53 protein-coding genes are annotated in these 57,671 nt (G+C 60.2%); 11 read left to right on the top strand and 42 right to left on the bottom strand.

Translation table 11 applies throughout. The features are described 5' to 3' along the window. Nucleotides 1-352 precede the first annotated feature (352 nt). Together hutC and AWM69_RS21765 are read right to left on the bottom strand one after the other, a co-directional pair. On the bottom strand, nt 353-1,105 hold the full coding sequence (hutC, locus tag AWM69_RS21760; RefSeq protein ID WP_048383421.1) for a histidine utilization repressor: 753 nt from the start codon (nt 1,103-1,105) through the stop codon (nt 353-355). Between the two features lie 161 nt (nt 1,106-1,266). Beyond that, nucleotides 1,267-1,974: a YoaK family protein gene (locus tag AWM69_RS21765; RefSeq protein WP_131652913.1), complete on the bottom strand. Its 708-nt coding sequence runs from the start codon at nt 1,972-1,974 to the stop codon at nt 1,267-1,269. A gap of 264 nt (nt 1,975-2,238) precedes the next feature. Between AWM69_RS21765 and AWM69_RS21770 the strand changes: the two genes are divergently transcribed. Both AWM69_RS21770 and AWM69_RS21775 read left to right on the top strand, forming a co-directional pair. Next, entirely contained in the window at nt 2,239-2,910 is a 672-nt protein-coding gene (locus AWM69_RS21770; protein ID WP_131652914.1) for a histidine phosphatase family protein, read from the top strand. 179 nt (nt 2,911-3,089) lie between these two features. After that, nucleotides 3,090-3,314 carry a YgdI/YgdR family lipoprotein gene (locus AWM69_RS21775; protein WP_131652915.1) on the top strand — a complete coding sequence of 75 codons (225 nt, stop codon included), beginning with the start codon at nt 3,090-3,092 and terminating at the stop codon, nt 3,312-3,314. Between the two features lie 25 nt (nt 3,315-3,339). Here AWM69_RS21775 and AWM69_RS21780 read toward each other — a convergent pair whose 3' ends face one another. From AWM69_RS21780 to AWM69_RS21790, 3 genes are all read right to left on the bottom strand, one after another. Beyond that, a complete protein-coding gene (locus tag AWM69_RS21780) occupies nt 3,340-4,629 on the bottom strand; it encodes an FAD-binding oxidoreductase (RefSeq protein WP_218728443.1) in 1,290 nt (429 codons plus the stop codon). A gap of 67 nt (nt 4,630-4,696) precedes the next feature. After that, a complete protein-coding gene (locus AWM69_RS21785; protein WP_048383412.1) occupies nt 4,697-5,350 on the bottom strand; it encodes an amino acid ABC transporter permease in 654 nt (217 codons plus the stop codon). A 60-nt stretch (nt 5,351-5,410) separates the two neighbouring features. After that, on the bottom strand, nt 5,411-6,172 hold the full coding sequence (locus AWM69_RS21790; RefSeq protein ID WP_131652917.1) for an ABC transporter substrate-binding protein: 762 nt from the start codon (nt 6,170-6,172) through the stop codon (nt 5,411-5,413). 173 nt (nt 6,173-6,345) lie between these two features. Here AWM69_RS21790 and AWM69_RS21795 point away from each other — a divergent pair, with 173 nt between their 5' ends. The 4 genes from AWM69_RS21795 to AWM69_RS21810 all read left to right on the top strand — a co-directional run bounded on the left by AWM69_RS21795 (nt 6,346) and on the right by AWM69_RS21810 (nt 10,877). Continuing rightward, complete coding sequence (locus AWM69_RS21795) at nt 6,346-7,122, top strand: IclR family transcriptional regulator (RefSeq protein WP_131652918.1); 777 nt, start codon at nt 6,346-6,348, stop codon at nt 7,120-7,122. Nucleotides 7,123-7,295: 173 nt separating this feature from the next. After that, the gene (locus AWM69_RS21800) at nt 7,296-8,351 is read left to right on the top strand and encodes a permease (protein ID WP_131652919.1); all 1,056 of its coding nucleotides are present in this window, start codon (nt 7,296-7,298) and stop codon (nt 8,349-8,351) included. A 173-nt stretch (nt 8,352-8,524) separates the two neighbouring features. Next, a complete protein-coding gene (locus AWM69_RS21805) occupies nt 8,525-9,253 on the top strand; it encodes a carbonic anhydrase (protein WP_131653279.1) in 729 nt (242 codons plus the stop codon). Between the two features lie 82 nt (nt 9,254-9,335). Continuing rightward, nucleotides 9,336-10,877 (top strand): SulP family inorganic anion transporter, encoded by a 1,542-nt coding sequence (locus tag AWM69_RS21810; RefSeq protein WP_131652920.1) that lies wholly within the window; start codon nt 9,336-9,338, stop codon nt 10,875-10,877. 114 nt (nt 10,878-10,991) lie between these two features. Here AWM69_RS21810 and AWM69_RS21815 read toward each other — a convergent pair whose 3' ends face one another. The 18 genes from AWM69_RS21815 to AWM69_RS21895 all read right to left on the bottom strand — a co-directional run bounded on the left by AWM69_RS21815 (nt 10,992) and on the right by AWM69_RS21895 (nt 29,691). After that, nucleotides 10,992-12,005, bottom strand: a complete 1,014-nt coding sequence (locus AWM69_RS21815) for an AraC family transcriptional regulator (RefSeq protein WP_131652921.1) — start codon at nt 12,003-12,005, stop codon at nt 10,992-10,994. Between the two features lie 80 nt (nt 12,006-12,085). Next, on the bottom strand, nt 12,086-12,346 hold the full coding sequence (locus AWM69_RS22960) for a hypothetical protein (RefSeq protein WP_256930483.1): 261 nt from the start codon (nt 12,344-12,346) through the stop codon (nt 12,086-12,088). Further along, complete coding sequence (locus AWM69_RS22965; RefSeq protein ID WP_256930484.1) at nt 12,346-12,522, bottom strand: hypothetical protein; 177 nt, start codon at nt 12,520-12,522, stop codon at nt 12,346-12,348. The genes AWM69_RS22960 and AWM69_RS22965 overlap by 1 nt, the downstream gene beginning before the upstream one ends. Before the next feature lie 34 nt (nt 12,523-12,556). Then, nucleotides 12,557-13,594 (bottom strand): Rieske 2Fe-2S domain-containing protein, encoded by a 1,038-nt coding sequence (locus AWM69_RS21825; RefSeq protein WP_218728445.1) that lies wholly within the window; start codon nt 13,592-13,594, stop codon nt 12,557-12,559. A gap of 177 nt (nt 13,595-13,771) precedes the next feature. After that, on the bottom strand, nt 13,772-14,605 hold the full coding sequence (locus AWM69_RS21830) for an SDR family NAD(P)-dependent oxidoreductase (RefSeq protein WP_131652923.1): 834 nt from the start codon (nt 14,603-14,605) through the stop codon (nt 13,772-13,774). 33 nt (nt 14,606-14,638) lie between these two features. Further along, the gene (locus AWM69_RS21835; RefSeq protein WP_131652924.1) at nt 14,639-15,406 is read right to left on the bottom strand and encodes an SDR family oxidoreductase; all 768 of its coding nucleotides are present in this window, start codon (nt 15,404-15,406) and stop codon (nt 14,639-14,641) included. 100 nt (nt 15,407-15,506) lie between these two features. Beyond that, complete coding sequence (locus AWM69_RS21840) at nt 15,507-16,751, bottom strand: helix-turn-helix transcriptional regulator (RefSeq protein WP_131652925.1); 1,245 nt, start codon at nt 16,749-16,751, stop codon at nt 15,507-15,509. Between the two features lie 175 nt (nt 16,752-16,926). Further along, complete coding sequence (locus AWM69_RS21845) at nt 16,927-19,344, bottom strand: RND family transporter (protein ID WP_218728447.1); 2,418 nt, start codon at nt 19,342-19,344, stop codon at nt 16,927-16,929. Between the two features lie 11 nt (nt 19,345-19,355). Continuing rightward, on the bottom strand, nt 19,356-20,330 hold the full coding sequence (locus tag AWM69_RS21850; RefSeq protein WP_218728449.1) for a YCF48-related protein: 975 nt from the start codon (nt 20,328-20,330) through the stop codon (nt 19,356-19,358). A 309-nt stretch (nt 20,331-20,639) separates the two neighbouring features. Continuing rightward, complete coding sequence (locus AWM69_RS21855; RefSeq protein WP_218728451.1) at nt 20,640-21,995, bottom strand: MATE family efflux transporter; 1,356 nt, start codon at nt 21,993-21,995, stop codon at nt 20,640-20,642. 79 nt (nt 21,996-22,074) lie between these two features. Then, the gene (locus AWM69_RS21860) at nt 22,075-23,283 is read right to left on the bottom strand and encodes an acetyl-CoA C-acyltransferase (RefSeq protein WP_048383397.1); all 1,209 of its coding nucleotides are present in this window, start codon (nt 23,281-23,283) and stop codon (nt 22,075-22,077) included. A 9-nt stretch (nt 23,284-23,292) separates the two neighbouring features. Further along, complete coding sequence (locus tag AWM69_RS21865) at nt 23,293-23,763, bottom strand: MaoC family dehydratase (protein WP_131652928.1); 471 nt, start codon at nt 23,761-23,763, stop codon at nt 23,293-23,295. A 9-nt stretch (nt 23,764-23,772) separates the two neighbouring features. Then, entirely contained in the window at nt 23,773-24,558 is a 786-nt protein-coding gene (locus AWM69_RS21870; RefSeq protein ID WP_131652929.1) for an SDR family oxidoreductase, read from the bottom strand. 75 nt (nt 24,559-24,633) lie between these two features. Continuing rightward, nucleotides 24,634-25,512, bottom strand: a complete 879-nt coding sequence (locus tag AWM69_RS21875; protein WP_131652930.1) for an SDR family oxidoreductase — start codon at nt 25,510-25,512, stop codon at nt 24,634-24,636. Nucleotides 25,513-25,539: 27 nt separating this feature from the next. Beyond that, on the bottom strand, nt 25,540-26,691 hold the full coding sequence (locus tag AWM69_RS21880) for an acetyl-CoA C-acetyltransferase (protein ID WP_131652931.1): 1,152 nt from the start codon (nt 26,689-26,691) through the stop codon (nt 25,540-25,542). 3 nt (nt 26,692-26,694) lie between these two features. Further along, complete coding sequence (locus tag AWM69_RS21885) at nt 26,695-27,753, bottom strand: acyl-CoA dehydrogenase family protein (RefSeq protein ID WP_131652932.1); 1,059 nt, start codon at nt 27,751-27,753, stop codon at nt 26,695-26,697. A gap of 8 nt (nt 27,754-27,761) precedes the next feature. Then, entirely contained in the window at nt 27,762-28,916 is a 1,155-nt protein-coding gene (locus AWM69_RS21890) for an acyl-CoA dehydrogenase family protein (RefSeq protein WP_131652933.1), read from the bottom strand. 10 nt (nt 28,917-28,926) lie between these two features. Continuing rightward, nucleotides 28,927-29,691 (bottom strand): enoyl-CoA hydratase family protein, encoded by a 765-nt coding sequence (locus tag AWM69_RS21895; protein WP_048383390.1) that lies wholly within the window; start codon nt 29,689-29,691, stop codon nt 28,927-28,929. A 222-nt stretch (nt 29,692-29,913) separates the two neighbouring features. Between AWM69_RS21895 and AWM69_RS21900 the strand changes: the two genes are divergently transcribed. Both AWM69_RS21900 and AWM69_RS21905 read left to right on the top strand, forming a co-directional pair. Further along, nucleotides 29,914-31,086 (top strand): acyl-CoA dehydrogenase family protein, encoded by a 1,173-nt coding sequence (locus AWM69_RS21900; RefSeq protein ID WP_218728453.1) that lies wholly within the window; start codon nt 29,914-29,916, stop codon nt 31,084-31,086. Beyond that, the gene (locus tag AWM69_RS21905; RefSeq protein WP_218728455.1) at nt 31,083-32,267 is read left to right on the top strand and encodes an acyl-CoA dehydrogenase family protein; all 1,185 of its coding nucleotides are present in this window, start codon (nt 31,083-31,085) and stop codon (nt 32,265-32,267) included. Before AWM69_RS21900 ends, AWM69_RS21905 begins: the two co-directional genes overlap by 4 nt. Before the next feature lie 60 nt (nt 32,268-32,327). Here the strand turns inward: AWM69_RS21905 and AWM69_RS21910 are convergent, their stop codons facing one another. The 6 genes from AWM69_RS21910 to AWM69_RS21935 all read right to left on the bottom strand — a co-directional run bounded on the left by AWM69_RS21910 (nt 32,328) and on the right by AWM69_RS21935 (nt 40,270). Further along, nucleotides 32,328-33,551 (bottom strand): NADH:flavin oxidoreductase, encoded by a 1,224-nt coding sequence (locus AWM69_RS21910; protein WP_218728457.1) that lies wholly within the window; start codon nt 33,549-33,551, stop codon nt 32,328-32,330. A 19-nt stretch (nt 33,552-33,570) separates the two neighbouring features. Beyond that, nucleotides 33,571-35,211 (bottom strand): DUF1302 domain-containing protein, encoded by a 1,641-nt coding sequence (locus tag AWM69_RS21915; protein WP_218728459.1) that lies wholly within the window; start codon nt 35,209-35,211, stop codon nt 33,571-33,573. Nucleotides 35,212-35,334: 123 nt separating this feature from the next. Further along, complete coding sequence (locus tag AWM69_RS21920) at nt 35,335-36,717, bottom strand: DUF1329 domain-containing protein (RefSeq protein ID WP_218728461.1); 1,383 nt, start codon at nt 36,715-36,717, stop codon at nt 35,335-35,337. Between the two features lie 91 nt (nt 36,718-36,808). Next, nucleotides 36,809-39,220: an RND family transporter gene (locus AWM69_RS21925; RefSeq protein ID WP_218728489.1), complete on the bottom strand. Its 2,412-nt coding sequence runs from the start codon at nt 39,218-39,220 to the stop codon at nt 36,809-36,811. Nucleotides 39,221-39,599: 379 nt separating this feature from the next. Then, nucleotides 39,600-39,803 (bottom strand): hypothetical protein, encoded by a 204-nt coding sequence (locus AWM69_RS21930; RefSeq protein WP_218728463.1) that lies wholly within the window; start codon nt 39,801-39,803, stop codon nt 39,600-39,602. After that, complete coding sequence (locus AWM69_RS21935) at nt 39,800-40,270, bottom strand: hypothetical protein (protein WP_218728465.1); 471 nt, start codon at nt 40,268-40,270, stop codon at nt 39,800-39,802. Before AWM69_RS21935 ends, AWM69_RS21930 begins: the two co-directional genes overlap by 4 nt. A gap of 394 nt (nt 40,271-40,664) precedes the next feature. Between AWM69_RS21935 and AWM69_RS21940 the strand changes: the two genes are divergently transcribed. The 3 genes from AWM69_RS21940 (at nt 40,665) to AWM69_RS21950 (ending at nt 41,733) form a co-directional block, all read left to right on the top strand. Then, the gene (locus AWM69_RS21940; RefSeq protein WP_131652941.1) at nt 40,665-40,916 is read left to right on the top strand and encodes a hypothetical protein; all 252 of its coding nucleotides are present in this window, start codon (nt 40,665-40,667) and stop codon (nt 40,914-40,916) included. Nucleotides 40,917-41,076: 160 nt separating this feature from the next. Next, nucleotides 41,077-41,307: a hypothetical protein gene (locus AWM69_RS21945; RefSeq protein ID WP_048383382.1), complete on the top strand. Its 231-nt coding sequence runs from the start codon at nt 41,077-41,079 to the stop codon at nt 41,305-41,307. Between the two features lie 186 nt (nt 41,308-41,493). Then, entirely contained in the window at nt 41,494-41,733 is a 240-nt protein-coding gene (locus tag AWM69_RS21950) for a DUF2789 domain-containing protein (protein ID WP_131652942.1), read from the top strand. Here AWM69_RS21950 and AWM69_RS21955 read toward each other — a convergent pair. The 13 genes from AWM69_RS21955 to iolC all read right to left on the bottom strand — a co-directional run bounded on the left by AWM69_RS21955 (nt 41,721) and on the right by iolC (nt 57,619). Beyond that, nucleotides 41,721-41,936: a hypothetical protein gene (locus AWM69_RS21955; protein ID WP_048383380.1), complete on the bottom strand. Its 216-nt coding sequence runs from the start codon at nt 41,934-41,936 to the stop codon at nt 41,721-41,723. The two genes, AWM69_RS21950 and AWM69_RS21955, sit on opposite strands and share 13 nt — an antisense overlap. A 126-nt stretch (nt 41,937-42,062) precedes the next feature. Continuing rightward, nucleotides 42,063-43,409, bottom strand: a complete 1,347-nt coding sequence (locus AWM69_RS21960) for a DUF2235 domain-containing protein (RefSeq protein ID WP_218728467.1) — start codon at nt 43,407-43,409, stop codon at nt 42,063-42,065. 199 nt (nt 43,410-43,608) lie between these two features. Continuing rightward, nucleotides 43,609-44,013: a TraR/DksA family transcriptional regulator gene (locus AWM69_RS21965; RefSeq protein WP_048383378.1), complete on the bottom strand. Its 405-nt coding sequence runs from the start codon at nt 44,011-44,013 to the stop codon at nt 43,609-43,611. Nucleotides 44,014-44,340: 327 nt separating this feature from the next. Further along, nucleotides 44,341-45,369 carry an ABC transporter permease gene (locus AWM69_RS21970; RefSeq protein WP_048383377.1) on the bottom strand — a complete coding sequence of 343 codons (1,029 nt, stop codon included), beginning with the start codon at nt 45,367-45,369 and terminating at the stop codon, nt 44,341-44,343. 61 nt (nt 45,370-45,430) lie between these two features. After that, nucleotides 45,431-46,996, bottom strand: coding sequence for a sugar ABC transporter ATP-binding protein (locus tag AWM69_RS21975; protein ID WP_218728469.1), 1,566 nt, complete (start codon nt 46,994-46,996; stop codon nt 45,431-45,433). 93 nt (nt 46,997-47,089) lie between these two features. After that, nucleotides 47,090-48,016, bottom strand: a complete 927-nt coding sequence (locus AWM69_RS21980) for a sugar ABC transporter substrate-binding protein (RefSeq protein ID WP_218728471.1) — start codon at nt 48,014-48,016, stop codon at nt 47,090-47,092. A 125-nt stretch (nt 48,017-48,141) separates the two neighbouring features. Next, entirely contained in the window at nt 48,142-49,173 is a 1,032-nt protein-coding gene (locus AWM69_RS21985; RefSeq protein ID WP_131652946.1) for a Gfo/Idh/MocA family oxidoreductase, read from the bottom strand. A 152-nt stretch (nt 49,174-49,325) separates the two neighbouring features. Then, nucleotides 49,326-50,351 (bottom strand): Gfo/Idh/MocA family protein, encoded by a 1,026-nt coding sequence (locus tag AWM69_RS21990; RefSeq protein WP_218728473.1) that lies wholly within the window; start codon nt 50,349-50,351, stop codon nt 49,326-49,328. Nucleotides 50,352-50,387: 36 nt separating this feature from the next. Continuing rightward, entirely contained in the window at nt 50,388-52,325 is a 1,938-nt protein-coding gene (iolD, locus tag AWM69_RS21995; RefSeq protein ID WP_131652948.1) for a 3D-(3,5/4)-trihydroxycyclohexane-1,2-dione acylhydrolase (decyclizing), read from the bottom strand. Between the two features lie 22 nt (nt 52,326-52,347). Continuing rightward, nucleotides 52,348-53,850 carry a CoA-acylating methylmalonate-semialdehyde dehydrogenase gene (locus AWM69_RS22000; RefSeq protein WP_218728475.1) on the bottom strand — a complete coding sequence of 501 codons (1,503 nt, stop codon included), beginning with the start codon at nt 53,848-53,850 and terminating at the stop codon, nt 52,348-52,350. 21 nt (nt 53,851-53,871) lie between these two features. Then, nucleotides 53,872-54,681, bottom strand: coding sequence for a 5-deoxy-glucuronate isomerase (gene iolB / locus AWM69_RS22005; protein WP_218728477.1), 810 nt, complete (start codon nt 54,679-54,681; stop codon nt 53,872-53,874). Next, the gene (gene iolE, locus AWM69_RS22010) at nt 54,678-55,571 is read right to left on the bottom strand and encodes a myo-inosose-2 dehydratase (RefSeq protein ID WP_131652951.1); all 894 of its coding nucleotides are present in this window, start codon (nt 55,569-55,571) and stop codon (nt 54,678-54,680) included. The genes iolB and iolE overlap by 4 nt, the downstream gene beginning before the upstream one ends. A gap of 110 nt (nt 55,572-55,681) precedes the next feature. Continuing rightward, complete coding sequence (iolC, locus tag AWM69_RS22015; RefSeq protein WP_218728479.1) at nt 55,682-57,619, bottom strand: 5-dehydro-2-deoxygluconokinase; 1,938 nt, start codon at nt 57,617-57,619, stop codon at nt 55,682-55,684. Nucleotides 57,620-57,671 lie beyond the last annotated feature (52 nt).

Here is a 57,671-nt window from a genome sequence, read left to right on the forward strand (position 1 = left end):
TTTCACCGTCACGGTGGCGGTCAGGGGCAGTGGTCATGGTTCATCCTCATCAAATGGCTTCAATGTCATACGGTGTCATGTGCTACCAGAGCACTTATACCAACCTGTATGTACAAGTGAATGCAAGTGAAGGGCCAACCTGAGCACCTGAATAGGAATCCCTATCTGATCCATCTATAAATTTACTTTTAAATCATTAAGTTAGAATCTAATGATTTTTTTGAAAGTATTTTTCATGCAGCAGATAGCCACAAGAAATTGCCGCAACTTGGTGCGATTCAGGGCAGGAAGGTAACGGAATTGCACCAAAAGTAACGCGGGTAACACTGTGTTCCCGCGCAAAACTGCGTCCTCAATTACCGCATTGACCTTGCAAGCGGTAACGTGAGCCGGGGTAGACCAGACGTGCGCTGCCCACCAGCCCCTGGGCCGACCAGGTGCGCCGGCGAATCAACAGGCAGGGCTCGTTGCGCTTGATCTGCAGTAAGCGGCACTCTGCCGATTTGGCATGGATGGCTTCGACGACATGCTCCCCTCCGGTGAGGGGTGCCAGCTGCATCAGATAGGCATAGGCGGTGGTCCGGGTGAAATCCTGCAGCAAGTAATCGGGGGCAATCGCGGCATTGACGAACCGCTCTTCTATTTGCACGGGCATGTCGTTTTCGTGATGCACCATCACGGAATGAAACACCCGCTTGATACCGTCCAGGGCAAACGGCAAGGCCAATGAGGACTTCGGTGCAAGCTCCTCGAGAAGAATGACTTCACAGCGATGGGCATGACCGCGCTCCGAAATTTCCTGGGCAATATTACGAATCTCGAATAAAGCCGATTGCCCTTTTGGCACAGCCACAAACGTGCCGACGCCTTGCATGCGTACCAGCAGGCCTTCAATGGTCAATTCACGTAGCGCACGGTTGATAGTCATGCGGCTCACGCCCAGCAGGTTGAGCAATTCGCTTTCCGAGGGCAATTTTGAGTTGGGCAGCCAGGCGCCTGAACGGATTTTCTGCGCGATGGCCTGCTTGACGCGTGCGTACAGCGGCGAAGGACTCTCGATGGAAAACGACTCAAGGGATGAATGGTCATCAACAGACTGGGACACGACGGCTCCTGTTACGGGTTAGGGCATGCATGGGCACGCTGCCAGTCTACCTCTAGCGCGCCCTCAGCAATACGGGCGCTTGATGCCGCACGCCAAGGATCGTTAATAGCACAGCCAGGCTTACAGTCGATGGGCACCGACTTGAGTCATCCGGCCCGGGCTCACTTGCGCGGCATGTAGTCGCGCTGCCAGCGCCGGGGAATTTTCAATGACACCAGGCCCAGCACCACAGAGAACCCGGCGCTGAAGAGCAGTGCCATGATGCCGAAGCGCGCTTCCAGCAGCGCACCGATAACCGCACCGGATAACATGCCTGTCCACGGCACCAGCTGTACTCGCCAGCCACTGGGCCGCTCGCCCAACAACCAACGGCCCAGCCCACGCCCGAAACGCGAGAGCGCGCCCGTCACATAGGTCAGCCCAACCGGTAAACCGTTAACCTGCTCCACTGCCGCATTGAGCATGCCCATCGCCACAATGGCCGCCAGCATCGCCGGGGCGCGTGAATCGAAGGGCACCAGGGCGGCGGCGCACAAAAGGCCGGCGATCCATAGCATCAGCGGCAGCGCGCGCTGGCCCCCCCAGCGTCCGATCATGATTCCCAGAGCATTGCCGGCCACGAACGCCAGCACTGCACCCACCAAACGCACCACGCTCTGCAGGTTGCCCTCGCCGATGGCCACGGCCAGCCGTGTGGTATTGCCACTCATGAACGAAATAAAGTCACCCGTGGCCAAAAAACCAATGGCATCGGTCATGCCCGCCAGTACCGAAAGGCTTGCTACCAACCCCAGCCCCACTCGCCCACGCCAGGCGCGAACACGCAGGTGCACAGCGTTGCCAGATTTCCTGATCGGTACTGGAAGCATCGGAAACAACCTTCTGAAGGTGAAAAAAACAGGTTAGACAGAAAAAATCTTGTCACATAAAAACCCTAAACTTAGGGCCAGCGTAGGATGAATCGGAATCAATTGTAGGTAGTATCGAACCAATTTCGAAAAACGCGTCTAATAAATACTTTGCTCACGGACGAGAAGCATAGGACGCACATAGACGACAAGGATATACACGCGGATCTAATTACTGCTGTGGCCAGGTTGGTCAGCCTTAATGGATGTAATCAGAAGAGCCCCATGACCCAGTCCGTTTTAAAATCCCGATTCAAGCCCTACGCGCTGGCAGCGATCCCGCTGTTGTTGATTGCCGCTGCCGTCACCCTCACGTCCCACGCGGACAAAGTATTTGCAGAGCCGGTTAACGGTGTGCAAACACTGGTGTTCATGCGTCATGCCGAAAAGCCTGCCGATGGCCTTGGCCAACTGACCTGCCAGGGACTGAACCGCGCCATCGATTTGGCGACACTGCTGCCACTCAAATACGGTAATGCCGACTACGTATTTGCCGCTGACCCGTCGCGACGGGTTGAAGAAGGCGCCGACGATGATGCCTACAGTTACGTGCGCCCGCTGATGACCATCAACCCCAGCGCCATCAAACTGGGGTTGCCGATCAATCTGGAGTTTTCGGCCAATGACACGCGCCAACTGGCCCGGGAATTGACCGATGACAAGTACCATAACGCGACGATCTACACCGCCTGGTCTCATGGCTACTTGCCAGAACTGATCAACAACGTCGCAGGCGAAGCCCTGGGCAAGAAGACCACACTGACAGAAGACTGGCCCTCCAATGACTTCGACACGCTCTATGTACTGACCCTGACCTGGCATGATGGCAAGGCAACGCTGCTCAGTCGCGTTGACAAGCAAGAGCTGAACAACGGCACCAAAGCCTGCCCGACCTGATCAGCCCGTAGCAGTCAAAGGCCGCATCGGAGCGCTGCCAGCGCACTGTTCCTCAACGTCAGTGCGCAGCACTCTCGGCAAAAAACGTTGTCTGATACAGCAACCACTTTTCAGCGCTGGCTGCCAAACCAGGGCCGGTGCGATCCAACCCTCATTTGCGAAGAGCTCAAGGTACAAGCATGAAGATTAACGCTATCGGTTTGCCTCTGGTCATCGTCGCCATGCTGGGGCTCGCGGGCTGTTCGACACCCAGCGTAGTGACCCTGCAAAACGGCACGCAATACCTGACCAAAGACATGCCGAAAACCAAGACCAAAGACGGCTTCTATGAATTCGAAGACATCGCTGGCAAACGTATCAAGGTCAGGGCTGACGAGGTCGGCACCATCAGGAAGGCCGACTGACCGCCCGCGCAAGGGGCGGCCGTGATCATTGCAACGCGTCGAGCAGCCGGTAGTAACTGATACCGGCCGCCAGATACAGGCGCTGCAAACGATGGAACGGGATCTGGCGAATCGGTGTCACCGGAAACGGAAAGTCATCGCGGGTACCCGCCATGCGCGCCGCGAGGTGCTTGCCCAGCATGGCCGACATCGCAACCCCGCGCCCGTTGTAGCCAAGCAGAATCGACAGCCCCGGTTGCGGCTCATGCAGTTGCGGCAACACACTCTGGTTGAGCGCAACACGACCACTCCAGCGGTACTCGATCGCCACCCCCGCCAACTGCGCAAATACGTTGACCAACGAACGCTCCAGATGCGCCCAGTCACCGGCACGGCAGGGCTCGGCAAACGGCCCGCGGCCACCCAGTAGAACCCGCCCCTGGGCATCCTGCTTGAAGTACAGCAGCAAACGCCGCGCGTCCGAGCACACTTCCCCGCCAGGCAGCACGGTTTTACGCAGCTCGGGTGACAGCGGACGCGTGGCAATGATAAAGCTGTTGGCTGCCAGCACGGTCTGGCGCAGGCCGGGCCATAAGTCATCGGTGTAGCCGTTGGTTGCCAGCAACACCCGTTCGGCCATCACCGTGTTGCCTTGCGCCGTGGTCAGTTGCCATTTCGGGCCAATCCGGCGTAAATCCGTGACCCGGCTATCGCTGTGAATGGTCACGCCACGGCCCAACGCCGACTTGGCCAGTCCCCGCGCATAGTTGAGTGGATGCAGACTGCCGGCACGCGGATCCACCCATCCTCCCATGTAGTTCCGTGAACCGATACGTTGACAGACCGCCTCACGGTCCAGCAGCTCAACCGGTACTCCGCGCTGCTCCCATTGCCTGGCGCGATGCTCCAGTGCCTTGAGTGACGTCGCAGAATTGGCGGGCTGAATCCAGCCTTTGCGGCTGGCATCGCAGGCAATGCTGTACTCGCGGATCAATGAAAAGACTTCATCCGCCGCACCGCCGCAGGCCTCAATGATCGTCTCGCCGCGCTGCGACCCGAAGCGTTCGATCAACTGATCCGGATCATATTTAAGCCCGGGAATCACCTGTCCACCGTTACGCCCGGAGGCTCCCCATCCCGGCTCGGCCGCGTCCAGCACACACACACTGATGCCTGACTCGGCCAGGCGCAGGGCGGTGACCAGCCCGGTGTAGCCCGCGCCGACAATCGCCACGTCCACCTGCTTGTTTTCACTCAAGGCAGGGGTCAATGCCGCAGGGCGAGCGGTGGCCGTCCAGAGCGACGGCGGTAATGTCCTGATTGACGACGATTTCATCCCTGCGCCTCCCCAACCTGCTCCATGTCGGACACTGCAAGACCGCCAGCCCCCTTGAGTTCAATCATTACTTTCTCCGCAGTGCAAAACGCGCTTCCAGACGGCGCAAGCCAAAGGACAGCGGCAAGCTCATTGACAGGTACAACAACGCAACCAGGGTGTACACCGTCATGTTTTCAAAGGTCGACGAAGCAATCAGCTGCCCTTGCCGGGTCATTTCGGCCACGGTAATGGTCGACACCAGCGACGAGTCCTTGAGCATCATCACCAGGGTGTTGCCGTAAGGCGGCAAGGCAATCCGGAACGCCTGTGGCAGCACGATCCGGCGCATGATCATCAGGCCACGCATGCCGACCGACTGAGCCGCCTCGATCTGGCCATGGTCAATGGCCTGAATCCCGGCGCGGAAGTTCTCGGCCTGATAGGCCGAATAAGCGATCCCCAGCCCGATCACACCGGCCTGCATGGCGCTGAGCTGGATACCGAAATCGGGTAATACGAAATAGATGTAAAACAGCTGCACGATAATCGGCAGCCCGCGTATCACGTTGACCACGCCGATGGCGAACAACGCGATGGCACGAATTTTCGAGACCATCATCAAGGCAAACAACAGGCCGATCAGCGAGCTCAGTACGAACGATCCCGCCGTGACCTGCACAGTGACCACCGCCCCTTTCAACAGAATGGGCAGAAAGTCCAACGCATCCTGAACAAACATAAAGCTACCTGCCAAACACCACATAAAGCGGCACCCGGACCTGCCGGGGCCGCAGGACCATCAGTTCAGTTTCCACTTCTCGATGATGCGTTGCAGCGTGCCGTCAGCCTTGATCGCCGCGATGCCGCGATTGACCTGGGCCAGCTTCTCGCTGTCACCCTGGCGCATGACCAGGCACACATCGCCCATGACCACCGGCACATAGGTGTCTGACAGTTTTACGTCGCGGTTTTTACCCTGGGACAACTGATAGGCAATGATCGGACGATCGCCAAAGGCGGCTTTGATCCGGCCCAGTGACAAGTCGCGCATCATGTCGGGAATGGAGTCGTAGCTGCGGACTTCCTTGAACCCGCCGTGCTTGTTCAGCGCATCGAGGAATACGGTGCCCACCTGGGCGCCGACCACTTCACCGGCCAGGTCATCCATGCTCTTGTAGGGTTTGGCGTCGTCAGCCTTAACGATCAGGCCTTCACCGTAGCTGAAGATCGGGTCGGAATATTTCACGACCTTTTCCCGCTCAGGGGTCTTCAACATGGCCGCCGAGATCAGGTCGATCTTGCTTGAGGTCAACGATGGGATCAAAGCCGCGAAGGTGGTCTGCTGGATCTCGGTATCAAACCCCCCGGCCTTGCCGACAGCCTCTACCGCATCGACCATCATGCCCTGGATGTTTCCGCTCTTGATGTCGAGAAATGTGAACGGAATACCCGTGGCGGTGGCACCGACTTTGTAGACGGGTGCTGCCGTGACACTGGCGGACACCATCAAACCGGTGGCCATTGCACACATAAGCGTGAGTACTTGAAATGGTTTTTGCATGGCGAATCTCCCTGTGATCGCTTTTCTTATTCCTGATGACGCCCCTAAAAAACCTTCGCGCCCTGTGGTACAAAAAGCGTGCTTCGACTATAACCAATTCGCTCAAATCGTAAAGAGATTTATAAATATCGCTTATCGATATTCACTGCCCGTACAAAAGCCAAGGAAACACCATGAGTGATCACAACAACCCTCTTTTCAATCAATCGCTGGAAAAGGGGCTGGCCGTGCTTCGCGGGTTTGGCGCAGCGCGGCGCACCATGAACCTGGCTGACATTGCACAGGTGGCGGGCATCAGCAAAAGCTCGGCGCAGCGCATGATCCATACCCTTGAAGAGCTCGGCTACGTGCGCAAGCACCCGCAAAGCCGGCGTTTCCAGCTAACGCCAAAAGTCATGGAAATTGGCTACAACTACCTGGCGGCCGACATTCTGGTCGACGTTGCCAACCCCTATCTGGCCGAACTCAACCAAATCACCGGCGAGACAGTCAACCTGACAGAGCCGGACGGACTGGACATGGTGTATGTGGCCCGTTTCGTCGCCCCGAAATTCATCCCGGTGCACATGCCGATCGGTAGCCGGATCCCCATGTATTGCAGTGGATCCGGACGCGCTTACCTCAGCGTGCTGGGCGATGACGAGATCCATGCCATGCTCGAATCCAGCGACCGGGTGACGTTCACCCAACACACTCTGACCGACACCTCGAGCATTTTTAAACGCATCCAGATCAGCCGCGCACAAGGGTATGCCACCAACCAGGAAGAAATGTTCCTCGGCGACATGACCATCGCTGCACCTGTGGTCAACAGCCATGGGTTACCGGTGGCCTCCGTACACGTCGTCGTGCCCTGCAGCCGCTGGACCCTGCCCGACGCCGAACAAAAAATGGCTTCCTCCGTCATCCAGTGCGCGCGCTCGATCAGTAGTTCGATCCGGACGTTGTAAAGCGTTGTTTAGCGACCCGGCCTTATCGCAGCCTTCGGCAGCGGCTACAGGGGCATATATGCACCGGGTTTACGACGGCGGCTACAACCGGCCTTTGTAGCGGTGGGATACGTTCGGCATCGGCAGGATTGGCGTATGATGCGCGGCTATTTCCTTACGTTCGGTAACTCTTTATGCCCAGTCTTTCCTCAGCCAAACCCATACGCGGCTGGTCATTCTGGTGGAAGCCTCTGCTGTTCCTGCTGGTCGCCGGTATTGGCCTGTACTACGTAAAGTGGTCGCCCTACTACTTCAAGGCGTTTGTCGCCGCAGACAATCACAGCATTGGCGCTTCGATCCTCAATGACAACCAGGGCGAGCCCATCGCTGCGGCGCTCGCCTATGCCAAGGTGTATTTCCTGGCCATCTGGAAAGCCGCGGTGCTGGCGGTGATTCTGGGTTCGCTGATTCAGGTGCTGATTCCCCGTGACTGGCTGCTGCGCCTGTTCGGCAAGGCCGGCCTGGGTTCAACCCTGCGCGGCGGCCTGTTCGCGTTGCCGGGCATGATGTGCACGTGCTGTGCGGCACCGGTAGCTGCAGGTATGCGTCGGCAAAATGTTTCGGTAGGCGCCGCACTGGCCTTCTGGATCGCCAACCCGGTGCTCAATCCGGCCACGCTGGTATTTATGGGGTTTGTCCTGGGCTGGGGCTTCAGTGCCTTGCGTCTGGTGGCCGGCCTGGTACTGGTGATTGGCGTGTCGCTGATCGCGCAACGCATCTCGCGTCCTGAAACCATTCCTGAAGCTGCGCTGGAAGCCGTGTCCGACGCGAGCGTTATCGATCAGCAGCACTTTTTCAGCCGCTGGGGCCGCACCTTGTGGCAGCTGTTCTGGAACACGATTCCGGTGTATCTGCTGGCGGTGTTGCTGCTGGGCGCGGCGCGGGTCTGGTTGTTCCCTCACGTCGACGGTGCCATGAGCGACAGCCTGGTGTGGCTGGTGCCGCTGGCCATTGTCGGGACGCTGTTTGTGATTCCGACCGCCGCTGAAATCCCGATTGTGCAGACCATGATGGCGCTGGGCATGGGCACGGCTCCGGCCGTGGCCCTGCTCATGACATTGCCCAGCGTGAGCCTGCCGTCGCTGCTGATGCTGCGTAAGGACTTCGACGCCCGGGTGCTGGTCAGCGTTGCCCTGATGACCATGCTGGTCGGCGTCATCAGTGGACTCGTGGGGCTGTGGTTGCTCTGAGATCACCCTCGGATTCTTCCGACAGGTTGCCTTATGCCATCACTGAAGGCCCGTGCTAGAGGGGCCAATTAAGGTTTGTTTAAGTTTCGGGCGGTAACGTGACCGCCGGGTCACAAAAGACCCGCCCTGAACTTAACAGGCTATTGGCCTGGCACTGGCAAAGAGGACGAATGATGAGTACTAAGGACAACCAGCCTTTGGCTGCAGCTACTGCCTGTCACGATACGGAACATGCCGATGCAGCGCTGCAGCTTATTGTTGAAGGCTTCATGCATTTCCACCACGAAGTCTTTCCGCAACAGAAAGACCTGTTCAAAAAGCTCGCCACCGCCCAACGACCACGGGCAATGTTCATTGCCTGCGCCGACTCGCGAATCGTTCCTGAACTGATCACCCAAAGCGCTCCCGGCGACTTGTTCGTGACGCGCAATGTCGGCAATGTCGTCCCCCCCTACGGACAGATGAACGGCGGGGTTTCGACGGCCATTGAATACGCCAACCTGGCGCTGGGCGTGCAGCACATCATCATCTGCGGGCACTCCGATTGCGGAGCGATGCGGGCCGTGCTCAATCCGGCAAGCCTGGAGAAAATGCCCACGGTCAAAGCCTGGCTGCGCCATGCCGAGGTCGCGAAGACCATGGTGCAAGACAACTGCGAGTGCGCCAACGAAACCGAAGGCATGCACATTCTGACCGAGGAAAATGTGATCGCGCAGTTGCAGCACCTGCGCACTCACCCGTCTGTGGCCTCGCGTATCGCCAACGGCCAATTGTTTATCCACGGCTGGGTCTACAACATCGAGACCAGTCAAATCAAAGCCTACGATGCAGAACAGGGATGTTTCCTGCCCCTGGACAATCCCCTGGCAATCCCTTGCGCGACACCTAAAGCGCGCTTCTAAACCGTCATCATCGAGTAACGCTGTGGCTGCTCAAAAGCAGTCAGGCCTTGCCCTATCTCACGATTTTCCAGGGAGCGTCATCATGCGTGCTGCGCAATTAAAAGCGGTTTTGCCACGGGAGCTTTTGGCTTCCGTGGTGGTGTTTCTGGTCGCCCTGCCTCTGTGCATGGGTATCGCCATCGCCTCCGGGATGCCCCCGGCCAAAGGTCTGATCACAGGCATCATCGGGGGGCTGGTGGTCGGCTGGCTGGCAGGGTCCCCGCTGCAAGTCAGCGGCCCGGCAGCCGGGCTGGCAGTATTGGTCTTCGAGCTGGTCCGCCAGCATGGCGTGGCCATGCTCGGTCCCATCCTGCTTCTGGCAGGTTTTCTACAACTGGTGGCCGGGCGCTTGCGGCTGGGCTGCTGGTTTCGCGTCACCGCCCCGGCCGTGGTCTACGGCATGCTCGCGGGGATCGGGGTACTGATCGTGCTGTCACAAGTGCATGTCATGCTCGACGGCGCTCCCAAGCCCTCGGGGCTGGATAACCTGACAGGCTTCCCTGCGGCACTGGCCGAGGCCATGCCGACCCTGGGTGGCGGGCTGGGCTGGCAGGCCGGGTTGCTCGGCCTCGCGACAATGCTGGTGATGTGGTTGTGGGACAAGTTCCGGCCGCGAACCCTGCGGTTTATCCCCGGTGCCCTGCTCGGTGTCGGCTTGACCACCGTGGCCAGCCTGGCGCTGGCCTTACAGGTCAAGCGGGTGAACGTCCCGGAAAATCTCGCTGACGCCATCGACTGGTTGCGCCCTGCCGACCTGTTGAACCTGGCGGATCCGAACCTGCTGATCGCCGCCTTCGCGGTCGCCTTTATCGCCAGCGCCGAAACCTTGTTGTCTGCGGCAGCGGTTGACCGCATGCACAGCGGGCAACGCTCGGATTTTGACAAGGAGCTGTCCGCCCAAGGGGTCGGCAATATGCTCTGCGGCTTGCTCGGTGCGCTGCCCATGACCGGCGTGATCGTGCGCAGTTCGGCCAACGTCCAGGCTGGAGCCACTACGCGCTATTCAGCGATATTCCATGGCCTGTGGCTACTGGCGTTTGTACTGCTGCTATCCAGTGTGCTGCAAAGCATCCCGGTGGCGAGCCTGGCAGGCGTGCTGGTCTATACCGGGATCAAGCTGGTGGATCTCAAGGCCTTTCGTGGCCTGGGGCGTTACGGGCGAATGCCGATGTTTACCTATGCGGCCACGGCCCTGGCCATCATCTTTACCGATTTGCTGACCGGTGTACTGGTGGGGTTCGGCCTGACCCTGGTCAAGCTGGCATGGAAAGCGTCGCGACTGAAAATCAGCGTGGTCGAACTGCCCGGAGCCGGTGAGCTGGAGTTGCGCCTGAGCGGCGCGGCAACGTTCCTCAAGGTGCCAGCGTTGACTCAAGTGTTGTCACGCGTACCCGCCGGTAGCACGGTGCATGTGCCGCTCAATAACCTGAGCTACATCGATCATTCGTGTCTTGAGTTGCTCGAAGAATGGGCGCGGGCGAATGCGGCCAACGGCTCGAAGCTGTTGATCGAGCCTCGCGGCTTGAAACGGCGCCTGGAGGGGCGTACCCGCATGACCACCGGCATCGGATCGGCACCTGCCTGATCACTGCTTGTAGCCGCTGCCGCAGGCTGCGAAAAGGGCCGAAGGACCTTCAAAACAAGGTTACTGCGCCCCCATCGCAGCCTTCGGCAGTGGCTACAGAGCTTGTTAAATCGCTCACCCACCGCCCACGATCAAGCTGCGGTAATGTCCCGGGTTGGTTCCAGACCATTTGCGAAAGGCTTTGTAGAAGGAGCTGGTGTCGGCAAAACCCAGGTTCAAGGCGATGTCGGCGAAGCTCAGGTCGGGTTCGGCCAGCCAGCCAATCGCCAACTCCTTGCGTACCCCATCCTTGAGTCCCTGATAGGTCTGTCCTTCTTCGGCCAGACGACGGCGCAAAGTTGAGGCGGACATGCACAACCCTTGGGCCAGGCCTTGTGTTTCTGGCCATTGGGCGGCAGGCAATTGGCGCAATGAGTGCTTGATCTGACTCGCCAGGCTTTGCGGATCGCGGTATTTGACCAGAATATTGGCCGGTGCCTGAGCCAAAAACCGTTGCAGCTCCTGCGGGCTGCGCTTGATCGGCAGGTCCAGACAATCCGCGGCAAAAATCATCCGCGTTCGCGGGCGATCAAAGCGCAGGTTCTCCGAGAACATCACCGCGTAGTCTTCACAGTAGTCGGGCGCGGCACAGCGCAACTCAATCGCCAGAATCGGAATCCGCCGGCCGGCCAGCCAGCACGCTACGCCGTGCACAATCATCCAATAGGTGAAGTAGGCGAAGCCCCGGTTCGATTCGCCTTCGGGCTCCAGCAGGACAACTTCCGCCAGACTTTGCTGACGCACCAGACGTGCCGGCAAGCGCTCCAGCATCAGCGACAGAAACTCCAGCGCCAGCTCCAGCCCCTGTGCCAGGGTGGGCTGGGCCATTGCGGCACGGCACATGAACGCCAGGCTGCCTGATCTGAGCTTGCGCGGATCCATCCCAAAAAACTCATCATCCAGACGCTGCGCCAGCAACCGCCACAACCGCGCATAGACCGTGGCCGGCACGCGCGCATCCACTTCGCTCAGCAACCCTGGGGCGATGCCGACTTTGTGCAGGACGTCCTGCATGGCGGCGCCCGGCGCGCAGCTCTGCAGCAGTGCTTCGCGCACCAGGTGGATAGAGATCGTGTCTTTGTTCAACATTGGCCCAGATCCAAGCCCGACGGTTTTTAGATGTCGGCCATCTTAAGCAGCGTGGATCAAAAAGCCAGCAGGGTTTGATTTCATGCCGCTGGATCGGCGGTGCCCAACAGCATCGCTCGCAACGCCAACCGACGGGCCAGCAGCCCGAGCCCCAGACGCTCAAGCCCCCCACAGGCCAATCTGTCCGGCGCCAAACACAAAGAAAAACCCAGTGCCCAATACGTGGGCACCGGGAAGCGAAAACGGCCTTGAAGGGAACTGTCTTTCGCCAGATCAACCTTTTCCAAAAACTCGCTGTGCCGAGGCAATGCAAAAGCACTCAGGCTCAGTAACAACATCATTACCGCCAGCACCAGCGCGCCACCGGCGTACTGAAGATGCGTGCCGGCTCAAAACCAACACTGTCTGCCAATGAACCCGGCAGGATGGGCAGCGTATTGAAGGGCAAGCCGCCAATGATCGATGCCAGGCTCGCCGCCAGCATCCCTGTCAGCCCGTGGCGTTGATTCACCGTCATTGGTACTGCCCTTCCCCTTGGCTCAAATCATGGTTCAGCGGTTATCGACCGTGGTGATTTCGCGGCGTTCGGCCAGGCTCGCCGGTACGCTGGTCTCATCCGTGAAGAACTGCTGATACCACTCGCGCAGCTGATACACCGGGCCGTCGCCCTCCGCCAGTACCGGATTGTTGACCCGGATCTTGTGGGTCCAGATATCGACGTCCTGGTAGAACGACTCGCGGTTACGCTGCACGTAATCCAGCGCCAGTGCTTCGTTCTGGGCCTCGGTCCAGCCCGGAACCTTCTTCACCATGCAACCAAAGCGCAGTTCAAAGCTGTTGGGGCCGATCGGCACATGGCAGTTCAGCAGGATGGACTTGATCTCCTGGCCATCGAACACCGCGCTCATGCGGGTCAGATGGGTAGCCGGGCCATAGTAGGCCGACTCGGCCACCAGATCTCCGCCCAGGCGCTCAGAATCACCGTGGAAAATCTGCTGGGCAATGTGTCCTTCGAAAACGTTGTGGAAGTATTTGGTTGGTGTGCCGTGGACCGGGCCAAAATGCTGGGCATCCACCAGGTTGTCGACCAGCTCGCGCGGGTTGGTGTTGATGATCAGCTTGTCCATGTGCCAGGAATGCAGCCATTCATCGCTGTCCATTTCCGGCAAGTGCGGGATCACCACATCTTCGGCAGGTGGCTTGCCCTCGGGGTTGTTCCAGACAAACAGCAGCTGGTTGACTTCACAGGTCTGCCAGGTACGGGTTTTGGCCTTGGGCGGAATGCGCTTGCAATAAGGGATTTCCACGCACTTGCCACTGGCATCGAATTGCCAATGGTGGAAGGCACAGACGACGCGATCGTTTTCAAGCGTGCCCTGGGACAGGTCGGCGCCCATGTGCGGACAGTGGGCATCCATGACGCTGATATCCCCTTTGGAGGTGGCATAAGCCAGCAGTCGCGTGCCAAACACATTCAGGGTGTGCAGCTTGCCATCACGGAACTCATCCGCTTCCCCCAAGCAATGCCAGCCACGGCCAAAACGTGGCGATAACGCATTCTCGACGTGGATTTCTGCGAGTTTAGTCATTTTTATTATTCCTCAGGTTAAGGGCCAGAGCATGAACCCGGTTGATCTTCACCGAGGAGCCCGCAGGCCTCATCGTTCACTTGGACTAGACACCCCCCTGTGACGGCCCTCCCCGCAGGCGCTGCCACCAAGGCCGTTACCTCAGCGCCGGCTGCGTCTGCGGTGAATCAGCGACATTCAGCGCCAATCGGCCACAATCCCGTGTTCACGGGCAAAAGGCTGGCAGTGAATGGTCTTGCGCTGGTGATCGACCGCGGCCTCATGGGTGGCCAGCCAGAGCATCACCGCCGCCGGCACGTCGGGCGGAGCAGAGCCGGCACGCAAGGCAATCACCCCTTTGTCGCCAATAGTGGCGCGCAAGGCATCGGTGGTCACCACCCCCGGGTTGAGGGTGTAGGCACGGATGCCGCGATCGCCGAACTCCACCGACAAGATCCCCGACAACCGCGACACGGCCGCTTTGCCCGCGCCGTAGGCATAGCCCCAGCCGCCCTTCCCGGCCGCGACAGGCGGATCGGTTTCGCCGGCGCCGGACGTGACATTGATCACCACCCCGCCACCCTGCTCCAGCATGTGACTGACCACAGCGCGGGTCAGCAGGAAGGGTGTCATCACATAGCCTTGAAAGACCCGTTCAAGGGTCTCGGGCTGCAAGTCCATGAACGGTGCGTTGAGATCACTGCCCTGGTAAATCGCGTTATTGACCAGCACATCGACCCGGCCATATTCAGCGAAAACTGCCTCACTGGCAGCATGTACCGAGGCGCTGTCGAGCAAGTCCATGCGCACCACAAGCGCCTTGCGTCCCAGCTCGCGAATGGCGGCTGCGGTCGCGTTCAAACTGCCCGGCAGTGCCGTGCCGTCCGGGTTGCGCAAACCGTGGGTATGACTTTCGCCTTCATCCAGGCTGCGGGCGCTGATGGCCAGATCAAAACCGGCGCGGGCAAATGCCAGCGCGGTTTCACGGCCAATGCCACGGCTGGCGCCGGTAATAAATGCCACTTTATTCATGGGTTTTCCTCAAAGGTTAACTGCCCGCACAGATCAAAAGCGCTGAGCGCGCACCATGGCGTCCATTCCGCCGTCGACAAAGATCACGCTGCCCGTTACGAAGCTGGCCTGGCTTGATTGCAGGAACGCCACCACTTGGGCGATCTCTTCGGGATGGCCGGCGCGTCCCAGAGGTGCGACAAACTCACTGACCGATTTGCCGTAGCGCGCATCGTCCTTGGCCGCCTGATGCAAGGGGGTTTGCACTGCACCCGGCGCCACCACGTTAAGGCGAATGCCCTGGGCTGCCCACTGCACCGACTTGCGTCGTGCCTCACAGGTCACGGCGTATTTGGAACAGGCATAAGCCACATGCGGTTGCCCCACGTCGTTGGCCAGCGTCAGTGCCCTGGTTTCGTCCCCCGCCAGCAAGGCTTCAACCATCGGCTGTTGATCGGCACCCGGCTGCGTGGCCGCGACCGAACCGATCACCAGCGCGGCCGGATTTTCGCCCTTGGCCAGAGCATCGGCCAGACCGTCCAGCAATTGGCTGACACCGAAATAGTTCACCGCCAGCAATAGGCTGCTGGAAGGAGCTGTCACCCCCAGCCCTGCACAGCACACCAACCCGTCCAGCACACCGCCCGACTGCTCAAGCACCTGCGCCACTGCCGCCTGACGGCCTTCTGCGCTGGACAGGTCGGCGATCACCTCGGCATTCGCCCGGTCAATCCCGATGATGCGGTGACCCGCAGCACGTAATACCGCACACACGGCGGCGCCGATTCCGGAAGCGGAACCGCTGACAGCTGTAACTGGCATATGATTTTCCCTTGAAGATGCAGGCGACCGGCGCCTGATTGACGATCAATGGACAGCGACGCCAACCGCCGCTGTCATTGCAAGCAAGATCCCGCGAGCCTCAAGCGCTCTGGCGAATCGGCCGCGCCAGCTTGGGTGCCGGCACGATCACGGCATCAGCCGCTCGCAAGGCGCTCTTGGGCTTTCCCAACGCGACCACGCTGTTCAACAGAATCCTCACCAGCTCGGTCTGACGGCGCACCCCGGTCTTGGAGAAGATCGAACGCAGGTGCGCCCTGGCCGTGTTGCGCCGGATATTCAGGTTCTCGGCCGCCTCTTCCAGGGACAAACCGTTGGCCAGTTCCATCGCCAGCGCGGTTTCGGCCTTGGTCAGGTTGAACAACTGTTTGGTCACCACCTCACTGGCCAAAGACTTGCCCACCGAGTCACGAATGTAGATCACCGCCGCCGGCTTGCTCTTGCCTTCAGCCCACTCCAGCGAAGGAATCGCCTCAACCACCAGGCCCAGACTGACTTGCCCTGAAGGCCGGGTCACGGACATGGCGTCTGCTGTCACCCCGCCCTCGCGCACTTCCTGGCTGAACGCGTGCTTGACCAGGCGTTGCAGCTCCCGGTTGTCACTGGGGTAAGTGGCTTCCAGGCGGCCGCCGACCACTTTCAGGCCGTCGGCACTTTTGAGGATTTCTTCGGCGACCGGATTGAGGCTCAACACCTTGCCGGTTTCGTCGAGCACAATCGTCGCCACCGACAAGCGGCTGATGGCTTGCGCATACAACTCGCTCATGGACTCACTGCGGTCCAGCAGGTTGTGAAGGTGCAAGGCCCGGCGCAAGTGCGGCAGGAACATGCTGCACAGCGCCCGTTCGCCAGCCGAAAACTGCGGGGCGTTTTTCGGTCGGGTCAAGCGAAAACGCAGCTTGCCGCCCTCCGGGGTGGAGATGTCGGCACCCATCACATGGTAGACATTCTGTTGCGCGCAATACGCTTTGAAGTACGCCGAGTTGACCCATTCCGACTCGCTCATCAGGTCTTCAACGGTAAACACCTCATCCAGTGCCTGGCCGACAAAGGGGGTATTGGTTTGCGGGTAGGTCTGGTAAGTCAGCTCGCCCTCGCCTTCGATGTCCCCGGCAACAATCATCAGGCACATGTCCGGCTGATCCGGTACCCGCAGGATCAACGTCGCGTAATTGGCCTTGAACATGTCGCGCACCGAGCACAACGTGCGCCCCATGACCTTCGGATCCAGCGCGCCATCATAGAAGCTGCCGACCATTTGATCGTAATCGGCCAATTCGAGCCCCAGACTGGCCAGGGTTTGGTGATTCAAGGTCACTGTATCCACGGATTTTTCCTCGCATCGGGCAAGGTTCAAAGACCTGCCCTTTTTATTGTTCTTATAACCAGCGGCTTGCCTTTGCGCGCCTGCATCATTGATTGAAACAATGGCGCGCAAACACCTCAGTGTGGCTTTATGTTCATCGCCATACAAGCCTGTCCAGCGCTCTATTTCAGTGGTTTCAGGCGTCCTTGGCGGCCACGCTCTGTTTGAGCGGGTAATGCCCCGCCGAAGCCGCAGCGCAAGGCACACGGGACTTGACCAGCGGCCGTCCCAGGTTGAACCAGGCAGCCAGCGCCGGCAGCAGGAAAATCGCCCCCAGAACGTTCACCAGGAACATGAACGACAACAGGATCCCCATGTCCGCCTGGAATTTGAGCGGTGCAAACGCCCAGGTACAGACCCCGATGGACATGGTCAGCGCGGTAAATACCGCCGCCGTACCCCGTTGGCACATGGCAAGGTAAAAGGCGTTGCGCAGATCTTTGCCGTCAGCCATTTCATGCTGAATGCGCTCGTACAGATAGATCCCGTAATCGACCCCGACCCCGACTCCCAGCGCCATCACCGGTAACGTCGCGACCTTCAGACCGATCCCCAACGTCGCCATCAAGGCGTTGCACAGAATGGCCACAATCGCCAGTGGCACCAGAATGCACAGCACCGCCCGCAATGAACCAAAGGTCATCCAGCAAAACAGCGCCACCGAGCCAAACAGCGCGGCCAGCATCACCACCTCGGCTTGCTTGACCGCTTCGTTGGAGGCCGCCATCACGCCGACGTTGCCGCCCGCCATCAAGAACTGCACCTCAGGCGTCTGCAGCCCGGCAATAATGCGCTGGGTTTCATTGACCACATGGGCCACCGTCGGGCCTTCATGGTCGGTGAGGAACACCAGGATCTGCATGCGCTGGCAGCCTTCCGTGACCAGCCCGTCGTCAGGCATGTAAGCCCGGGCGCCCTGGCTCAGGCCCCGCTCTGAACCGGGAATCGCCGACCAGCGCGGATTGCCCTCGTTGTTGCCGGCAATCACGTTCTTGCCCATGCCGGCGACGCTTTGGACTGACTGCACGCCTTCTACACTGCGTACCTGAAAGTCGAACGACTCCACCGCACGCATCACCTGGGGGGCCAGGCAGCCTTCCTCAATGCCGTTCAGTTGCACAAACACCGACATCACATCCAGGCCAATGGAATAGCTGTTGATGATCTTCTGGTTGTCCTGGTTGTAGCGCGAATCGGCACGCAGCTCCGGCGCCCCGACACCGATATCGCCGACGGCCAGGTCCCGGGCCTTGTAAGCGCCCAGCCCCAACAGCAACAGGCTGATGGCAAACACCACCAGCGCCGGTTTAGGCTCGGCCAGTGCCGAGAGCTTCCACCAGAGTTGGTGTTTGCCCCGGGCTTGAAGCCCCTTGGCCATGGCGCTGCGTTCAAGGTTCAAATACGACAGGATGATCGGCAGCATCAGCTTGTTGGTGATGATCATCAGCATCACCCCGATGCACGCCGTGACCCCCAGCTCATGCACGATGGGAATGTCGATCAGCATGATCACGCCAAACCCCAGGGCGTTCATCAGCAGGGCCAGCGAGCCGGGTATGAAAATCTTGCAGAAGGCACTGTGCGCAGCCTCGACCGACGGGCTGCCGGCCAGCACGTCCTGTTTCCAGGCGTTGGTCATCTGCACCGCATGGGACACGCCGATCGAGAAGATCAAGAACGGCACCAGAATCGACATCGGGTCGATGCCCAGCCCCAGTAACGGCAACAGGCCCAGCAACCAGACCACGGGCAACAGCGCGACCACCAGGGCCACCACTGTCAGGCGCCATGAACGCGAATACAGCCACAGCAACAGCCCGGTAATCACAAAGGCAATCACAAAGAAACCGATCACCGTGTTCAGGCCATCCACCACATCGCCCACCAGCTTGGCAAAGCCGACGATATTGATTTCGACATTGTCGTTGCTGTACTTGGCGCGAATATCTTCAAGGCGCTGGGCCACTTCGGCATAGGACACCGGCTTGCCGGTCTGCGGGTCCATGTCCTGCAGGTCCGCGCGCACCATCGAGGACTTCAGGTCATTGGCCACCAGACGGCCAACCTGGCCCGAACGGGCGACGTTACTGCGCACCTGCCCGAGGTCATCGGTGGAACCGGTGAAACGCGGCGGTACGACCACATCACCAAAAAAGCCGTCTTCCGTGATTTCGATGTAACGCACATTGGCGGTAAACAGCGAGGTCACACTGGAGCGGCTGACCCCGTTGATAAAGAACACATCATCGGTGACTTTATTCAGGGTTTCGAGGAATTCGCGGTTATAGATGTCACCTTCACCCTTCCAGTTCACGCTGACCAGAAAGCGGTTGGCGCCGGTGAAGTACTGGCTGAAGTTGAGAAAGTTGACCATGAACGCATTGCGCACCGGGATCTGTTTATTGAACCCCGGGTCCAGTTGGGTATGCGTCGCGCTATAGCCCAGGGCAAGCGTCAACAGCACGAACAACGCCAGCAACCCCTTGCGCCAGTTGATCAACAGGTCGGCAGTACGCTCGACCATTCGATTGATTGAAGATTGCGGAGCGTTCATTTTTGCGCCTCTCATTGGCCAAGCGCAGCAACGCTGCCATCAGTACCCTGGAACACACCCCGTTCGCCGCCGACCAGAAGGCGCTGCGAACCGACCAATACTGCCGAAGTCAGTGTTCCCAAACCTGCCAGGCGTGTTGCGCTGACGAGATGACCCTGTGCATCCAGACGGACCATCGAGCTACCCGCACCGACGATCAACAACCCGCCGCCATTGGGCAGCACTGCATGACCGTAGAGGGGCGACTGGTTGCCCACCGGCACTTGTTTCCAGCTACGGCCAAAGTCCTGGCTGACAAACACATGACCGCGCATGCCGTAGGTCACCCAACGATCCGGCGTGAGGCGCACCACACCAAAGAGTGAACCGTTGTAGAAGGGTTCGAGCTTCTGCCAATGGCGCCCGCCATCGTCACTGCGCATGACCAGGCCTTGCTCACCCACCAGCATCCGCCGGCCATCCGAAGCGCCATCCATGCCATTCAGGTGCGCGCTGTCGACTTCAAGCGCCCCCGGCTGCCAGGTCAGGCCGCCGTCCAGCGACTGATAAAACTTGCCGAAACTGCCAAAGGCCAGCACCTCAGTGCCGCCTGCGTTCCAGACCCCCAGCAGGGGTTCGGCCACTTCACTGTCGTGACGCACTTCGCGCCAGCTCGAGCCTTCATCCTCGGAGCGCAAAATCCAGCCGTCATGCCCGACCGCCAACAGGCTTTTGTCTGCCAGTGCCACCAGCGCCGTGAGGGTCAAATCACGCTGCGGTTCGACCTTGGCCGACTGCCAGCTCACGCCCTGATCATCGCTGAGCAAAATAGTGCCGCGCTCGCCGACGGCCACCACACGCTTGTCGAGGTACAGCATGCCGTTGATCTGCAAGCGATCGGTGCGCAATTCTGCCGGGGCAACATCTGCGGGTTTATGGGGAGTGAAAGTAAACGCGATGGTCACCGCGACAATCAGGCAAACCAGGTAGCCGATCATTGCACGCATGGTCGATACCTCGCTGCAGAACGCAGTTGCTGGGCGGATTTCATGCGGCCAGTCCTCTTCTTTTTATAGTCGTGGGTGCTCTGGCGAACTCACCGGCGAGGCCGCTAGAACCTGGCTTGGATCATCGGACTGGCGGGTCATGGACACATCGTCCAAACGGCCTAGCCGGTATGGAGGAGTCTTTGCGAGACATTTCAGGGGGGGGCGGAGAACGGGCGGCTCCCCGAAGCGAGGTGCCTGCTGCATGGCACGAGCCGTCAGTCGACGGCTCGTATGTTGGCGATGACCGGGATCATCGCGGGCACAGGGTCAAATCAGGCGCTGGATCTGCTTGTGACGCCACACCAAGCGGTAATAGGCGGTTTGCAGGATCAGCATCGCGAGGTAGGTCACCGGGAAAGCCATCCACACCCCTTCCAGCCCAAAATGTGCATCCAGGGCATAGGCCACCGGGAGTTCGATACACAGCACGCAGAACACCGTGATCCCCATCGGCACCAGGACCACCCCGCTGGCGCGCATGATGCCGCCGATCACGGCCTGGAAGCCGAACACCAGAATGCTCCAGAGCATGATGTGCAGCAGGTGTTCGGCCCTGATCCGGGCGTCGACGTCGGTAATGAACAAACCCAGCAGCCAGTGCGACATGATGTAGCCGAGCACGATCAGGGCCCCGGTCAGGCACAGGTTGATCAACAGGCCCGTGCGCAGGATCGGTCCGATTTGCGCCAGACGCCCGCCACCAATGGCCTGGGCACCGAGGATCGAGGCCGTGATGGCGATCGACAATGCCGGGAACTGCACGTAGTTGACGATCTGCGTCACCGCGCCATAAGCCGCTGTGGCCTGGGATCCGTGACTGTTCACCAGCGCCAGAATCACCAGCTCCGAGACTGACAGCACCACCATTTGCAGCCCGGTGGGCAGACCAATGCGCAAGACTTTGCCCAGAATCACCCGGTTCAGGCGCAACGCGGCCCACAGTTCGCGGTCCGGCGCCATCACATGCTTTTTATGACGCAAACGCAGTACCAAAAACAGCATGGCCAGAGCGTTGCCCACCAGACCGGCATAGGCCGCACTTTGAATGCCCAACTGCGGCAAGCCTGCCCAGCCCAGAATCAACGCAGGCGTCAGCAACAGGCCCACCAGCGTCGACACCATCAAGGCCAGCAACGGCGACACGGTGTCGCTCACCCCCCGCAGCAGTTGCGTAAACAAGATGAACACCAGCAGCAGCGGCATGATCAGCATCATGACCCGCGCATAGCCCACCGCATCATCCAGCACATCCGCCGGAGTGCCCAATGCCTGCATGGCCGGCCGGGCAAACACACTGCCCAACACGGCGGCCAGCAAACCGATCAGGGCCCCCAAGGTCAGGGTGGCCCCCGTGATCTGCTTGACCATCGCCGTCTCGCGCGCACCCCAAGCCTGACCGATCAGCACCGAAGCACCTGCGCCCAGGCCAATCACCAGGGCGATAAAGAAGAACACGATGGGGAACATGCCCGACACCGCGGCCAGCGCCTGGGTGCCGAGCATTTGCCCGACATAGATCCCGTTGAGGGTGCCGGAGAAACTTTGCAGGAAGTTGGACAGCACCATCGGCGCCAGGAAGATCAGGTAGATCAACCACAGCGGCCGCTGTGACGGGGTTTGCATAACGGAATGACCTCAATAAAAGCTATGAGGGGTTATACCGTAAATGGCCCCGTCAGCGGCTACCGTGCGCTTTTTTACCTTAATTCAACTCAAACAGACCGGCCGCACCCATGCCACCGCCAATGCACATGGCGACCACCACAAAGCGCGCACCCCGGCGACGGCCCTCCAGCAGGCTGTGGCCAACCATCCGCGCCCCGGACATGCCAAACGGGTGGCCGATGGAAATCGCCCCGCCGTTCACGTTCAGCCGATCGTTGGGGATTTCGAGGAAGTCACGGCAGTACACCACCTGACAGGCGAAGGCCTCGTTGATCTCCCACAGGTCGATGTCAGACACCCTCAGACCAAAGCGCTTGAGCAGCTTGGGAATCGCAAACACCGGGCCGATGCCCATCTCTTCCGGTGCACAGCCGCTCACGGCAATCCCGCGGTACACACCCAGCGCTTCAATCCCCCGCTGCTGTGCTTCGGCGCGGCTCATCAGCAGCACAGCCGAAGCGCCATCGGAAAACTGCGAGGCGTTGCCAGCCGTGATGAATTCCCCCTGCTGCACCCACTTGCCGTCTTTCCACACCGGCTTGAGCGCGGCCAGGTCTTCAAGGGTGGTGGAGGGACGGTTGCACTCGTCACGGTCGGCGATCACTTCCTGATAACCGCTGGGTTTACCCTCCTTGTCGAAGAGCAGTTTGCGCGCCGCCAGGGGCACGATTTCGTCAGCAAACAAACCGGCGGCCTGGGCCGCAGCGGTACGTTGCTGGCTTTGCAAGGCGTACTGGTCCTGCACTTCGCGGCTGATGTTGTAGCGGCGGGCCACAATTTCAGCGGTTTCCAGCATCGGAATATAGGCCGTTGGCATGCACTCGATGACCGCTTCGGACTGCGCGCGGTAGGTGTTTTTGTATTTGTTCTGGGTCAGGGACAGCGACTCGACGCCCCCCGCGACGGCAATCGACATTTCCCCGGTCATGATGCCTTTGGCTGCCACGCCGATGCTCATCAGGCCCGAGGCGCACATACGGTCAATCGCCATGCCCGGCACGGTGTTGGGCAAGCCGCCGGTGTTGGCGCACAGTCGGCCGATGTTATAGCCCTGGGTGCCCTGTTGCGCAGCAGCGCCCATGATCACGTCTTCTACCGAGCCGGGCTCGATGCCGGCCCGCTCCACCACGGCCCGCACCACGTGCCCGCCCAGTACCGGCGCTTCGGTGTCGTTGAAAGACCCGCGAAAGGATTTGCTCAGCGCGGTTCGCGCCGTGGATACGATCACTACGTCATTAAGCGTCATGTAAGGGGCTCACTGCTCAAGAGGGTTGAAGGTGTAACGGCTGATGGTGTCCACCACGCAGCCGGGGCGATCGCTGCCCTCGATTTCGACACTGATCCGGACCACCACCTGCAAGGCCTGACCCATGGCTTCGACCTTCAGGATCTCGCCATGCCCACGCACTCGGGAACCGACCTTGACCGCTGCCGGAAAACGCAGCCGGTCGCTCCCGTAATTGACGCCCATGGCCAGATTGTCGAACTGCATCAGTTGCGGCATGAACAGGTTGGCCAGCGCGAGCGTCAGGTAGCCGTGGGCGATGCAGGCCCCAAACGGCCCCCGGGCGGCGCGCTCGGGATCCACATGGATCCACTGGTGATCGCCGGTGGCCTCTGCAAACAGGTTGATCCGTTGCTGGGTGAGCACCAGCCAGTCGGTGCGCCCCAGATCCTGCCCCTGGGCCGCCAGTAACTGGTCGGCACTGCTGAAAAGCGTACTCATCGTGCGTCCTCAGGCCTGTTGCGAACTGACGGGCAGCACTTCGCCGACCATGTACGAGGCGTAGTCACTGGCCAGAAACACCATAACGTTGGCCACTTCCCAGACTTCCGCCGCACGGCCAAAGGCTTCACGACTGCTCAGTTGCTCAAGCAGTTCGTTGCTGGAGGCTTTTTTCAGAAAGTCATGCAAGGCAATCGAGGGGGCCACCGCGTTGATGCGCACTCCGCTCTCGGCGGCTTCGAGGGCACTGCAACGGGTCAGGGCCATGACCCCGGCCTTGGCTGCGGCGTAATGCGCTTGCTCTTTCTGTGCACGCCAACCCAGCACCGAGGCATTGTTGACGATGGCACCCGCTCCGCGACGCTCCATATGCGGGAGCATGGCGCGGGTCATGCGCATGGTGCCGGTCAGCGTGATATCGAGCACGGACGACCATTGCTGATCGGTCATCTCGGTGAGACGCACCTGACCGCCAAGCCCGGCGTTGTTGATCAACACATCGACCCCGCCCAGCGCGTCTTCGGCGGCGGCGACCAACGCCTGCACCTCGGCCTCGACCGTGACGTTGCACAGTTGGCCGTAGACCTTTTTCAAGCCGGTTTCGGCCTTGAGGCGCTCTACTGCTTCTTCGAGACGGCGCGGGTGGATATCAGAAATCATCAAGGCACGGCAGCCTTCTTCAGCGCAGCGCTTGGCGGCGGCGTATCCGATCCCGGCGCCCGCTGCGGCCGTGATCAAGATCGATTTGCCGGCCAGCAATTGGTGACCCGGTACGTAAGGAGGCGCTTGTTTCATGGGTGAATTCTCTATTGAAAATAGACCGCCTCCTGCGCGAGCGAGCGTGCTCGCGATTCAGAAGGCATTGGTGTTTCAGCTGCCCCAGACCCGCTGCGGCGCAGGGGCTTCGGCCAGAATCTGGCTCATCGCGACACCGATTTCTTCCGGTTGCCATTGCCCGCCCTTGTCACGGGTCACGCCGGTGCGCCAGCCATCGCCCAGGGACAAGCGTCCGCCCTGGCTCTCAATGATGTGCCCGGTGACATGGCTCGACAGCTCGCTGCCCAGCCACACCACCAGCGGCGCGACGTTTTCCGGGGCCCAGGCATCAAAACCGCCGTCTTCGGGTTTTTTCACCACATCGGGCATCGCGCTTTCGGTCATCGAGGTGCGCGCGGCCGGGGCCAGGGCGTTGGCGGTCACGCCATAACGCCCCAGTTCTGCCGCTTGCACCAGGGTCAAGGCCGCAATCCCGCCCTTGGCCGCGCTGTAGTTGGACTGGCCGACCGAACCTTGCAGGCCCGCACCGGAACTGGTGTTGATAATCCGTGCGGCCACCGGCTGCCCCGCTTTGGCTTGATCGCGCCAGCGCTTGCCGAGAATATTGGCCAGGCAGAAATGACCCTTGAGGTGAACCCGCATCACCGCATCCCAGTCTTCTTCGCTGAGGCTGATAAACATGCGGTCGCGCAAAATACCTGCGTTGTTGACCAGCACGTGGACTTCGCCAAAGGCTTCGAGTGCGGCATCGACGATGTGCTGTGCCGTCGCAACGCTGGTGATGTCATCGGCATTGGCAATGGCTTGGGCCCCCAGCTCGCGGATTTCAGCGACTACGGCTTCGGCGGCCTCGCGGCGGATGTCATTGACCACCACGTTGGCACCCTGTGCGGCGAAGGCCAGCGCGTAGGCCCGGCCCAATCCGCCGCCTGCGCCGGTAATGATCACAGTACGTCCTTCACAAATTGCCATGGGCTTTCTCCTGTAGGTTGCGGCGCGTCAGAGGCGCTCAATGATCGTGACGTTGGCCTGGCCACCGCCTTCGCACATGGTCTGCAAGCCATAACGGCCGCCGCTGCGTTCGAGTTGATTGAGCAGGCTGGTCATCAGTCGCGCCCCGCTGGCTCCCAGCGGGTGACCGAGGGCGATCGCACCGCCGTTGACGTTGGTTTTCGCCGGGTCGTAATCCAGCTCCTTGGCCCAGGCCATGACCACCGAGGCAAACGCCTCGTTAATCTCCACCAGGTCAATGTCCTGAATGCTCATCCCGGCTTTTTTCAGGGCCGCGCGGGTCGCGGCAATCGGCGCCGTGAGGTGCCAGATGGGATCGTCGCCCATCACCGACAAATGATGGATGCGCGCTCTGGGTGTCAGGTTGTAACGCTTGAGCGCCGCTTCGGACACCACCAGCAAGGCCGCCGAGGCATCGCAGGTCTGACTGGAAACAGCTGCAGTGATCGAAGGGAATTCGGCCGACACCGGCTCCAGCTCAGCCATTTTGGCCAGGCTGGTCTGACGCGGGGTTTCGTCATCCCACACGCCTTCACAGGGCACGATTTCATTGACGAAGCGCCGCCCGGCAATCGCATCCAGCGCTCGCCTGTGGCTTTCCAGTGCGTAGGCTTCCATCTGCTGGCGGCTGATCTGCCAGTGATCCGCGATGCGTTGCGCCGCGTAGAACTGGTTCACCGGCTGGTCGCCGAAACGGGCTTTCCAGCCTTTGCTGCCGGAAAACGGATCGGCAAAACCCAGCGGCTGGCCGGCCAGCATGGCCGACGATATCGGGATCTGGGTCATGGTTTGCACGCCACCGACGGCAATCACGTCCTGGGTGCCGCTCATGACCGCCTGCGCCGCGAAATGCAGCGCCTGCTGCGACGATCCGCATTGGCGGTCAATGGTGGTGCCCGGCACGTTGAGCGGCAAACCGGCGGCCAGCCAGCTGGTGCGTGCAATGTCACCCGCCTGCGAGCCGATGGTGTCGACACAGCCAAAGATCACGTCGTCGTATTCGTTGGCCGGAATCTGATTGCGCTCGACCAGAGCCTTGAGTACATGGGCACCCAGGTCAATCGCGTGAACATGGGCCAAACCGCCCTTGCGCCTGCCGGTGGGGCTGCGCAAGGCGTCAACAATATAGGCTTGGGGCATCAATCAATCCTCGAAGGTGTGGCCAGGGCCCAAGGGCGCCGCACCGCTGAGTACGTGCTCGGCGACGCGATTTTTATGCAGGGCGCGGTCGCCCCAGGCGTTATCCAGCGCCCAGGCCCGCTTCATGAACATTTGCAGGTCGACTTCCCAGGTGTAACCCATGGCGCCGTGCACCTGGATCCCGTGGCGCGCTGCCAGCCAACTGGCCTCACAGCAGGCCAGACGCGCTTGCGACACCCACACGTCAGCGTTCTTCTCGCCGTGGGCCAGGGCATAGGCCGCGCGATAGAGAACCGGCTTGGCGAACTCCAACTGCGTGGCCACGTCGGCCAGGTGATGTTTGACCGCCTGAAAGCTGCCGATCGGCTTGCCAAACTGCTTGCGCTGGGCGGCGTAATCCACTGACAGGTCGAGCATCCGTTGCGCCAGCCCGACCAGTTGCCCGGCCACCGACAACGCACCGCGGCTCAGGGTTTGCGCCCATAACGCACGGCCCGTTTCACCTTGCGCCACCAGTGTGGCGGCGCTCGGCTGCCAACTGACCCGGGCCAGGCGCCGTGACGCATCAAGGCTGGTATGCGGCTGCACATCGACCTGGGCCCGAGGGACGGCGTGAACCTCATCGCCATGGGCCAACAACAACAAGTCAGCGTGGGCGGCATCGGCCACCAGCGGATTGACCGGATGCCCGATGGCGACCCGCAGGCTGCCATCGGCAATCTGCGCCAGCCATTCGCCGCGCAGTGCCACGCTCTGCGGCAAACCGGCGATCAAGGCACTGGCCACGTAGGCGGTGTCGGCCAGCGAGTCGGGAATTGCGTAGTAGCCCAATTCCTGGGTCATTAAAGACCAGGCCACATCGTCCATGCCCAGGCCACCAAAGGCTTCAGGTACCGAGAGCGCCGTGAGGCCCTGTTCGGCAATTTTGTTGCGCAGATCCGGTGAGCGACCGACGTCGGTTTCCCAGATTTCACGGAGCATTTCCGGTGCGGCTTCGGTCATCAGAAAACGGCTGATGGCCTCGCGGAAGGTTTGCTGGTCATCGGTGAAGGTAAAGTCCATACCCGGCCTCACTTCGGCAGGCCGAGCATGCGCTCGGCAATGATGTTGCGCTGGATCTCGTTGGTACCGGCGTAAATCGGCCCGGCCTGGGCAAACAGAAAACCCTCCAGCCAGTCGTGCCCGTGCGCCGATTGATCGGTCAGTTCACCACTGGCCCCCAGAATGCGCATCGCGGTTTCATGGATGCGCAAATCCAGCTCGGACCAAATGATTTTGTTGGTACTGGACTCTGCGCCAATCTGCGCCCCGCGGCTCAGCCGGCCCACGGTGTGGTAAGCGGACAAGGCGTAGGCCTGGGCGTCCATCCAGGCTTTGCAGACGGCATCACCCAGGCCTGGATCGCGGTCGGCACTGGCGCGGTTGGCCTGATACAACTCGACCAGCTTGCGCGCGGTGTACTGAAAGCGCGCCGGGGAGCGCAGCAGCAAGCCACGCTCGAATCCGGCGGTGGCCATCGCCACATGCCAGCCCTGCCCGTCATCGCCAATCCGGTTTTCCAGCGGAATGCGCACGTCATCGAAAAACACTTCGGCGAAGGCATCCTTGCCGTTCAGGGCCTTGATCGGACGCACGGTCACGCCCGGCGCATTGAGCGGCACCATGACAAACGACAGACCGTGGTGACGGCTGGAAGTCGGGTCACTGCGAAACAGGCCAAACAGCCAGTCGGCAAAAATCGCCCGGGTCGACCAGGTTTTCTGGCCGTTCAGCACGTAGCTGTCACCGTCGCGTGTTGCTTTACTGGTGATCGCCGCCATGTCAGACCCGGCGTTGGGCTCGGACCAGCCCTGGGCCCACATGTCGACGCTGGCAGCCATGCGCGGCAAGAAACGCTTCTTTTGCGCTTCAGTGCCGAATTCCATCAGGGTCGGGCCCAGCAGCAGCTGACCATTCTGATTGACCCGCATCGGGGCCCCGGCGCCGTAGTATTCCTCTTCGAATATCAGCCACTCGATCAGGTCGCAGCCGCGCCCGCCCAGCTCGGTCGGCCACATCACCATCGACAGACGGTTTTCGAACAGTTTGGCTTCCCACTGGCGATGCTGCTCAAACCCCTCACGGGTGTCGTAGCTGGCCAACGGCTTGTCCGGCAGGTTGGCGGCCAGCCATTGGCGCACTTCCTGGCGAAAGGCCTTTTGTTTGGGGGAGTAAGTCAGTTCCATCGTCAGCTCCTCAGAACGTGGCGTCGCGTTTTTCAACGAAGGCGCGCCGGGTTTCGGCGGAGTCCTCAGAGGTGTAGGCCTGGAGCGTGAAGCCCTGCTCCCAGCGGTACTTGTCTTCCAGATTGCCGTCCTCGATGCCGTTCAACGCCTCTTTGGCGATACGGATCATGGCCGGGCTTTTGCTGGCGATCTTGTGGGCGATCTGCAGGGCGGTTTCACGCAGCTGCTCGCGGGGCACGACACGCTCGATAAAGCCGTATTGCCGGGCTTCAACTGCACCGATCTTGTCGCCGGTAAAGAACAGGTAACGGACTTTCTGCACCGGAAACAGACGCTGCAAATGGGCTCCGCCGCCCATGGCGCCACGGTCCACTTCAGGCAAGGCAAAGGTGGCGCACTCGGACGCCACGACAATGTCAGCGGCGCCGGTAATACCGATCCCGCCGCCCAATACAAAGCCATGAACCGCGACGATGACCGGCACCGGGTTACGGTGCACCGCCTTGAAGGTGGCGTAGTTACCGGCGTTGACCTTGACGATCAGCTCGGGGTGAGCGTCCAGTTCCTTGATGTCGACGCCCGCGCAAAAACCGCGCCCTTCAGCACGAATCACAATGACGCGTACCTGTGGATCCTGGCCCAGGGCTTCTAGGGTGTGCGCCAGATCCAGCCATTCCTGGCTGTTGAGGGCATTGACCGGTGGCCTGTCGATCACCAGTTCAGCGACTCCCGCGTCGATACTGGTGTGAAATGCGGTGTGGGTTGCGCTGTTCACATGTGCTCCTGGGTTGGCAATGGCTGGGGAGCAGTATGGGAAGCCGCCCGGAGCGGATCATCGTCCGTTGAGACTAAGCACCAGCGCCCGCCTGACGCCGCTGCAGGCCCCATGAAACAGCGGTGCGCGCCTCCAAACGGACTAGTCCGGCTCGGGGTTTGCGCCCGCTGGAGGCCCTTCCATGCTCACGGCCTTATCCCTATTTTTATGACGAGGAGCCCTATGGAGCTTGCCCTGACTGACGAGCAGCGAATGATTCAGCAGTCCGCCGAGCGCTTTTTGGCGCAGGTTGCCGGCTCCAGTGCCGTGCGCACGGCAATGGCCAGCGAGCACGGGCATGACCCCGAAGTCTGGGCACGCATCGCCCGTGAACTGTATTGGCCCGCCCTGGCGATCCCTGAAGCGTTCGGTGGCCTGGGACTGGGGTTCGTGGAAGTCAGCCTGCTGCAAGAGCAACTGGGCCGCAGCCTCCTGCCTTCGGCGTTTTTTGCCACCTGTTGCATGGCCATTCCCGCGCTGTTGCTCAGTCGTAACAGCGCACTCAAGGCGCACTGGCTGACGCAGATTGCCGCCGGCGAAATTACCGCCACCCTCGCCTACACCAGCTCGGCGCGCTGGGACGACAGCGCAATCACGGTATCGGCCCAAAGCTTTGCCGGTGGTTATCGACTCAACGGCGAGTACCTGTACGTCGTCGATGGTGCCGACTGTGATTTGTTGATCATTGCCGCCCGCACACCCGGCAGCATCGGTGAGGCCGGTATTCGCCTGTTCGCCCTGCCCGCCGACACGCCCGGCATCAGCCGCCGGCAGCTGCCAACCCTGGACCAGACCCGGCGCCTGGCCAGCGTAACGCTCAAGGACGTCGAGCTGCTGGACGAGCAGCTGCTCAGCGAACCCGGCCAGGGCTGGCCGATGTTGCGTGACGTCCTACGTATTGCCTGCATCGGCCTGGCGGCGGAACAGACCGGCGGCGCACAACAGTCGCTGGACCTGACGCTGGCCTATATCACCGGGCGCGAGCAGTTCGGCCGCAGCATTGCCAGTTTCCAGGCGATCAAGCACCGCTGCGCCGACTTGATGATGGCGGTTGAGTGTGCCCGCTCGGCCAGCTACTACGCGGCGTGCATCGCCACTGAGTATTTGAATATCGACGGCGATCCGAGCGCCAGGCAACAACTGGCCGAGGCGGCCGCCACGGCAAAAATTCATGCCAGCGAAGGTTTCTTCCAGTGCGCGGCCGAGTCGATCCAATTGCACGGCGGCGTCGGATTCACCTGGGAATATGACCCGCACCTGTACTTCAAGCGGGCACGGGCCAGCGAGCAGTTTCTCGGGGCACCGGCTTTTCATCGCGAACAATTGGCCAAACAGATTTTCGGAGACCAGCCATGAATATCGGCTTTAGCGCTGCAGATGAGCAGTTCCGTCATCAGGTTGCCGAGTGGATGCGCCAGCATCTGACCGGCGAGTTCAGCGAACTGCGTTTTCGCGGCGGCCCCGGTGATGAAGACTTCGCCCCCGAACTGCGCAAACGCTGGGAACGAGAACTGGCAAAGGGCAACTGGATCGGTGCAGGCTGGGCAATCGAGCAGGGTGGCCGGGGCCTGACCATCAACCAGCAAGTGATCTTTTTTGAAGAGTACGCCCGCGCTGGCGGCCCCGGACGCATGGGACACATCGGCGAAGGCCTGGTGGGCCCGACTGTTGCGACGTTCGGCACGTCCGAGCAACAACAGCGGTTCTTACCGCCGATCCTGGCCGGGCAGCATTTCTGGTGCCAAGGCTATTCCGAGCCGGGTGCCGGTTCAGACCTGGCCAACATCAAGACCCGCGCCCAGCTCGACGTCGATACGGGGCAATGGCTGATCAGCGGCCAGAAAGTCTGGACCTCGCTGGCCCATGAGTCGGACTGGTGCTTTGTGCTGGCACGCACCGAACCCGGCAGTGTCGGCCATCGCGGACTGTCTTTTTTGCTGGTGCCGATGAACCAGCCGCAGATCCGGGTCCAGCCCATTCAGCAATTGACGGGCACCTGTGAATTCAACGAGGTGTTCTTCGACGAGGCCTGTACCTCGGCCAATAACCTGATTGGCCAGCCGGGCGATGGCTGGAAAATCGCCATGGCGCTGCTCGGGTTTGAGCGCGGGGTGTCGACCCTCGGGCAGCAAATGCAGTTTCAAAACGAACTGGACGAGGTGGTGCGCATCGCCAGCACCAACGGTGCCGCGCAAGACCCGGTCATGCGCCAGCGCATTGCCCAGGCCTGGAGCGGCCTGCGGGTGCTGCGCTACAACTCGCTGCGCATGCTGTCCGGGCCACAGGACGGCAGTTTGCGTCCGGAAGCGACCCTGTACAAACTGGCGTGGTCCACCTGGCACCTTGAGCTGGGCAAACTGGCCATGGATGTCATGGGGCCGGAGGCCGAGTTGCTGGACGCCGCACCGTACCAACTGACCCGTCTGCAAGCCCTGTTTCTATTCACCCGCGCTGACACCATTTACGGCGGCAGCAGTGAGATACAGCGCAACATCATTGCTGAACGTGCGCTGGGAATGCCACGGGAACCTCGCTAGCGTTTACCAGGCCGCAGCCGCCCCCTGAACCTTTCGCGAAGGTTCAGGGGGCGCCCGGCACTAACCCGCTGCCGGTTGCGCATTGAGCACCGGATCACCCGCCGGGCCGAGCACACACGAGGTGCCACCGGGGGTGTACATCATGGCCACGCACCGGTTGCAGGCGGTACAGCCACTGTGTCGGGACAGGCCTTGGGACAATCGGTTGACGAAGTCCGGCTGGCAAATCAACCCCCGCCCCATCGCCACGGCCTCAAACCCTTCAGCCATTGCCCGCTCGATGCCTTCCAGACTCGATACCCCGCCCAGGTACGCCAGCGGCAACTTCACCGCAGCCCTGACCTTGCGCGCATGTTCCAGCAGGTACAGCTCCCGGAACACGACCTCGGGCTCTTTCAGGCGCTGCAACGCCATCGCCATGCCAATCAGCGGATTACCCGCCTTCACCCGGTTCTCCTTGGGAAATGAAGAGCCAAACAGGGTGGTAATGGACTCAACGTTCATGCCCGCACTGAGTACCAGCAAATGCGCTCCCGCCGCTTCCAGCAATCTGGCAATGGCCGCGCCGTCCTGCGCGGTATTACCGCCCCGAACGCCATCCGTGATGCTGTATTTGCAGATCACCGCCAGGTCATTGCCCACCGCCTCCAGCACGGCACGCAACACCCTCAGCGGAAAGCGCAAACGGTTTTCCAGACTGCCGCCGAACGAGTCACGTCGCCTGTTATAGAGCGGGGAAATAAACTGGCTGAGCAAATAGCCGTGGCCCATGTGCAGTTCCACGGCATCGAAGCCCGCCGCACGGGCCAGCTCGGCCCCCTGTACAAACTGGCGGGTCACCTGCGTCATATCGGCTTCGGTCATGGCCTGTTTGCGCCACATCCCGCTCATCAGCCCGACCTTGTTGAATCCACCGCTGGAGGACAGAGGCCTGGGCGTCGAGCGTTCACGCAAAAAGGTAAAACAGCCTCCGTGGGTGATCTGTGCCGAGGCGGCAGCGCCGTGCCGATGCACCGCATCGGTCAGGGCGCGCAAATGAGGGACAGTGCTTGCGTCGAGGACTATTTGCCCCGGCAGCGTGCGACCGTCCGGGCTGACCGAACAGTACGCCAGGGTGGTCATACCCACCCCGCCTTGCGCCAGCGCCTCGTGGAGCTTGACCAACTGCCGCGAGGGAATCCCTTGGGGCGCCATGCCCTCATTGGTCGCCGATTTGATAATCCGGTTACGCAACGTCAAGGGGCCAATGGTCAGCGGTTCAAACACATGTCGGGCATTGTTCATGAGTACCTGCACTCCCGTCTCAGAAGGTGTACTTGCCGTTTAACGACAGATAATCGCGGTCAGCCATCATGCGGCCCTGGGCGATGTCGGCCGAACTCAGGTACATCACGTAGGTCATCCCCAACTGGAAATTCCCTAGGTACTTGAAGTCGCCACCCAGGGTCAGACGCTTTTCGGCGCGGCCCAGACCCGAGTAGGCACTACCGTCGATGTTCTGTGTCCAGGTGGCCTTGGTGGTCAGGTCCCAGCCGGCAAAGACGTTCGGGTGATCGAAATACGCACCCAGTCCCAACAGCGTTGAGCCCCGGGTCTGACCGTCATAGACGAATTTGTTGAACGTGCCATCGGTGCCTGCACCACCGCCGGTGATCGTCAGGTCATCAACCCCCTGGATTCGCTGGTGCACCACTTCGGCCATCAGGTTGGTCTGTTGCGCCATGAACGAAGGGCCGAGGATATACACTGCGTTCAGGTTGCCCTGCCACACCTGTCCACGTGCCGGGGCGCCATTGCTCAAATACACCGCCGCACCGTCGCGGTAGCTCAGGTCACCGGCAAACTGCACCGAGTCACCGACCTTGGTGGTAAAGCTGGCCCCGGTGAGTTTGATGTTGTCGAAGTAGCCCAATTGATAGCTCGGGCCGTTACCGCCACCGCCGACTTTGCCCAGAGAGGAATAGTGGGTCTGGCCGGTAAAATCGAAGAACAGTGCCGGTACGCGGTCGTGGTAGCGGTAATGAAACAGGCCGATCTCGGTATTTTGCGTCAGCCGGTAACGGGTGCCGAGGCCCCACTCTCCGCTGTCGCCCGGCTTGACCGAACCCGCATAGTCCACGGCCCGGAACGACGGGTCTGGAAGGTTCTGGATAATGCCCGGTGCCAGGCGATAGAACTCGGCGCCCGGGCCAAAGGTGTCACTGCCAAAGTAGTCGCCCACCGGGTTGAGCTGGGTTTCTTCCCACTTGTACTGGTAGAAGCCAAGCAAGGCCAGGTCATCGTTGATCGACCACGACCCCGAAATCTGCCCCACCGGCAAGTAAGCGTCCTTGGCTTCAGTGCCGGGAACGTTGAACTTGGTTGAATCGACCGGGGCCTGGCCCTGGCTGATGTTCGGCCAGAACAGGCTTTCGCCCCAGGCCACCAGATGCCGCCCGGCTTTGAGGGACACGTATTGATCGTCGTTGACGGTAAAGTCGCCGTACACGTAAGCATCCAGCAGGCGTGCCTTGCTGCCGCTGAGTTTGCGCGTGTCGCTGCTGAATTCGTTGTAACGTCCGGTCTTGTTGACCGTGTCAGGCGAATTGTTGTCGTTGCGCTGGTGATAAACCTCGTCATAGAAATGACTGCCACGGACCACCGCACCGAGGTTTTCGTGCTTGAGCATCAACTCGCCAAACACACTGACCCGGTTGTTGATCAGCGATCCGCGCTTGAAGTTGCGGGTGGCGTCGTCGTTATTGATGTCATTGAGGTATTCGTGATCCGGCTTTTCGGTACGCATCGAGGCCGTGTAGTTCACGGTCAGCGATGAGTCGAGGGTGGTGTTCTCGCCCAGTTCGAGGGTCGGTGCCGCCAGCGCCATCCCGCCACTGATACCCGCCAGCAGGCCGGTGCCGACCACCTGGCAGGTGCTGCGTTTAACTCGGTGGTGCCTAAACATGCAGTGCTCCTTTTTATTGTTGTTTGCTCATGTCCAGCAGATCCTCGAACACGGTCCGGCCAACTGCGCGCAGGCAGAGCCTGCGGCAGGTCGAACACACCGTGTCGGGGGGGGATTACAAGGTTATTTACCGGCCCGGCGAGCCGCTTCCGGACCAAAGTCGCCCGGTGCAAAACCGCCCTTGTTCAGCACATAGCCGTTACGCTGTTCGTTGATCAGGTTGAAGGCCAGATAGCTGCCGGCGTTCAGGTCGTGATACAGGCCAACACCGGCCTGCCAGGTCTGGGTTTCCGGGGCGTAGAAATAATTGACCATCGAGGTGCGCCACAGCTCGCCACGGTTGTCGTAGTTGTCGCCCATGATCGGGAACCAGGTGTCTTCATCGATGTACATCGTGCGCTTGCCATACAAATGCCGATTGCCCGGCTTGAGTACGCCTTCAAGCACCCACACCCGGTGCAGCTCGTAGCGCATGTTGTCGGGGTTGATATGACCCGGGGTCAGCATGTCGGCGTACTTGAGGTTATTGGCGTGCAAGCGTGCCGTGTTATAGGGGATATACAGCTCTTTCTTGCCCACGATGTTCCAGTTGTAGCGCTGGGCCGAACCGTTGAAAATCCGCACTTCGTCAACCGTGATCGAACCGCCCGACCCCGGAAATGCCATGTCGAAACCGTAGCCCGGAGACTGGCGCACACGACGCGTCCCCGGATCGTAGCGCCAGCTCTGGCGCGGCTCGGTCTTGTCGTTCCAGTATTCTGTACCGGTATTGATTTCGCCCTTGTCACGCTGTGGCAACAGGGTTTCATTGCGGTAGAACGAAGAGTTGCCCGTGGTATCGCCAATCCTGCCGGGCTCCAGCCCCGGCGCCAGGTTGCGCGAGTGCACGCGGCCCCAGTTGATGTTGCCGCCCTTGAGCACGTAGGCGTTGTCCGAGATGTACTCTTCAGTCCAGGCACGCACGGTGAACAACGACGCATTTTTCAGCAGCTCGATGCCGCTTTGCGGGATTGGAAAAGCCACCCCGCCGGTTCGGGCGACAACCCCTTCGCCGTCGTCAACCAGCTTGGCCACTGTGGCGTTTTCCTGAGTGGCCTTGCACACCGTGTCAGAGAACCGGAAGTCGCGGTGCGACGGGTAAATCGGCATGCGGAAGCTTTGCGGGTAGAGCTTGAACAGCGCTTTTTGCCCTTCGGAGAGGTGCCCAGCGTACTGATCGAGGTTTTGCGAGGTAATCACGAACAACGGCTTTTCGCCGGGATAAGGATCCAGCGGATGCTTACCGGTGCCCTCGAATTTCATCCCCGGTGGCGCGCCCAGCCATTGGCCGCTGAAAGCCGGAATCGTGCCTGCGGCATTCCCTTCCTTTTGTGCACCGACGCAGGTCAGATCCTTGCCCAGCCGGGCAACCTGGTCGGCCGGTGCCTGGGCCTGAGTCAGCCCACTGTAGCCGTGTAATGCCAGCGCGACTGAAAGCCAGCCGCCTACCCGAGAAAGACGTCGCATGAGGTGTTCTCCTTTTTATTGTAATAACGCCAAACCCCGTAGCAGCTGTCGAAGGCTGCGTTGGAGCGCGAAGCGGTCCTGATGGAGCGACTCAATCTGCCTGAACGGTGGTATCCAGCGATTGACTCGCGCTACGCGGCCGAATGCAGTCTTCGGCAGCGGCTACAGGGGATCGGTCAGCCACCAACGGCTTGCCCAGGTTGAACCAGGCGGCCAGGGCAGGCAGCAGGAAGATCGCACCCAGCACGTTGACCATGAACATGAAGGCCAGCAGCACACCCATGTCGGCCTGGAACTTGAGCGGTGCAAAGACCCATGTGCACACCCCCAGTGACATCGTCACGGCGGTAAACACCGCCGCCGTGCCGCGCTGGCACATGGCGCGATAGAACGCTTCGCGCAGGTTTTGCCCTTCAGCCATCTCGTGCTCGATGCGCTCGTAAAGGTAAATGCCGTAGTCCACCCCGACACCGACACCCAGTGCCATGACCGGTAGCGTTGCTACCTTGAGGCCGATACCGAGCATCGCCATCAGCGCATTGCACAGCACCGCGACGATGGCCAGCGGCACCAGGATGCACAGCACGGCGCGCAGAGAACGGAAGGTCAGCAGGCAAAACAGCGCCACGGAGAAGAACAGCGCAGCCAGCATGACCACTTCGGCCTGCTTGACGGCCTCGTTGGAGGCCGCCATGACCCCGATATTGCCGCCCGCCAGCTTGAAGTCCACGCCCGGCACATTGATCCCGGCAATCACGCGCTTGGCTTCGCTCAGTACGTGGGCCACGGTGGCGCCTTCGTGGTCAGTCAAAAACACCAGAATCTGCATTTTCTGACAGCCATCCGTCACCAGCCCCGAGTCCGGCGAGTAGGCATACGCCCCCTGCTGCAAGCCCTGGGCAGACCCGGGGATTGCTGCCCAGCGTGGATTGCCTTCGTTGTTGCCGGCAATCACTTGCTTGCTCATTCCGGCGACGCTTTGCACCGATTGCACACCGGGCACTTCGCGCATTTTGAAATCGAACGTCTCGACGGCACGCATCACCGCCGGGTCGAGGCAGGCCTCGCTGCGATCGGCAATGGTCAGGAACACCGACAACACATCGAGGCCGATCGAGTAGGTGCTGATGATCTGCTGGTTGTCCTGGTTGTAACGCGAATCTGCCCGCAGCTCCGGCGCGCCGGCCCCAATGTCACCGGTGGCCAGTTCACGGGCCTTGATCGCGCCCAGGGCCAACAGCAACAGGCTCAAGGCAAACACCCATAATGCCGGGCCCGGTGTCGCCAGCGCCGACAGACGCCACCACAACGGGTGACGCTGGTGCGCCAGTGGTACGGGTTCGCTGAGCAAGCGGGGTTCGAGCGGCAAGTGGGCAATGATCAAGGGCAACATGATTTTGTTGGTGATGATCATCAGCATCACACCGATACAAGCCGTGACCCCGAGCTCATGCACAATGGGAATGTCGATCAGCATGATCACCCCGAAACCCAGGGCATTCATCAGCAGCGCCAGCGCGCCGGGAATGAAAATCTTGCTGAAGGCCGCCTTTGCCGCATTGACCGAATCGCTTCCAGCCAGCACCTCCTGCTTCCAGGCATTGGTCATTTGCACCGCGTGGGAAACGCCAATCGAAAAAATCAGAAACGGCACCAGAATCGACATTGGATCAATCCCGAGCCCGAGCAAAGGCAACAACCCGAGTAGCCAGATCACTGGCAGCAAGGCGACAAACAGCGCCACCAGGGTCAGGCGCAATGACCGCGAATAGAGCCACAGCAACGCACCGGTAATCACGAACGCGATGGCAAAAAAGCCCATCACCGTGTTCAGCCCCTCGACCACATCCCCCACCAGTTTGGCGAAGCCGACGATGTTGATCTCAATGTCAGCGCTGCTGTATTGGCTGCGGATCTGTTCAAGACGCTGGGCAATTTGCACATAACTCACCGGTTGCCCGGTTTTGGGATCAACGTCTTGCAGATCAGCCCGCACCATGGCCGATTTCAGATCATTGGCCAGCAAGCTGCCAATCTGGCCTGAACGCGCGGCATTGCTGCGTACCTGCTGCAAGTCTTCCGGAGTAGCGGCGTATTGCGGCGGCACCACCAGGTCACCGACATAACCGTCTTCGGTGATTTCGATATAACGCACGTTGGGGGTGAACAGCGACGTCACGCTGGGACGGCTGACCCCGGAAATGAAGAACACGTCGTCCGTGACCTGTTGCAAGGTCTGCAGGAACTCGGGGTTATAGATATCGCCCTCGCCTTTCCAGTGCACGCTGACCAGCAAGCGATTGGCGCCGGTGAAGACCCGGCTGAACTCGAGAAAGTTGAGCATGTAGGCATGCCGCACCGGGATCTGCTTGTTAAACCCGGGGTCCAGCCTGACCTGAGTGGCGCTGTAGCCCAGCCCCAGAGAGATCAACAGGAACAGTCCGAGCAGCAGCTTGCGGCGTGCCATCAACTGTTCGGCACAGCGGTTGACAAAACGCTGCATGGGGGTGGGATGAAGCGCGCTGGCCGTCACGACCTTGCACCCTCAGTGATTACCGCACAGCCGCACACGGCAGATGAAAAGACCCATGCCTTCATCCTCGCAATCCCTCACATTTTTCTTGTTTTAGGGTCCGGCTGTGGTGGCCAGCCAGCGTAGAGCGGGATCGATCATCAAGTGCGGGCAGGACGCGAGACATCGTCCATAAGGCCTAGGCCATTTGGAGGGAGCATTTCACAGAGGGAACTGCGCTGACCCAGCGGCTACAAAAAATTCGTAGCGGAGGGGGCAACGGCGGCGAATATCCTGTAGCCGCTGCCGAAGGCTGCGATGGGGGGTGCGCGAGGCCGCGTCCGGCTGCGCAGCAGCCGTAAAGCAGGGTTCAGACCTGCGCGGCCGTCTGTAGGCGTTCGAGTTCGCGACGCACCATGCTCGCGTATTCGGCGGGTCGCAAGGCATACAACTGTCCGGCAACCCAGGTGAGCCACGCGCCTTGCAATTCGGACTTTTGCGCGAATAACTGCGCAGCCTTGGCCTGTGCCTGCTCAAGGTGCTGGCGGTGAAACTCGCTGCGCGAGGCTGTCACTCTTTGCTGGCCTTGAACGTCAGCTCGCCCTTGGGCCATTTGGCAGCCTTGGCGGTGACGGCTTTCAGGGTTTTGGTCAACCCTTCTTTAAGCTGTTCCTGCGCGGCGAAGATCAACATCACGGTTTGACCTTCCTTGAACACAATGCCCTCGCCCAGCGGCGAAGTGACATAGGCGTATTCGCCCAGGCCGTAAATGGTCATTTTGATGTCGCGAAACTTGATTTCGAACTTGCCACCTTCGCGGCTGGGCAAGACAGCTGCGCGAAAATGATCACCGACCTTCAGCTCCAGGCCTGGTTTGTCATCCACTACCAACGCTGCATCCGTATCGATTTCAGCGATGTAAATACCTTCTGCCGTTTGTTCGGTGATGTACACAAAACGCGATTGGAACAGCTTGACCAATCGTGCCCGCAAGTCACCCAACACGAACAACGCATGCATCTCCAGATTGCTGACTGCCAACGAAAAACCCTCGAAAACTTGAAGTGAAACTGCCCGAAAAAAAGACAGGCAGCAAAAAAGCCTGAATGACCTGTTTAAAAACCCGAGTACAACAAGTTCGCCTGACGGCCTGGATCAGGCGTGGCGTATGACATCAAGACGCATCGATTCCCGGTTTGATCCCTGGCAAACAAACGGCCGGAGCAGTTGAAATTTAACCGGAACTTGAATCAACGCAAACAGGCTAAAGAACACACCGAAAAAGCCTGCGATTAAAGACGTAACGTCTGGCGCTGTGTTTTTAAAAAAAACCTTACAAATACAAGAACAACGACAGCTGCCAATTCTAGTCCACCGACAGCCCGCGGGCTATTCAAACAATGCCCTGACATCAAAGCCCATGAGGACAACACCCGTGAATCGACTTGACACTCTTGCAGCGCAGCCATTGGGCAGTGAAAGCCTGCAACCGCCCACTTCCAGCGGGCCATTCTACCGACTCACACCCGAAGTTGGGTATACGCATCCACGCCTGTTTCAAGTGATTGCCGTCAGCCAGGGGTTTTTCCATATCCGGGAGGCCGGTACAGGTCAGGTCAAAGGCTTTCGATGCACCTATAGCGATGCCTGCGCACTGGCCGAGCACTTCGAAAAAGCCTTGCCCTAGGTTTTCTGGAGCCTTCAGCGGCGTTTTTACGGGGCTTTCGTCGCCTGAAGGGTGATCACCGCGCCACGAGGTGTCAACTGCTGCCATACTCGCACGAAAATCGACCTGGCCCATGCCGCCAGATTGTCTGGACTCCATTACCTCCAAGGGAAAGTGACACGTGACGGAATTTGATATTGGCGAGTTTTTTATCCGCGGTGAGTCCAAAGAAGTCGACGGCGAGTTTCAGGCTGTCATTGTGATGCGGGCCAAACCACCGCTCACCACTGTCACTTACCATCAGGTCGAAAAGGATCGCTGGTTCAAGACTGCCGAGGTCGCGGATATTGCGGCCAAGGAATCGGCAAAGGCCTTGAAGGCTGCCGTTGATGAAGGCGCGCTCAACATCTGAACCGAACACGCTGTGGCGGCTCCGTCACAGCGTCCGCCCACGGGCCCCCTTGCCTGAATCCCCTCCTCGCCACCGGGCACGCGCCAGTCATCGGCTACGCTGCAGTCCCGTCATATGAAGGATTTGAACCCTTGACGTTCACAGGCCTCATATACCTTGAGCCCACCCTTTGCAAAGGACATGAACATGGACGAAACACCGAACACCCTGGAACACCTGTTTGAGCAACTGGGGCTGGCCGCCGATGAAGCCTCGATCGAAGCGTTCATTGCGAGCCATTCGCCGTTGCCCGAAGACGTCAAGCTCGCCGATGCGCCCTTCTGGTCATCTGGACAATCACAATTTCTGAAAGAAAAACTGCTGGAGGACGGCAGCTGGGCCATCGTCATTGATGAGCTCAACCTGCGGCTGCATCAGGCGCGCTGAGCCTGCGGCATGGCGATGGGGCTGGCGCCCAGTTGCGCCAGCCACGCTTCACGGCACTCCTCCGCTTCCAGCCGGCTGGAATAAGCCGTACCGCGCTGCTCACCATTGACCAGTACCACCCAACAGGCCTTTTGACCTGCCTCGCGCAAATTTTTTGGAACACCGCTGCCGATCATCACGGCGACATCAACCTGGTTTGACATGATGGTCACTCCATCTATTTAGTTAGTCTCCTAACGATGTCAGCCATATTAATGTCTAAATGCCGCTGGAAAAAGCGCGCTACCGCAGAGATCAATTGCATAAGCTGTAACAATCCCTGCGTAGACTCAGGCGAAGCCGGGGGCCTTTTGCTCGAAAACCGAACGGCCACCCTCTTGCGGTATGTCGAAGAAAACCTTGTCCAGCACCCCGGTCCCTTCGCCAATTGCCGCGTTCCAGTTAGCCGACAGATGGACATAACGCTGACGCAACACACGCTCTTGTGCCTGGGTAAATGTCGGCGTTTCACCCTTTGCGAGCCGGGCCTCAAGCCTGCTCTCCAACGCCAGCAACTCATCGGGCAAACTGCTCTGTGCATCGGTCAATGGCTGCAGGGGTACGCCGTTCTCGCACGCCAGGCGGTGCATAAGGCGCAGATACACCCGGGAAAGATGGCCATACAGCCGACGCTGCATAAAAACCGCCGCCTGTACGCGTTTCATCGGGTCCTTGCGCGAGCCTTCCTGCACTGCGTGGCTGCGCACTTCAAGCAAGCGCTCCGGATCCAGCGGGTCCAGCAGATCCCTGGCCTGCCATGCCTTGAGCTGGGCCGCTGCAGTTTTCCAGGCGTGTGTCAGCTCGGAGGGAGTGGACGGGGCCACCAGGCTGGTCTCCCAGCGTGTCACATACACCTGTTCTGACATCTGCAGCGGATAACCGCCTCCCACATCGGCATGTGCGCCAGGCACGGCGATATCCATGGGCCATTGAGGCGCGATACGGCTCAGGGAGAAATTGCGCCGCTGCTCATCACGGGCACTCAGTTGCACCACCTGTTGCGCACTTTCAGGCCCCAGGTAAAGGTTGAGCCCGGGATTGATGGCGTCGCTGACATCCCCCAGGTCGGTCAATCCTCCCATGGCCGCCACGGTATCGAACAAGCCGATAAAGTGGATGGTGCACTCGAAACCGGGGGCCAGTTTGTACCGGTCTTCAAACCGGGTCGCGTTGACCAGATTGGCAAAGTGGCGGGCCGCGGCCGCTCCACGGCTGAAACCAAACAGGTCCAGCTGCACATCGCTCAGGGTGTGTTCGGGCAGTTGCTGCACAAAATGCTCGAGGCATTCAGCCAGTTGCGTCCGGGCTTGCGCTGCCTTGCCCAATACCCCCGTGCTGCCACGGCCATAGGTCTGCGCCGGAAAACGGGTATCCCCTGCGCCGGTGGTGGTGCCGATACCGCTGATGTAGAGAGAGGTTATTGCCATGCCATTGGCATCGAAGGTCGACTGCACGGGGTACCGCTGGTGCAACCTGGCGATATTGGTCGGCACTTTGGCATAGCTGCTGTCGGCATCGATCACCTGGCCTCGCGCCTGACGCTCCAGCCCCGACTGACTGTTGAACTGGTTGTTGGCCGTTCCATCGAAAAAAATACCGATACGCAACACGCGTCGTGTGTTGCTTGAAGTGCTCATGAATCTTGCCCTCTGTATATTCGTCCTCGCGCAATGATGCAGCGCCAGCGACTAGAGTGCTGATCAGCAGCGACCGGTTCAAGGCTTACGGGTTGTTTCAGAAAGGGATTACAACAGGGTGCGGGCCAACCGTGCGAGTGACGGCTGAATCCAACTGGCTGCCGGAGCCGCTGGGTGCGGCCCCGGCAAGGGCAAGCCCTTAGGCCTGACGCTGGTGCTTGTCGATTTGCTCGTGGCGCTCTTGGGCTTCGATGCAGTACTTGGTGGTCGGGCTGATCAGCAGGCGCTTAAGGCCAATGGCATCGCCGCTGTCATCACACCAGCCGAAGCTGTCTTCTTTAATACGCTCCAGTGCTTGTTCCAGCTGAGGCAGCATGCGCTGATCGCGGTCGATCGAGTTCACCAGCCAGGTGCGCTCTTCTTCAACCGAAGCGGCGTCCGCAGGGTCGGCCGGGGTGTCCAGGCTTTCGATCGCGATGCGGTTCTGCTCAATGCGCTCGTGGGTTTCAACCTTCATGTTTTGCAACAGCTCAGTGAAAAAAGCATGTTGCTCGGCATTCATGTAGTCATCCGCCGGCATGGCCAGCAACTTATCCTTTGTCATTGATTTCTCTATAAAAAATACGTGCATTAAGGCTAATTGGGGAGCGTTCCGACCGATCTTCATCCCAACCAGTTAGGTGCCATCTCTTTAAAGCGCCACCCGGCACTCAATTTAAGAGGGGCGGCAGTCTAAGGCCGAGTTATCGAGTCAGCAACCGAAAAAACAGCTATTTGTCCAGCAAAACATGGAAAGTGATGAAAAAAGTGTCTTGCGGGGGCTAATGGAGTGCGTTTATAGCAAGAAATTCAATGCCGACGCTAAAAATGACAACACCACGCTCGAAGGCGTGGTGTTTTGGGTCGCAGCGTGGCGATCCGGTAAACAGGCTCAGCGCTTGAGTTTGCGCTTGTTGCGGTATTGGTCGATGACGACCGCGACGACAATGATCAAGCCTTTGATAATGTCCTGGATATAGGCGTCGACCCCGACGAAGGTGAAGCCGCTGGCCATGACCCCGAGGATCAGCGCACCAATCACAGTGCCGGTGATGCGCCCTACCCCGCCCGCCAGGCTGGTTCCGCCAATGACCGCGGCGGCAATGGCATCCAGCTCATACGACATGCCCATGCCCGCTTGCCCGGTGGCAGCACGTGCCGAGGCCACGACACCGGCCAGACCCGCCAGCAGGCCGGCGATGCTGTAGACGATGATCAAGTGACGCTTGACGTTGATGCCCGAGGTGCGCGCCGCTTGCATGTTGCCGCCGATGGCGTAGGTGTACTTGCCATATTTGGTGTAGCGCAGTGCGATGTGGAATATCAGCGCCACCACCAGAAAAATGATGACCGGCATCGCACCGTTGCCAATGGCCGTGTAAGACTCCGAGAGCATGCTTACCGGCTGGCCTTCGGTGTAGTAACGCGCCAGGCCTCGGGCCGACACCATCATGCCCAGCGTTGCAATGAACGGGGGAATTCCGGTGATGGCGATGATGCTGCCGTTAATCGCACCCGCCAGCAGCCCCACGCCAAGCCCCGCGATCACCGGAATCCATACCGGCAAGTCGGTCAGCGAAGGGAAAACCGCCCGGGTGAAGTCCGAGGTTTGTGCCAGGCTGGCGGCGATCATCGCCGAGAGTGCCAATACCGAGCCCGACGAGAGGTCGATGCCGGTGGTAATGATGACTTGAGTGACACCAATGGCCAGCAACCCGATGACCGACACCTGCAAAATCATCAGCACCAGGCGCTGGGAATTCATCAGGAAGCTCTGGTCTCGTACGATCCAGCCAAACACTTCAAATACCAGACCAATGCCGATCAGGACCAGAAAGATGCTCAGCTCGGTCGGAAACCGACGGCGGTTCCGGGATTTCGGTTCAGCCGCGGTCGGCTTGTTTTCGGTTATCGCATTCATGGACGTTGCTCTCTCATTCTGCTGCGCCACGGGCCCGGTTGCAGCCACTGCGCTGAAATCGTTAATGAATCGCCGTGATACCGGACGCCAGTTGCATGACGCGCTCTTGTGTCGCCTCGCTGCGGTCCAGCGTGCCCATCTGCTCGCCTTCATGCATGACCATGACCCGATCGCTCATGCCCAGAACCTCAGGCAGTTCCGAAGAAATCATGATCACGGCCATGCCTTCGCTGGCGAGGAAGGAAATCAGACGATAAATCTCGACCTTGGCGCCGACATCGATGCCTCGGGTCGGCTCGTCCAGGATCAGCACCCGCGGGTGGGTCATCAACCAGCGCGCCAGCAACGCCTTTTGCTGATTGCCGCCCGACAGGGTGTCGATGCATTGCTCAAGCGAAGGGGTTTTGACCCGCAACTTCTTGCACATGTCTTCACACAAGGCGCGCAAGGCTTTTTGCTGGATAAAACCGTGACCGGCGTAATGCGGCAGAATCGCCATTTCCATGTTTTCTAGCACTGACAGGCACGGGAACAGCCCGGTCAACTTGCGGTCTTCGGTGAGCAGCGCGAAGCCCTTTTCAATCGCCTCGTGGGGGCTGCCGATGCGCACCGCCTGGCCGTCGAGATGAATTTCACCACCGGTGCTGGGGGTGATGCCGAAAATGGCTTCCGCGATATTGGTCCGCCCGGAGCCCATCAACCCGGCAATCCCGAGGATTTCGCCAGCGTGCAGGTCGAACGAAACCCCTTCAAAGACCCCGCTCAGGCTCAAATCCCGCACCGACAGCAGCAGATCGCCCAGCGGGCTTTCGCGCACGGGAAACAGCTGGGTGAGCTCCCGCCCGACCATCATCGAAATCAGGCTGTCGCCGTTCATGCTGTCTGCACGTTGCAGGCCGATGTAGGCACCGTCACGGAACACCGCCACTTCATCGGCGATGCTGAAGACTTCGTTCATTTTGTGGGTGATATAGATGATGCCTTTGCCCTGGGACTTGAGGTCGGCAATGATCGAAAACAGGTGGGCGACTTCTTTGTCGGTAATCGCCGAAGTCGGTTCATCCATGATCAGGATGTCCGAGTCATATGACACGGCCTTGGCAATCTCGACCATCTGGCGCTCGGCAATGCTCAGGTTGCCCACCAGCTCCTGGGGATCGAGGTTGATCCGCAGGCGCTCCAGCAACTGCGCGGTACAACGGAACATTTCCCGGTGGTCGATCATGCGCAGGCCGTTGAGCTGCTCGCGACCGATCCAGATATTTTCGGCGATACTCATGTGCGGCATCAGGTTGAGTTCCTGATGGATCATGGCAATCCCGGCCTGCAGCGCCGCCAGCGGCCCGGAAAAGGTCACCGGCTTGCCCCGCAGTCGCAGTTCACCGGCATCGGGCTGGTAAATGCCGGCGATGATTTTCATCAGGGTCGACTTGCCTGCGCCATTCTCGCCCATCAGGGCCAGCACCGAACCCGGGCGCACCCGCAGTTGCACGTCATCGAGCGCCACCACCCCGGGGAAGCCTTTGCTGACGTTGATCACCTCCAGCAGGTAAGGCGCCTCTTCATTGACCGCCGTGGGGGTGGGCGCCACAGTCGGGGTGCTTGAAACCGTCGCTGACGCGAGCATAGCCAGTACTCCTCGATTGCCCCGGTCAACGCCCGGGGCAGTGGGCAAGGCTTGAGCCTCGCCGCCTATTGTTTTTATGGGTTGAGTGAACGACTACTTGAAATCGTTGACGTTGCTCAGGGTGATCATCTGGAACGGCACCCAGACCGCCTGGTCAACCGGCTCTTTCTTGATCATTTTCATGGCCGTATCGACTGCGCCGTAGGCCTGGCCCTTGGCGTCCTGGAACACCGAGACTGCCAGCTCGCCCTTCTCCACGGCACGCACCCCGTCCGGCGTACCGTCAACGCCGGCAATCAGTACCGTGCCATTGGCGACACCCGCCTGCTTCAAGGCCATCGCAGCCCCAATGGCCATCTCGTCGTTATTGGAGACCACTGCATCGAACTTGCGGCCCTGAGTGATCCAGTCATTGGTCAAGGTCATGGCCTTGTCCCGCAGCCAGATCCCGGTCTGTTCCTGGTCAACCTTGATGTCCGGGTACTTGGCCAGGACCTCTTTCACACCCTTGGTGCGGTTGGTGGTGGAATTGTTGGCCAGGTCGCCCAGCAAAATCACGATGTCACCCTTGCCGCCCAATTTGTCGGCCAGGTACTGCATCTGCATTCTGCCGGCCTCCAGATCGTCGGAGGCCACGGTGGCGACGCCTTCAGGCAAGGTCGCGTCATCAGGACGGCGATTGACATAGACCAATGGGATGCCGGCCTTGACCGCCGCCTTGGTAATACGCCGGGTGGCGGCAGTGTCCACAGGATTGACCACAATCGCGTCGACTTTTTGCCCGATAAAGCTTTCTACCTGGCTCAGTTGCTTGACCACGTCAGCACGGGCGTCTTCAAACTGCAGCTGGACGCTTTCGGGATAGGATTTGGCTTTTTCGTTCATCGACTCACGCAGGTAAGTCAGATAGGTGTCATCGAACTGAGACATGCTGACGCCGATTTTAATGTCGGCGAGGGCCGAGCCGCTGGCCAGCAGCATCGAGAGGGCAAGGGAAGCAAAACGCAGACGGTGTTTCATACAGGCAGTCTCCACATTCTTGTTGGTTTTATGGATGCGGCAGTGTCGGTAACCTTAAAACGACTCTATTAGAAAATATTTTCTATATCAACACATTTTAGAATTTTTTGAACAATCAATTCTATTCAGGTCTGGTCATCCAGCCTGATGACCTGCCGGGTTTCGCCACTCAAACGCGCCGCGTCCAGCACGCGCAAGGCTTGCAGCACGTCCTGAGGGTCGACCGGCAATGCGCCCCGCCCTTGCACCGCTGCTATCATTTGCAGGTAAAACTGCTGCCAACAGCCGTGCTCGGTCGGTACGCGCTCACGCTCCTCTCCCTGTTCGAACCAGCCCCAGCGTCGATGCTCTTCTGCCCCCCAGCGTTCGCCTTCAGTTTTCGGGGACAACCCCGCGAGCACGGCCGCTTCCTGACCGTCAAAGCCTTCAACGCTGTAGCTGCCCAGCGTGCCGCTGACCCTGAACCGTGGCCGCGGGGTGTTTTGCAGGCAGCTGCCGCCCACATGAGAAATCACTCCGCTGGCATGGGTCAGGGCCATAAAGAACCCGTGGTCGATTTCCGGGTGTTCAGGGGAACAGGCCCGCTCGGCGTAAACCGATTGCACCGGGCCAAACAATTGCAGCGCCTGGTCCACCAGATGGCTGCCCAGATCCCTGAGCCAGCCACCGCCGCTGGCATCTCCCACCGAAGCCGGCGAAAAGCGTTCGATAAATGACTCAAAGCGCGTGACGTGCCCCAACGCTCCGCTCTCTAGCAGTTTGCGCACGGTGAGGAAATCCGAGTCCCAGCGTCGGTTCTGGTACACGCTGAGCAGCACGCCCTGGCGCCGGGCAGCGTCCACCAGATGCTGTGCCTGGGCCGTATCGGCCGCGAAAGGTTTGTCGCTGACGACCGCCACCCCGTGCTCGATGGCTTGCATGACGAGTTCCGGGCGGCCTTTGAGCGTGGTGGAGATCACCAGTAGATCCACCCCGGCTTCAACCAGTTGACTGAGGCTGTCATAGGCGTTTACGCCGGGGTACCCGGCAGCCAGCAACTGACGCCGCTCGGGTGAACGGGTCACCACCCCGGCGAAGGTCACGCCCGGCAAACTGGCGATCAGGGGAGCATGAAAAAAACGGCCACCATGGCCGAAACCGACGAGTCCAATACGCATAAGTATTCCCTGTTGTTATCGACGCAAGGCGGGATCTGTAGCCGCTGCCGAGGTACGAGGCTGCGATCGGCGACGACGTCGTACAGTCCGAGGGGACGGTGTATCAGACAAGCCTCGGGCGCTGCGCTCGAGGCACATCTGGAACATTTGCCTTACCCGTAAAAACGCGGCCGCTCGGGCAGCGCCACGTTGACAATCGCCCCGCTCTGCTGGGCCTCGATGCAGGCATCCGCCGCGACGGCGGCGGCATAACCGTCCCAGGCCGAAGGACCGCCAACTTGTCCCGCACGTACCGCATCAATAAAAGCCTGCAGCTCAACGTCATAGGCCCCGATGAAACGGTCTTTCCAGTCCATCAAGATGGCATTGGACAGCTTGGCGCCACTGCGCAGTTGCACCTGCGACGGCTCGGGTAATTTGGCGATGCCAGTTTCACCGACCACTTCACACTGGATGTCATAGCCGTACTGGCAGTTGACGAACACTTCCACGTCAATGCGCGTGCCCTTGGCGGTTTCCAGCAGCACGATTTGCGGATCTCTCAAGTGCGCGAGGGCTTTGCTGGTTTTACGCGGAAACACCACTTGCACCGAAACATAGTCGTCATCGAGCAGCCAGCGCAGTACGTCCAGCTCATGGATCAGCGTGTCGGTGATCGCCATGTCGGTTTTGTAGTTTTCACCCACCCGCGGGTTACGGTGTGCACAGTGCAGCATCAACGGTTCGCCGATCTGACCGCTGTCGATCACCGCTTTAAGTGCCTGGTAGCCTTGATCGTAGGGACGCATGAAGCCCACTTGCACCAACCGCTTGCCATAGGCCACTTCGGCGTCGACGATGGCGCGGCAACCGGCAGCGGTGACCGCCAGCGGTTTTTCACAGAACACCGGCTTGCCCGCCTTGATGGCCGCCAGCACGAATTCTTCGTGGCTCGGGCCCCATGACGTTACCAGCAGCGCGTCGACTTCAGGCGCATTGATCAACGCGTGGCCGTCCGGGTAAACCTCGGCTGCCAGCCCCAGCTCCGCCACCACCTGTGCCGCTTGCTGCAAATTGATATCGGTGACTGCCACCACCTGGCTATTGAGCAGGGTCTGGCTGCAGCGACGAATATGATCGCGACCAATCGCGCCGGTACCGATCACGCCAAGTTTGAGGGGTTGAGTAGTTGACGACATGTGCGGACTCCTGTTGGATTTTTTGTCAGAGACGGATCAGTACTGGCGCGCTTTGGAAAGTGCGATGTTCGACTGGTGTGCCGCGGCGTCCGTGCGGGCGCTGGTGGACACTTGCGCCACACCGACCCGCCACCATGTCAGGTAGCTGTGGATCATGGTTTTGGGCAGCACTTTGATGTCGATCAGGGTCGAGACGCTCTGCAAGCGTGCATCAGCCAGGGCCGCATGCAGTTGCTCAAGGGTGCTCACCTTGTAGGTCTTGCAGCCATAGGCCGCTGCGCTCATGGCGAAATCGACGGGTACAAAACCGCCGTCAAGCTTGCCGGTTTCAGGGTTGCGATAGCGGAACTCGGTGCCAAAGCTGTCCATCCCGTTGCCCATCTGCAGGTTGTTAATGCAGCCGAAGGTCATGTTGTCGAACAGCACCACGTTGATCTTGCGCCGCTCCTGAATCGAGGTGGCGAGTTCGGAATGCAGCATCATGTAAGAGCCATCACCGACCAGCGCATAGACCTCACGGTCGGGCTCGGCGAGTTTGACCCCCAGCGCGGCGTTCACTTCATAGCCCATGCATGAATAGCCGTATTCAACGTGGTAAGTGTTCACCCCCTTGCTGCGCCATGCCCGCTGCAAGTCACCGGGCAGGCTGCCGGCCGCTGCGACAATCACCGCATCCTCGGCCAGGGTGTGATTGAGCACCCCCAGCACCTGGCTTTGGCTCAGGCAGGAACCGGTCAGCTCGATAAACTCGCGCAGCACGGCCGGGTCCAGATGGTCAGTGATCTCGGGGGCAAAGTCCGGTTGCTGATAATCCACCTGATACACCCGGTCCACTTCGGCTTCCAGCCGGACTCTGGCCTGTTGCGGTGCATCGCCCCACTCGGAACGATAACCACTGCTGGCCAGGAGCTCGGTCAAGGCTTCAAGCCCGGCTCTGGCATCAGCCAGCAGTTGCACGCCATCCAGCTTGAGGGCATCGCACGGGCTGATATTCAGGTTGAGAAATTCTGCCTGCGGGTGCTGGAACAGTGATTTCGACGAGGTGGTGAAGTCGGTATAGCGCGTACCGATGCCGATGATCAGGTCCGCGTCCCTGGCCAGCAGGTTGGCGGCCAGGCAACCGGTTTCGCCGATGCCGCCAACGTTCAGAGGGTGCGCCGAGACGATGGCGCTTTTACCGGCCTGGGTTTCAGCGAACGGAATGTCAAAGCGCTCGGCAAAAGCCTGCAACGCCGCGTTGGCCCCGGCGTATTTGACGCCGCCACCGCAGATGATCAGCGGTTTGCGCTTGCGTTGAACAATGGCCTGGGCATCAGCCAGCATGGCCTGGGTCGGCAAGCGCCGGTCAATGCGATGCACACGCTTTTGCAGAAAATAATCAGGGTAATCGTAGGCTTCAGCCTGCACGTCCTGGGGCAAGGCCAGCGTCACAGCACCGGTCTCGGCCGGATCGGTCAGCACCCGCATGGCGTGGATCGCCGCACTCATCAACTGTTCGGGGCGGTTGATACGGTCCCAGTATTTGCTTACGGCCTTGAACGCATCGTTGGTGCTGATGCTCAGGTCATGGAACTGTTCGATCTGCTGCAGCACCGGATCAGGCTGGCGGCTGGCGTATACGTCACCCGGTAATAGCAGCAGCGGAATCCGGTTGGCCGTGGCAGTGGCCGCAGCGGTCAGCATATTGGCCGCCCCCGGACCGACCGACGAGGTGCAGGCGTAGATCTTGCGCCGCAGGTTTTGCTTGGCAAAGCCGATTGCCGCGTGAGCCATGCCCTGTTCGTTGCGGCCCTGATGCACCACCAGGTCACCGCTGTCCTGCTCCAGTGCCTGCCCCAGGCCCAGCACGTTGCCGTGGCCAAAGATGGTGAACACACCGGCGATAAACTTGCTCTCGACCCCGTCCACTTCAACGTATTGGTTATCGAGAAATTTCACCAGGGCCTGGGCCATGGTCAGTCGTGTCGTACTCATGTCTGCACCCCGTTGGTACGGCTTACTTGGCGGTTGGCATGCTGAATTCAGGACCTTTGGCGATGCTGTCGGGCCAGCGCTGCATCACACTTTTGTAGCGGCTGTAGAAGCGGATGCCTTCTTCGCCATAAGCATGGTGATCACCGAACAACGAGCGTTTCCAGCCACCAAACGAATGCCAGGCCATCGGTACCGGGATCGGAACGTTGATCCCGACCATGCCGACCTTGATGGTGCGGGCAAAGGCCCGGGCCACGCCGCCGTCACTGGTGAAGCAGGACACGCCGTTGCCGAATTCGTGAGCGTTGATCAGCGCCACCGCGCTGGCAAAGTCCGGCACCCGGACCAGCCCCAGCACCGGTCCGAAAATTTCCTGGCGGTAGATGCTCATCTCGGGGGTGACGTTGTCGAACAAGGTGGCGCCGACAAAGAAGCCCTGCTCGGCACCCGGCACTGTCAGGTCGCGACCGTCGACGATCAACTGCGCCCCCTGAGCCACGCCCTCATCGATAAAGCCGATGACCTTGGCCTTGTGCCCGGCGGTCACCAGCGGTCCCATCTCGCTGTCGGGCAGCAGGCCGTTGCCTACTTTGAGCTGATCGATGCGCGGCAGCAGTTTTTCGATCAGGCGGTCCGCCACATCGCCCACGGTCACGGCGATCGAAATGGCCATGCAACGCTCGCCCGCCGAGCCGAAAGCTGCGCCGATCAATGCATCCGCCGCCTGATCCAGGTCCGCATCGGGCATCACGATCATGTGGTTTTTCGCACCGCCCAGTGCTTGTACGCGCTTGCCCCGCGCAGTGCCCTGCTGGTAGATGTACTCGGCAATCGGGGTGGACCCCACGAACGAAATGGCTTCGATATCCGGGTGCTGCAACAGGTCGTCGACCGCGCTCTTGTCGCCCTGCACCACGTTGAATACGCCATCCGGCAGACCGGCTTCGGTCAGCAGGCGGGCCATCAGCAGGCTCGCCGAAGGATCACGCTCGGACGGTTTGAGAATGAAGCAGTTGCCCGTCACCAAGGCCAGCGGGATCATCCACAACGGCACCATGACCGGGAAATTGAACGGCGTGACACCGGCACACACCCCCAGCGGCTGACGCAGGTTCCAGTTATCGATACCACCACCGATGTTGTCACTGAAATCGGTCTTGAGCAGGTTGGGCGCGCCGCAGGCGTACTCGACGATTTCAATACCGCGGGTCACTTCGCCCTTGGCATCGGAAAACACCTTGCCGTGTTCGCGGCAGATCATTTCGGCCAGTTCATCGTGGTGCTCGTCGAGCAATTGCTTGAACTTGAACATCACCCGCGCACGGCGCAGCGACGATTGCTCGGACCAGGCCGGGAACGCCTTCAGCGCTGACGCAACAGCGTCATCCACCGTCTGCCGGGTGGCCAGTGCAACCCTGGCCTGTACGGCGCCCGTCGCCGGGTTGAAGACATCACTGAAGCGTTCGCTGCCTGAATCCTGAACGCGGCCGTTGAGGTAATGGCCGATAACCGGGGTAGTGCTCATTGTTCTTGTTCTCCGAAAACGTTAGAGATCCATCAGCCAGCTGTGCTGCGGGTCGTTGTGGAATTGCCAGACGCGCTTGGGCCCGGCCATGACGTTCAGGTAGTAGGACTCGTAGCCATAAGGCACGCTGACCGGGTGATACCCTTTGGGCACCACCACCAGATCGCTGTTCTCTACCGCCATGGCCTGATCGAGGCTGCGGTCATCGGTGTAGACCCGCTGGAACACAAAGCCCTGAGGCGGGTTGATCTGGTGGTAATAGGTTTCTTCGAGAAAGCTCTGGTGCGGCAAGTCATCGGTGTCGTGCTTGTGCGGCGGATAGCTCGACGAGTGCCCCGACGGCGTACGGACCTCGACCACCAGCAGTGAATGGGCAGGCTCGGTATCCGGCAGGATGTCGCACACGTAGCGGGTGTTGGCGCCTTTGCCGCGCACACTGCGTTTCATCGCCTCGGGCTTGATCAGGCGCGCGCCCAAACCGGCACTGGCCGACCCGGGGGCTGAACACACGGCAATTTGCACCTCGCTCAATGCCAGCACTTGTGCCTGGCTGCCGGGCGGCAAATAGACGGCAAACGGCGACTTGTCTTCGAACACCGAGTGGCGGTCGCCGATATTCTCCCAGCTGAAAGCCCCCTGCCCCGGTTCTTCGCCCGTCACCGTAACCCGGCCGCCGAGCAGTACCAGACACAACTCATGGTCACCGGCACTGACGGGCAGGCGTTCGCCGGCGGCCAATTGATAAGCACTGAAGCCCACGTATTCCAACGCCCCTTCGGGCAATTGCACCAGGGTCTGGCCGGCAGTCTGACGCTTAATCAACAAGCTCATTGGCCCGTCCTCGCATCCAGCAGGCCACGCAGGGTTTGATAGCCTTTTTGCGCATAGGCAAAACTCGGGGCCACGGCCGGGTCCTGCTCTGCCTCGACCACCAGCCAGCCCTGGTAATTAGCGGCCATCAACACATCCAGCAAGGAAGCGAAGTCGATGTCGCCATCACCCGGTACGGTGAACGTGCCGTTGATGATGCAGTCGGGGAAACTCCACAAGTTATTGCGCGCCAGTTGCACCACCGCCTTGCGCACATCCTTGAAGTGCACATGACAGACGCGGTCAATGTGTTTGCGCAGTACCTCGATCGGCTCGCCGCCGCCCATGTAGCAATGCCCGGCGTCGAACAGCAGGCCGACGTCACGGTTGGTCAGGCTCATCAGGGTGTCGATATCGGACGGCGATTCGATGTAGGCCCCCATGTGGTGGTGGTACGCCAGGCGCACGCCCTGGGAAAGGGTGAACTGCGCCAGTTCGTTGAGTTTGTCGGCGTAGGCTTGCCAGGCTTGCTCGGTGTGAAAGCGCGGACGCTCGATCAACGGAATACGCTGGCCCTGGATCGAGTCAGCCACTTCGCCATACACCAGCACCTTGGCGCCATTTTCGGCCAGCAGCTGTACGTGGCTGGCAATCGCATCAATTTCTTGTGCGGCCGAACGCCGGGCCAGACGGCTGGAGTACCAGCCCGAAACCAGCGCCAGGTCATAGGGCCGCAACACATCGCCAACCCCTTTGGCGTCCTTGGGGAATTTACCGTTGAGTTCGAAACCTTCGTAACCGATCTGCTTGCCTTCACTGAGCGCAGTGCTCAACGGCGTCTCGCCACCCAATGACGGCAAGTCATCGTTACTCCAGGAAATCGGGTTGATGCCAATACGGATAGCGGGCATGGCTGCACCTATTATTGTTTTCTGAATAAAGTATCTGCAGGGACGGGATCGTTGCGGTGCATCAGATGCACCGTGTTGCTTGCATCCCGAGCAAGCTCGCGCCTACAGCTTCAGCGACGGGCGGACTGCCAGGACTCGATCAACTGCACGAACGTTCCCTGCACCCGTTCGATCAGCGCCCGGTCATCGATTTCTCCGGCCAGCCAGGCGCGGCTGGGCTCCTGGAAAATCGTCCGGCCCACCGCGAATCCACGGCAGGTCGTGCTCTCCCGGGCTTGCCGGAACCCTTCGGCAAGCACCTCGGGCGGTGCATTCAGCCCCAGCAGCACCACGCCCCGGCAATACGGGTCGCGTTCCTGAATCAAGGCATCGAGTTGCTGCCAGACTTCGGCGGGTTGCGCTTCGATTTTCCACCAGGCCGGGAAGATCTCGAGGTTGTACAAACGCTTGATGGCGCGGTACAGCACGTCGGGATGCGTCGAAGGGTGGTCTTTGGGCGGGATGATCTCCAGCAGCAGTTCATGGCCGCTGGCCTGCGATGCCTGATACAAACCCTTGATTTGCGCTTCCTGCTCGAGACGCAGCAGCGGTTCATCATCGGGATGAAACTGCACCAGGCATTTAATGATCTGTTCTTGCGGCCAGGCGATCAGGTTGCTGCCAATCGAGCGACCGTGCTCAAACGCCAATGGCCGCGAACCCTGAACTTCCACCGGGCGTGCAATCCACCAGCCGCGGCCCGTGGCCTCGTTCAGTGAATCCTGACCGAAGCGCTGGTCTGCCAGCAAACCGACATCGGCGTCGATGCCCTGCCGCCGCAAGTCGCCTTCGACCTGTTCGACCGCGCGGATGAACAGCTGCTTGAGGGCACCAATACAGGTGTGATCACGGCCGTACTGCTGCGCGATTTCAACCAGCTGCCAGCGGTGATCGAAGGCGAACACAAACAGTTGCTTCCACTGTTTGCGCGGTACGCTGACCTGGTGCAGGCGCTGCAGAGCCATGTCCTGATCGGGACGGGTGATCGGCACCGGGCTGCTGAACAGGTAGTCGAGTTCGGCCCGGGTCGGCATGGCCGGGGCACAGGCGTGACGTGACACCACGAGCCCGCCGCAGGCATTGGCCAACTGACAGCAGCGCTCGTCGCTCGCCTCTTCCAGCCAGCCAGTGAGGAAGCCGGACATAAAGGCATCGCCAGCACCCAGCACGTTCAGCACCTCGACCTGCACACCCGGGTAAATCGAACCGTCTTCAAGCCGGGCCGGGATCTCGCCTTGAATCACCGTACACCCCTGCGGGCCGAGCTTGACCACCAGGGTTGCGGGGGTCAGTTGCCGAACAGCGCGCAAGGCTGCGAGCAAGTCGGTGCCACCGCCGGCAATCAGGAACTCTTCTTCTGTGCCCACGATCAGGTCAAAGCGCGGCAGAATCGACTGCACATGGGCAGTGACCTTGTGATCGGCCACAAAGCGCGTCTCGCCATCGGCCTTGCCCGCCAGCCCCCAGAGAACCGGACGGTAATCGATATCGAGCACGCGTTTGACGTTGTGCTGCTCGGCGTAATCGAGTGCGGTGATGCTGGCCTGATACACGCCCTCCGTGGAGAAGTGGGTACCGGTAATCAGCAGGGCCTTGCTCGAGGCGATGAAGGCCGGATCGATGTCTTCGGCCCGCAGGGCCATGTCCGCGCAGTTTTCGCGATAGAACACCAGCGGGAAGGTTTCGCGGTCCTTGAGGCCCAGCAACACCAGTGCAGTCAGGCGCTGCGGATCGATGGTGATGGCACTGACGTCGCAACCCTCTCGAGCCAGGGACTCGGTCAGAAAACGCCCCATGTGGTCATCGCCCACACGGCTCAGCATCGCCGAGCGCAAGCCCAGCCGCGCCGTACCGAAGGCTATGTTGGCCGAGGAACCGCCCAAGTACTTGGCGAAACTGCTGACATCTTCCAGGCGCGCCCCGACTTGTTGCGAGTAGAGGTCGACGCCCAGGCGTCCAAGGCAGATCAAATCCAATTCACGCCCTGTGGCAAAACGAGTCTGTCCCATGCTGGCTCCTGTTATTTTTATCAGCCTGCACTCATCACCTCACACGGCCTGA

Source organism: Pseudomonas sp. D1HM, assembly GCF_019266105.1.
GTDB classification, from domain to species: domain Bacteria; phylum Pseudomonadota; class Gammaproteobacteria; order Pseudomonadales; family Pseudomonadaceae; genus Aquipseudomonas; species Aquipseudomonas taetrolens.

Bases quoted from the DNA above. Each gene is read 5' to 3' on its own strand.
- AWM69_RS21765 (WP_131652913.1), bottom strand. From the start codon at position 1,974: ATGCTTCCAGTACCGATCAGGAAATCTGGCAACGCTGTGCACCTGCGT.
- AWM69_RS21770 (WP_131652914.1), top strand. From the start codon at position 2,239: ATGACCCAGTCCGTTTTAAAATCCCGATTCAAGCCCTACGCGCTGGCA.
- AWM69_RS21775 (WP_131652915.1), top strand. From the start codon at position 3,090: ATGAAGATTAACGCTATCGGTTTGCCTCTGGTCATCGTCGCCATGCTG.
- AWM69_RS21780 (WP_218728443.1), bottom strand. From the start codon at position 4,629: ATGAAATCGTCGTCAATCAGGACATTACCGCCGTCGCTCTGGACGGCC.
- AWM69_RS21785 (WP_048383412.1), bottom strand. From the start codon at position 5,350: ATGTTTGTTCAGGATGCGTTGGACTTTCTGCCCATTCTGTTGAAAGGG.
- AWM69_RS21790 (WP_131652917.1), bottom strand. From the start codon at position 6,172: ATGCAAAAACCATTTCAAGTACTCACGCTTATGTGTGCAATGGCCACC.
- AWM69_RS21795 (WP_131652918.1), top strand. From the start codon at position 6,346: ATGAGTGATCACAACAACCCTCTTTTCAATCAATCGCTGGAAAAGGGG.
- AWM69_RS21800 (WP_131652919.1), top strand. From the start codon at position 7,296: ATGCCCAGTCTTTCCTCAGCCAAACCCATACGCGGCTGGTCATTCTGG.
- AWM69_RS21805 (WP_131653279.1), top strand. From the start codon at position 8,525: ATGAGTACTAAGGACAACCAGCCTTTGGCTGCAGCTACTGCCTGTCAC.
- AWM69_RS21810 (WP_131652920.1), top strand. From the start codon at position 9,336: ATGCGTGCTGCGCAATTAAAAGCGGTTTTGCCACGGGAGCTTTTGGCT.
- AWM69_RS21815 (WP_131652921.1), bottom strand. From the start codon at position 12,005: ATGTTGAACAAAGACACGATCTCTATCCACCTGGTGCGCGAAGCACTG.
- AWM69_RS22960 (WP_256930483.1), bottom strand. From the start codon at position 12,346: ATGATGTTGTTACTGAGCCTGAGTGCTTTTGCATTGCCTCGGCACAGC.
- AWM69_RS22965 (WP_256930484.1), bottom strand. From the start codon at position 12,522: ATGACGGTGAATCAACGCCACGGGCTGACAGGGATGCTGGCGGCGAGC.
- AWM69_RS21825 (WP_218728445.1), bottom strand. From the start codon at position 13,594: ATGACTAAACTCGCAGAAATCCACGTCGAGAATGCGTTATCGCCACGT.
- AWM69_RS21830 (WP_131652923.1), bottom strand. From the start codon at position 14,605: ATGAATAAAGTGGCATTTATTACCGGCGCCAGCCGTGGCATTGGCCGT.
- AWM69_RS21835 (WP_131652924.1), bottom strand. From the start codon at position 15,406: ATGCCAGTTACAGCTGTCAGCGGTTCCGCTTCCGGAATCGGCGCCGCC.
- AWM69_RS21845 (WP_218728447.1), bottom strand. From the start codon at position 19,344: ATGAACGCTCCGCAATCTTCAATCAATCGAATGGTCGAGCGTACTGCC.
- AWM69_RS21850 (WP_218728449.1), bottom strand. From the start codon at position 20,330: ATGCGTGCAATGATCGGCTACCTGGTTTGCCTGATTGTCGCGGTGACC.
- AWM69_RS21855 (WP_218728451.1), bottom strand. From the start codon at position 21,995: ATGCAAACCCCGTCACAGCGGCCGCTGTGGTTGATCTACCTGATCTTC.
- AWM69_RS21860 (WP_048383397.1), bottom strand. From the start codon at position 23,283: ATGACGCTTAATGACGTAGTGATCGTATCCACGGCGCGAACCGCGCTG.
- AWM69_RS21865 (WP_131652928.1), bottom strand. From the start codon at position 23,763: ATGAGTACGCTTTTCAGCAGTGCCGACCAGTTACTGGCGGCCCAGGGG.
- AWM69_RS21870 (WP_131652929.1), bottom strand. From the start codon at position 24,558: ATGAAACAAGCGCCTCCTTACGTACCGGGTCACCAATTGCTGGCCGGC.
- AWM69_RS21875 (WP_131652930.1), bottom strand. From the start codon at position 25,512: ATGGCAATTTGTGAAGGACGTACTGTGATCATTACCGGCGCAGGCGGC.
- AWM69_RS21880 (WP_131652931.1), bottom strand. From the start codon at position 26,691: ATGCCCCAAGCCTATATTGTTGACGCCTTGCGCAGCCCCACCGGCAGG.
- AWM69_RS21885 (WP_131652932.1), bottom strand. From the start codon at position 27,753: ATGGACTTTACCTTCACCGATGACCAGCAAACCTTCCGCGAGGCCATC.
- AWM69_RS21890 (WP_131652933.1), bottom strand. From the start codon at position 28,916: ATGGAACTGACTTACTCCCCCAAACAAAAGGCCTTTCGCCAGGAAGTG.
- AWM69_RS21900 (WP_218728453.1), top strand. From the start codon at position 29,914: ATGGAGCTTGCCCTGACTGACGAGCAGCGAATGATTCAGCAGTCCGCC.
- AWM69_RS21905 (WP_218728455.1), top strand. From the start codon at position 31,083: ATGAATATCGGCTTTAGCGCTGCAGATGAGCAGTTCCGTCATCAGGTT.
- AWM69_RS21910 (WP_218728457.1), bottom strand. From the start codon at position 33,551: ATGAACAATGCCCGACATGTGTTTGAACCGCTGACCATTGGCCCCTTG.
- AWM69_RS21915 (WP_218728459.1), bottom strand. From the start codon at position 35,211: ATGTTTAGGCACCACCGAGTTAAACGCAGCACCTGCCAGGTGGTCGGC.
- AWM69_RS21920 (WP_218728461.1), bottom strand. From the start codon at position 36,717: ATGCGACGTCTTTCTCGGGTAGGCGGCTGGCTTTCAGTCGCGCTGGCA.
- AWM69_RS21925 (WP_218728489.1), bottom strand. From the start codon at position 39,220: ATGCAGCGTTTTGTCAACCGCTGTGCCGAACAGTTGATGGCACGCCGC.
- AWM69_RS21950 (WP_131652942.1), top strand. From the start codon at position 41,494: ATGGACGAAACACCGAACACCCTGGAACACCTGTTTGAGCAACTGGGG.
- AWM69_RS21955 (WP_048383380.1), bottom strand. From the start codon at position 41,936: ATGTCAAACCAGGTTGATGTCGCCGTGATGATCGGCAGCGGTGTTCCA.
- AWM69_RS21960 (WP_218728467.1), bottom strand. From the start codon at position 43,409: ATGAGCACTTCAAGCAACACACGACGCGTGTTGCGTATCGGTATTTTT.
- AWM69_RS21965 (WP_048383378.1), bottom strand. From the start codon at position 44,013: ATGACAAAGGATAAGTTGCTGGCCATGCCGGCGGATGACTACATGAAT.
- AWM69_RS21970 (WP_048383377.1), bottom strand. From the start codon at position 45,369: ATGAATGCGATAACCGAAAACAAGCCGACCGCGGCTGAACCGAAATCC.
- AWM69_RS21975 (WP_218728469.1), bottom strand. From the start codon at position 46,996: ATGCTCGCGTCAGCGACGGTTTCAAGCACCCCGACTGTGGCGCCCACC.
- AWM69_RS21980 (WP_218728471.1), bottom strand. From the start codon at position 48,016: ATGAAACACCGTCTGCGTTTTGCTTCCCTTGCCCTCTCGATGCTGCTG.
- AWM69_RS21985 (WP_131652946.1), bottom strand. From the start codon at position 49,173: ATGCGTATTGGACTCGTCGGTTTCGGCCATGGTGGCCGTTTTTTTCAT.
- AWM69_RS21990 (WP_218728473.1), bottom strand. From the start codon at position 50,351: ATGTCGTCAACTACTCAACCCCTCAAACTTGGCGTGATCGGTACCGGC.
- iolD (WP_131652948.1), bottom strand. From the start codon at position 52,325: ATGAGTACGACACGACTGACCATGGCCCAGGCCCTGGTGAAATTTCTC.
- AWM69_RS22000 (WP_218728475.1), bottom strand. From the start codon at position 53,850: ATGAGCACTACCCCGGTTATCGGCCATTACCTCAACGGCCGCGTTCAG.
- iolB (WP_218728477.1), bottom strand. From the start codon at position 54,681: ATGAGCTTGTTGATTAAGCGTCAGACTGCCGGCCAGACCCTGGTGCAA.
- iolE (WP_131652951.1), bottom strand. From the start codon at position 55,571: ATGCCCGCTATCCGTATTGGCATCAACCCGATTTCCTGGAGTAACGAT.
- iolC (WP_218728479.1), bottom strand. From the start codon at position 57,619: ATGGGACAGACTCGTTTTGCCACAGGGCGTGAATTGGATTTGATCTGC.